General features: G+C 61.7%; 49 protein-coding genes (2 of these 49 running past the window's edge). 25 read left to right on the forward strand and 24 right to left on the reverse strand.

Features of this window, described 5'->3' with window-relative positions; all coding sequences use genetic code 11:
- Nucleotides 1-660: the 5' portion of a hypothetical protein gene (locus tag HZC36_11010; GenBank protein ID MBI5707502.1), read on the reverse strand. The gene continues 90 nt to the left of window position 1, outside the view; only the first 660 of its 750 coding nucleotides appear in the window; the start codon lies at nt 658-660; the stop codon falls past the left edge of the window.
- 250 nt (nt 661-910) lie between these two features.
- On the opposite strand from HZC36_11010, the gene rpoN reads away from it, so the two are divergent.
- The gene (gene rpoN / locus HZC36_11015) at nt 911-2293 is read left to right on the forward strand and encodes an RNA polymerase factor sigma-54 (GenBank protein MBI5707503.1); all 1383 of its coding nucleotides are present in this window, start codon (nt 911-913) and stop codon (nt 2291-2293) included.
- Nucleotides 2294-2316: 23 nt separating this feature from the next.
- On the opposite strand, the gene HZC36_11020 is transcribed toward rpoN, so the two are convergent.
- Both HZC36_11020 and HZC36_11025 read right to left on the reverse strand, forming a co-directional pair.
- Nucleotides 2317-2817 carry a DinB family protein gene (locus tag HZC36_11020; protein MBI5707504.1) on the reverse strand — a complete coding sequence of 167 codons (501 nt, stop codon included), beginning with the start codon at nt 2815-2817 and terminating at the stop codon, nt 2317-2319.
- Between the two features lie 165 nt (nt 2818-2982).
- Nucleotides 2983-4710 carry an exo-alpha-sialidase gene (locus HZC36_11025; protein ID MBI5707505.1) on the reverse strand — a complete coding sequence of 576 codons (1728 nt, stop codon included), beginning with the start codon at nt 4708-4710 and terminating at the stop codon, nt 2983-2985.
- A gap of 319 nt (nt 4711-5029) precedes the next feature.
- Here HZC36_11025 and HZC36_11030 point away from each other — a divergent pair, with 319 nt between their 5' ends.
- Nucleotides 5030-7783: a hypothetical protein gene (locus HZC36_11030; GenBank protein MBI5707506.1), complete on the forward strand. Its 2754-nt coding sequence runs from the start codon at nt 5030-5032 to the stop codon at nt 7781-7783.
- A gap of 69 nt (nt 7784-7852) precedes the next feature.
- On the opposite strand, the gene gap is transcribed toward HZC36_11030, so the two are convergent.
- The 8 genes from gap to HZC36_11070 all read right to left on the reverse strand — a co-directional run bounded on the left by gap (nt 7853) and on the right by HZC36_11070 (nt 18597).
- Nucleotides 7853-8881, reverse strand: coding sequence for a type I glyceraldehyde-3-phosphate dehydrogenase (gene gap / locus HZC36_11035; protein ID MBI5707507.1), 1029 nt, complete (start codon nt 8879-8881; stop codon nt 7853-7855).
- A 412-nt stretch (nt 8882-9293) separates the two neighbouring features.
- Entirely contained in the window at nt 9294-10778 is a 1485-nt protein-coding gene (locus tag HZC36_11040) for an MFS transporter (protein ID MBI5707508.1), read from the reverse strand.
- Nucleotides 10779-10949: 171 nt separating this feature from the next.
- Complete coding sequence (locus HZC36_11045; protein MBI5707509.1) at nt 10950-11600, reverse strand: hypothetical protein; 651 nt, start codon at nt 11598-11600, stop codon at nt 10950-10952.
- A 32-nt stretch (nt 11601-11632) separates the two neighbouring features.
- Nucleotides 11633-12481, reverse strand: coding sequence for a zf-HC2 domain-containing protein (locus tag HZC36_11050; GenBank protein ID MBI5707510.1), 849 nt, complete (start codon nt 12479-12481; stop codon nt 11633-11635).
- Nucleotides 12482-12559: 78 nt separating this feature from the next.
- Entirely contained in the window at nt 12560-13729 is a 1170-nt protein-coding gene (locus HZC36_11055) for a hypothetical protein (protein ID MBI5707511.1), read from the reverse strand.
- 265 nt (nt 13730-13994) lie between these two features.
- Nucleotides 13995-16253 carry a DEAD/DEAH box helicase gene (locus HZC36_11060; protein ID MBI5707512.1) on the reverse strand — a complete coding sequence of 753 codons (2259 nt, stop codon included), beginning with the start codon at nt 16251-16253 and terminating at the stop codon, nt 13995-13997.
- 10 nt (nt 16254-16263) lie between these two features.
- Complete coding sequence (gene tatC / locus HZC36_11065; GenBank protein ID MBI5707513.1) at nt 16264-17037, reverse strand: twin-arginine translocase subunit TatC; 774 nt, start codon at nt 17035-17037, stop codon at nt 16264-16266.
- 84 nt (nt 17038-17121) lie between these two features.
- Nucleotides 17122-18597, reverse strand: coding sequence for a hypothetical protein (locus HZC36_11070; protein ID MBI5707514.1), 1476 nt, complete (start codon nt 18595-18597; stop codon nt 17122-17124).
- 362 nt (nt 18598-18959) lie between these two features.
- On the opposite strand from HZC36_11070, the gene HZC36_11075 reads away from it, so the two are divergent.
- The 3 genes from HZC36_11075 (at nt 18960) to HZC36_11085 (ending at nt 22983) form a co-directional block, all read left to right on the forward strand.
- Nucleotides 18960-21179: a UvrD-helicase domain-containing protein gene (locus tag HZC36_11075; protein ID MBI5707515.1), complete on the forward strand. Its 2220-nt coding sequence runs from the start codon at nt 18960-18962 to the stop codon at nt 21177-21179.
- Between the two features lie 136 nt (nt 21180-21315).
- Nucleotides 21316-21921 (forward strand): hypothetical protein, encoded by a 606-nt coding sequence (locus HZC36_11080; GenBank protein ID MBI5707516.1) that lies wholly within the window; start codon nt 21316-21318, stop codon nt 21919-21921.
- A gap of 372 nt (nt 21922-22293) precedes the next feature.
- On the forward strand, nt 22294-22983 hold the full coding sequence (locus tag HZC36_11085; GenBank protein MBI5707517.1) for an HD domain-containing protein: 690 nt from the start codon (nt 22294-22296) through the stop codon (nt 22981-22983).
- 226 nt (nt 22984-23209) lie between these two features.
- Here HZC36_11085 and HZC36_11090 read toward each other — a convergent pair whose 3' ends face one another.
- Nucleotides 23210-23896: a PEP-CTERM sorting domain-containing protein gene (locus HZC36_11090; GenBank protein MBI5707518.1), complete on the reverse strand. Its 687-nt coding sequence runs from the start codon at nt 23894-23896 to the stop codon at nt 23210-23212.
- A gap of 299 nt (nt 23897-24195) precedes the next feature.
- Here HZC36_11090 and rpsF point away from each other — a divergent pair, with 299 nt between their 5' ends.
- The 16 genes from rpsF (at nt 24196) to HZC36_11170 (ending at nt 41212) form a co-directional block, all read left to right on the forward strand.
- On the forward strand, nt 24196-24489 hold the full coding sequence (gene rpsF / locus HZC36_11095; GenBank protein ID MBI5707519.1) for a 30S ribosomal protein S6: 294 nt from the start codon (nt 24196-24198) through the stop codon (nt 24487-24489).
- Between the two features lie 18 nt (nt 24490-24507).
- A complete protein-coding gene (locus HZC36_11100; GenBank protein MBI5707520.1) occupies nt 24508-24927 on the forward strand; it encodes a single-stranded DNA-binding protein in 420 nt (139 codons plus the stop codon).
- Between the two features lie 3 nt (nt 24928-24930).
- On the forward strand, nt 24931-25998 hold the full coding sequence (locus HZC36_11105; GenBank protein MBI5707521.1) for a bifunctional phosphoglucose/phosphomannose isomerase: 1068 nt from the start codon (nt 24931-24933) through the stop codon (nt 25996-25998).
- Between the two features lie 187 nt (nt 25999-26185).
- Nucleotides 26186-28054: a protoheme IX farnesyltransferase gene (locus HZC36_11110; protein ID MBI5707522.1), complete on the forward strand. Its 1869-nt coding sequence runs from the start codon at nt 26186-26188 to the stop codon at nt 28052-28054.
- Nucleotides 28055-28193: 139 nt separating this feature from the next.
- Nucleotides 28194-28940 (forward strand): cytochrome C, encoded by a 747-nt coding sequence (locus tag HZC36_11115; protein MBI5707523.1) that lies wholly within the window; start codon nt 28194-28196, stop codon nt 28938-28940.
- A 17-nt stretch (nt 28941-28957) separates the two neighbouring features.
- Nucleotides 28958-32005, forward strand: coding sequence for a TAT-variant-translocated molybdopterin oxidoreductase (locus HZC36_11120; protein MBI5707524.1), 3048 nt, complete (start codon nt 28958-28960; stop codon nt 32003-32005).
- Nucleotides 31995-33434 (forward strand): polysulfide reductase NrfD, encoded by a 1440-nt coding sequence (nrfD, locus tag HZC36_11125; GenBank protein MBI5707525.1) that lies wholly within the window; start codon nt 31995-31997, stop codon nt 33432-33434. Before HZC36_11120 ends, nrfD begins: the two co-directional genes overlap by 11 nt.
- Before the next feature lie 15 nt (nt 33435-33449).
- Nucleotides 33450-34001 (forward strand): DUF3341 domain-containing protein, encoded by a 552-nt coding sequence (locus HZC36_11130; protein MBI5707526.1) that lies wholly within the window; start codon nt 33450-33452, stop codon nt 33999-34001.
- 71 nt (nt 34002-34072) lie between these two features.
- Complete coding sequence (locus tag HZC36_11135; GenBank protein ID MBI5707527.1) at nt 34073-34663, forward strand: cytochrome c; 591 nt, start codon at nt 34073-34075, stop codon at nt 34661-34663.
- The gene (locus HZC36_11140; protein MBI5707528.1) at nt 34660-35838 is read left to right on the forward strand and encodes a hypothetical protein; all 1179 of its coding nucleotides are present in this window, start codon (nt 34660-34662) and stop codon (nt 35836-35838) included. The genes HZC36_11135 and HZC36_11140 overlap by 4 nt, the downstream gene beginning before the upstream one ends.
- Nucleotides 35831-36259 carry a hypothetical protein gene (locus HZC36_11145; GenBank protein MBI5707529.1) on the forward strand — a complete coding sequence of 143 codons (429 nt, stop codon included), beginning with the start codon at nt 35831-35833 and terminating at the stop codon, nt 36257-36259. Before HZC36_11140 ends, HZC36_11145 begins: the two co-directional genes overlap by 8 nt.
- The gene (locus HZC36_11150; GenBank protein ID MBI5707530.1) at nt 36249-37181 is read left to right on the forward strand and encodes an SCO family protein; all 933 of its coding nucleotides are present in this window, start codon (nt 36249-36251) and stop codon (nt 37179-37181) included. The genes HZC36_11145 and HZC36_11150 overlap by 11 nt, the downstream gene beginning before the upstream one ends.
- On the forward strand, nt 37181-38200 hold the full coding sequence (gene coxB / locus HZC36_11155) for a cytochrome c oxidase subunit II (GenBank protein ID MBI5707531.1): 1020 nt from the start codon (nt 37181-37183) through the stop codon (nt 38198-38200). The genes HZC36_11150 and coxB overlap by 1 nt, the downstream gene beginning before the upstream one ends.
- On the forward strand, nt 38197-39897 hold the full coding sequence (locus HZC36_11160; protein ID MBI5707532.1) for a cbb3-type cytochrome c oxidase subunit I: 1701 nt from the start codon (nt 38197-38199) through the stop codon (nt 39895-39897). The genes coxB and HZC36_11160 overlap by 4 nt, the downstream gene beginning before the upstream one ends.
- Nucleotides 39897-40607, forward strand: coding sequence for a cytochrome c oxidase subunit 3 (locus HZC36_11165; protein ID MBI5707533.1), 711 nt, complete (start codon nt 39897-39899; stop codon nt 40605-40607). Before HZC36_11160 ends, HZC36_11165 begins: the two co-directional genes overlap by 1 nt.
- A gap of 152 nt (nt 40608-40759) precedes the next feature.
- Entirely contained in the window at nt 40760-41212 is a 453-nt protein-coding gene (locus tag HZC36_11170; protein ID MBI5707534.1) for a cytochrome C oxidase subunit IV family protein, read from the forward strand.
- 86 nt (nt 41213-41298) lie between these two features.
- On the opposite strand, the gene HZC36_11175 is transcribed toward HZC36_11170, so the two are convergent.
- The 8 genes from HZC36_11175 to HZC36_11210 form a co-directional block, all read right to left on the reverse strand.
- Nucleotides 41299-42702, reverse strand: coding sequence for a DUF1501 domain-containing protein (locus HZC36_11175; protein ID MBI5707535.1), 1404 nt, complete (start codon nt 42700-42702; stop codon nt 41299-41301).
- Nucleotides 42703-42706: 4 nt separating this feature from the next.
- Nucleotides 42707-44140 (reverse strand): DUF1800 domain-containing protein, encoded by a 1434-nt coding sequence (locus HZC36_11180; protein MBI5707536.1) that lies wholly within the window; start codon nt 44138-44140, stop codon nt 42707-42709.
- A 1-nt stretch (nt 44141) separates the two neighbouring features.
- On the reverse strand, nt 44142-44660 hold the full coding sequence (locus HZC36_11185; protein ID MBI5707537.1) for a hypothetical protein: 519 nt from the start codon (nt 44658-44660) through the stop codon (nt 44142-44144).
- A 176-nt stretch (nt 44661-44836) separates the two neighbouring features.
- Nucleotides 44837-45322 carry a hypothetical protein gene (locus tag HZC36_11190; GenBank protein ID MBI5707538.1) on the reverse strand — a complete coding sequence of 162 codons (486 nt, stop codon included), beginning with the start codon at nt 45320-45322 and terminating at the stop codon, nt 44837-44839.
- Between the two features lie 105 nt (nt 45323-45427).
- Complete coding sequence (locus tag HZC36_11195) at nt 45428-46024, reverse strand: hypothetical protein (GenBank protein ID MBI5707539.1); 597 nt, start codon at nt 46022-46024, stop codon at nt 45428-45430.
- Nucleotides 46021-46686, reverse strand: coding sequence for a hypothetical protein (locus HZC36_11200; GenBank protein ID MBI5707540.1), 666 nt, complete (start codon nt 46684-46686; stop codon nt 46021-46023). The genes HZC36_11195 and HZC36_11200 overlap by 4 nt, the downstream gene beginning before the upstream one ends.
- Nucleotides 46687-46690: 4 nt before the next feature.
- On the reverse strand, nt 46691-47353 hold the full coding sequence (locus HZC36_11205) for a response regulator transcription factor (protein MBI5707541.1): 663 nt from the start codon (nt 47351-47353) through the stop codon (nt 46691-46693).
- A 122-nt stretch (nt 47354-47475) separates the two neighbouring features.
- The gene (locus HZC36_11210; GenBank protein MBI5707542.1) at nt 47476-47613 is read right to left on the reverse strand and encodes a hypothetical protein; all 138 of its coding nucleotides are present in this window, start codon (nt 47611-47613) and stop codon (nt 47476-47478) included.
- 344 nt (nt 47614-47957) lie between these two features.
- Between HZC36_11210 and HZC36_11215 the strand changes: the two genes are divergently transcribed.
- The gene (locus tag HZC36_11215) at nt 47958-50072 is read left to right on the forward strand and encodes an acetylornithine transaminase (GenBank protein MBI5707543.1); all 2115 of its coding nucleotides are present in this window, start codon (nt 47958-47960) and stop codon (nt 50070-50072) included.
- 307 nt (nt 50073-50379) lie between these two features.
- Nucleotides 50380-51222 carry a PEP-CTERM sorting domain-containing protein gene (locus HZC36_11220; GenBank protein MBI5707544.1) on the forward strand — a complete coding sequence of 281 codons (843 nt, stop codon included), beginning with the start codon at nt 50380-50382 and terminating at the stop codon, nt 51220-51222.
- 62 nt (nt 51223-51284) lie between these two features.
- Here the strand turns inward: HZC36_11220 and HZC36_11225 are convergent, their stop codons facing one another.
- Nucleotides 51285-52190 (reverse strand): OmpA family protein, encoded by a 906-nt coding sequence (locus HZC36_11225; GenBank protein MBI5707545.1) that lies wholly within the window; start codon nt 52188-52190, stop codon nt 51285-51287.
- Nucleotides 52191-52351: 161 nt separating this feature from the next.
- A complete protein-coding gene (gene motA, locus HZC36_11230; GenBank protein ID MBI5707546.1) occupies nt 52352-53212 on the reverse strand; it encodes a flagellar motor stator protein MotA in 861 nt (286 codons plus the stop codon).
- Nucleotides 53213-53422: 210 nt separating this feature from the next.
- Between motA and mutL the strand changes: the two genes are divergently transcribed.
- Complete coding sequence (gene mutL / locus HZC36_11235; protein MBI5707547.1) at nt 53423-55273, forward strand: DNA mismatch repair endonuclease MutL; 1851 nt, start codon at nt 53423-53425, stop codon at nt 55271-55273.
- Nucleotides 55274-55460: 187 nt separating this feature from the next.
- Nucleotides 55461-55940, forward strand: a complete 480-nt coding sequence (gene ruvC / locus HZC36_11240; protein ID MBI5707548.1) for a crossover junction endodeoxyribonuclease RuvC — start codon at nt 55461-55463, stop codon at nt 55938-55940.
- Between the two features lie 190 nt (nt 55941-56130).
- Here the strand turns inward: ruvC and HZC36_11245 are convergent, their stop codons facing one another.
- Complete coding sequence (locus tag HZC36_11245) at nt 56131-56547, reverse strand: DUF3052 family protein (GenBank protein ID MBI5707549.1); 417 nt, start codon at nt 56545-56547, stop codon at nt 56131-56133.
- Nucleotides 56548-56735: 188 nt separating this feature from the next.
- On the reverse strand, nt 56736-57671 hold the end of the coding sequence (gene mnmG / locus HZC36_11250; GenBank protein ID MBI5707550.1) for a tRNA uridine-5-carboxymethylaminomethyl(34) synthesis enzyme MnmG. 981 nt of this gene lie beyond the right edge of the window; only the last 936 of its 1917 coding nucleotides appear in the window; its start codon lies off the right edge, out of view; its stop codon occupies nt 56736-56738.

Genomic DNA, 57671 nt, shown 5'->3' on the forward strand with positions numbered 1-57671 from the left:
CCCTTTGGGCTCCAGGTGCCTGCACAGGGCCTGGTGAGCATAAGAATCCACGCTGTGTCGCCCTGCGCCGACGCCCTCAAACACGAGGATAGCCCAAGATCCCTGGGAGAGCGCTCGATCCGCGATCTGGATGAGCGATGTCGCATCCATCTCTTCGGCCGAGACCACCGCGAGGTCGGCCGTAACGCAATCTTCCAGCCGGTTGAGCCCTTGCCTGGCCGTCAATGCCACTGAATGGACCTGCTCGACGACCCGCCGATAGGTGGTGGGTTGCGGATCGAAGCTGGACGTGAGGCACCGGCAATCGCGCCCCGGATAGGCAAACGGAAAGTCAGCCTGGCCCGGGAAGCTCTCGGAAAGGAGCTTGACGGCCGCCGCGAGCTCGCCCTCCACCATCTCCAGGGTCCATGCAGGCAGATTGCCTTCACCGTCGTCCGAGCCGAAGAAGCAAGCGGACCCCATCTCGTGTCCATCTTCGCTTAGCCGCTTCAAGGCAGCCAGATTATCGAGCAGAAGGACGGATTCCAGAAAGAACGTCGCTCGAAGGCCGGCATTGCGTAAGTGGCTCGGCGCGACTTCAAGAAGTGACCGCTCGTTGCCGGCGTAAGCGAGCGAAACCAATCCGGCGGCTGGCGGGTTTGGTTTGCTCGGGGAATCCATGGCTTTCCTTAGGACGAGGTGGCCGCGCGCAGAGTGGCTGGCGCTCTCATTCGCGTACTTCCTCGCACTTCCTACAGCTATACCCGGACTCCACCTGACCGAAGATCAGGATAGTCCTCAAGTAGTGAGGTCGAACCGGATGCCGAATACGGCGCATCCTTCCGTCCCGGTTATCACCGGGACAAAGGGATGACCCTGAGGCGCGGGCGCAGCTGCCCGCGCTTCCGGGGCCGGCCCAAGGAGGGACAGCTTGAACCGAGGGATTGGGAACACGGCACGAACCGAAGTGTCGACGAGTCTGCGCGTCGATCCAAGAGTGGTCCTGCGCAGCAAGCTCCTGGAGCTGACTCAGGCCGAGCTCGAACAAACCATCGAGTCTGAGCTCAGCGACAACCCCGCCCTCGAACGCTTGGACGACGATCCCGATCCGATCACGGACGACGAGGTCTTGGCCTCTGTCGCGCCCCAAGAACTCGCTCCGTCCAGCGAGGATTTCGAATTCTTTCGCAGCTTGCCACGAGATGATTCCATCGCCGACTGGGTGGACCTTGCGGCGAGCTCCGTTTCGCTTTCAGACCATCTTCGGGGCCAGCTCATCCCAGCCCTGCCGGAGCACTTACGCAACCTAGGAGTGTTCATGATCGAGTGCCTCGACGACCGGGGCTACTTTGCCTCCACGGTCGAAGAGGTCGCGCTCTTGACGGGCCATGAGCCCGAGGAGGCCACGCTCGTGCTCAAGATGATTCAGGACTGCGATCCGAAGGGGATTGGCGCGTCCGACGTCAAGGAGTGCCTCTACCTGCAGCTTCGCGATAGCGCCTGCGTGGAAGGAAAGCTGGCGAGGATCATCGTCAAGAAGCACCTTGATGAATTTGTGGCGCGTCGAACGTCGCGGCTCATGCGGCGCTATAAGGTCATGCCCGAGGTTGTGGAGAGCGCGTTCCAGATGATCCTGTCGCTGAACCCGTTCCCCGCAGAGGGCTTTGAATCGGGCACGGGGATGCTGAGGCCCGTCAAAGAGGCCGCAGTCGTACCAGAACTGACATTGACGCGAACCGAAGCCGGTTGGATCATCGAGGTGATGGGAGCCGAGCCTGCCGCGTTTGCCGTGGACCGCTCCTATCGCCACAGGCTCGCCAAGTTGCAGCAATCCTCTCAAGCCGACCCGGCAGAGAAGGCCCATGTAACGAATTACGTCCGCCGTGCCGAGCAGTTCATCGACGCCATCGCTGACCGCCGGAAGACCATGCGCAGGATTGGCGAGGTGCTCATCCGCAAGCAGGAAAGCTTTGTGTCGACGGGCCGATACGAATTTCTGAAGCCCCTGACCAGGGTCAAGCTTGCCGAGGAGCTCGGGCTGCACGAGAGCACCATCAGCCGGGCGACCCAGGGTAAGTACGTGCGCCTGGCCAACGGCGAGACGGTGCCATTCGACGTCTTCTTCAAGCCGTCGCTGCGAATTCAAAGGATGATCGAGGAGATCCTCGAAACCGAAAACCCGCGAAGCCCACTTTCCGATGAGCAAATCATGCGCATGCTGTCGCAAAAGGGCGTGACGGTGGCCCGTCGGACCGTGAACAAGTATCGGGGCCGATCAAGGATGCTCAACTCACGTGTGCGCCGCACGGCCTGAGCGCTGGGCGTTCAGGTGCGCGATTAGGCGGCCGGAAACCGGGCGTTGTGATAGTGGGTGTGCGCTTCAAAGAGCTCGATCAGGTTCCCGGCGGACATCAGCCCAAAGAACGGGTGCTTACAGACCGGAGCGTCCAGAGAGGTAACCCCATCCAAGTGCGCTGCCGTTTGCAGGCGGACCTCCTCCCACTTGCGACAAGCCTCATCGAGCGAAGTCCCCGGCTTGGGCACCATCTGGCCTGTGGTCGGCATGCTCTTGGCCTTCCACATGCGCTTCAGCGCCCATCGAAAAAAGAACGTGGGCTTGGCTTTGCGGCAGGAGAAGCTGCCGGGGGGCCTCTGGTCCATCATCTGCAGGTCGACCTCTTCGGCCAACGCCATGTGCATGAGGAGCTCGACAGGGCTGAATGCTTTCGGATCGGGCCTGGCGGTGCGTTGAGCCCCTGGAAGCGCGCGTACACGCTCCACCAGCGTCGCCCTCGAAGACTCCGCTTGGTCCCACTTTGCCTTCACCCCCGGTTGCATGTGAGCATTATTCCCGAGGCGCGAGATGAGGGTGCATCTCAAAACCAGGTGTCGCGCCATTTCAGCGCTAGGCTTCGCAAGGGCAACAGATCCCGGGGCTGCGCCTCCTCGGCAAGCCAAGGGCAGTGCCCTTGCTTCCTTTGTTCGGCCGCTGGGCATCCAGGCCTAGTTCATCTTGAGCCGGGCCAAGTCAAGAAAAAGTGTGCCGACGGTCCGCGGACTGGCGCGGGGGAAGATGGCTCGGATCCACACCCGGACCTTGCCGCTCGCGTCCACATACGGCGAGGGATCCCCTTGCAGAGGAAAAGTGACGCTGATCTTGCTGCGCTGAAGCGCACGCGTCCCAAGGAGGTCATACCTGCCGAGCACCCAGTTGTAAAGGTGCACCTCCTCGGTGAGTTGGTTGGCCACGTTCAGGGCCGTCGTGAGCCACAGGTCGTACTTGGCGTCGGCCGGCACCTGAAAATCAAGCCGAGCGGAAGCTACCAGCGTTTGCGTGGCGGACACATAGGCGCCCCTGACGTTGTAGGTGCTTCCGTCAAGGCTCCACGTGTTGGCGACGCCACCCGCCTGGGAACCTCCCTCGACCTTCTGGGCAGCGAAGGCGCCGAAATCGAATCGAGGCGCGAACGGGATGCGAACGTAATACACGTCCTGCTCGCCATTGAAGGTCGCCGCGTACGCCACGTTGGCCCCGCCAATATCCGAAAGACAGGCGATGTAGTCGCCGAGCTTGTTCTGCTGGGGCCACCCGATGCGCGAGTAGAACGGTCCGCTCACCTGCACGCTCGGAGAAAACGTATTGCCGCCATCCAATGAGTAAGCGTAGTAGAGGGCGGATTGCTGGTTCGTCGAGTCGGCACGGGTGTCGTACCAAACCACGTCGATGCGCCCGTTCGGGGCGACGGACATCGTTCCGAACCAGTGGTAGCGCGCTGTGCCCGGGGGGTCGTCGTTCACGCGTTTGGGCGCGGACCAAGTGGCGCCTCCATCTGTGCTGCGGGAGAACATCACGTCGCAGGGGTTCGTGGAGTTCCGATAGACCGAGCAGAGCATGTAAAGGTTGCCGCTGGTGGGGAGTCCGCTCGACTTGTCATACGCCACCCAAGTCTGCCCCGAGAGGCCGCTGGGGTTGACGTACTGGCCATAGGCCATCTGGCCGCCCAAGCTAACGGCCACCTGGCGGTTGAAGGTCGGCGTCACGGACGGGTTTTGGGCGTTCTGGGACCGAAGAAACCAGAAAGAGCTGCTCCCCTCACCCACGACAAAGAGGTCGCCGTTCGGGGCGACATCAAGGGTCCCCCAGACGGGTTGATGCGGCAGGTTGATCGGGTTCATCCAGCTTGCGCCGTTGTTCGTGCTGCGGCTGAACTGCCGCCCACCCCAGTTGTTTCCGGCGGTGCTCCAGGCCTGATACAGGTTGCCGTTGCCGATGCCTCCGGTCGTGTCCACGGCCATCCACTGCTTGTCGCCGCCGGTGGCGGGGCCGACGAACGAGAAGTTCGCGCCCGCATTGGCCGAGCGCCAAAGATCGTCGAAGAAGGTATCCCGCAGGCTAAGGTAGAGGTGGCGGTTTTGTGGATCGATCCCCAGCACGGGGTCACTCCGGAATACCCCCGGCTCCAGCACTCCCGGAAAGGTCCATGCTGCGCCGCCATTAGTGGAGTAGCCAAAGCCGCCCTGCCGGAAGTTGCTGGTGACGCTGTTGAACTGCCTCCAGCCCACCGACATGTACCGCCGGCCCCCCGGGGTGATCGTCATCGAGGGCTCATTGGCGGCATCGTTCGGGATGTTCTGGCCCTGCGCGTTGACGTTTACTTGCACGCTGTTATAGCCGTTGAATGTGCCCTGGGGCACGATGCTCAGAAAGGGCACCACGCTCGACGGGCCCATTGCCGGCGCCTCTCCGATGGCTTCCAGGTTTGGGTGGACGCGATGAGAAGGGTCGGGCCGAAAAACAAGCGATTGGGCGAAAGCAAGGCCAAGAAGGGCCGTTGACGCGATGGAAAATGCGGTTGCACGGGCTAGGGGTACCAAAACACACCTCAACAAAACAAATGACAGCATTCAGTGTACAAGAGGTTTGGCCCGATGTACCGGGATTCTCGGCGCGTCACTGAGTTCCGGCGGCGCCCTGACCTAGGCCAACCGGTCAAAAAACTGAGCGATCGAAGCGGGAAACTCGAAGGGGCGCGTCGAAATCCCTGTTGTCGTGATCGTCGTTTTACTTTCCGCCGCCATGCTTCTCTCGTCGTCTGTCCAACAGGCGCTCTTCGAGGACCGCTTCTCGGGTTCCACACTCAGCTCAGGTTGGACAAGTCAGGCCTCGTCCAGCGGGTCCGTCAGGCTCGAAGATGGGGCCGTCGTCTTCGCAGCACCCCGCAACGCCTACTGCAACATCGCCCGACCGCTGGACAAAGACCTGGTGACTGCCCAATGCCGCCTGAAGTCCGCGCCGGCCGACAGTTGGGTGAACTCCCTGTTTCTCTATTGGGGCCCGGGGGACTGGGTGATGCTGGGTGTGCGGCCGATGGATGGCGGGCGCGTGTACATGACCCAGATGGCCGACGGCGGCTACAGCGAAGCGAACCTGGGCAGGACCCCATTCGAAGCCTGGACTTGGGTTCGCATCGAGGTGGGTACAGACGTGCTTCGTTTCTACTCCAGCCGGGACTGCAAGGCCTGGACCCTCGAGAAGTTCAGCGAGCGCCCAGGCAGTTTCGTCGGCTCGCCGTCGCACCTGATCGTCGGAAAGGGCTTCGGCGGGATGGAAGGCTATCCGAACCCACTGCTCAAGAACGACTACAAAGAACTCGGCGAGGCGGGCGTTTCCTTGGCTGACGACGTGAGCGTCTTCGAGACCTCATCGGGAAAGAGGGAATCGAATGCAAAAGAACGCGCCGGATGGAACTATGCGCTCCAGGACGGACTGGGCAAGCTGTTCTTGCGGCAACCCGGGGGGCCGACGTTTGAGGCGATCGCATCGGTTTTGCCGGGGATTCGCTATTCCAGGGAGACCGTCGGAGTGCCCGAGCATCCTTTCGACATTGGCGTCGAGGCAGACGGCACGATTCAGGTCGGCGGCTACGAAGGTTATGCCGCCAAGCCCAACCTGTGGATAGAAGTGGGCGACCCTCCAGTGCGCCTGGGTTCACCGGGACTGCCGCTGCGAAAGTCGCTGAGGCTCGGGCGGCTCCCGATCGTCGAATACGCCTTCGAGAAGGGCCCGCTCCAGTTCCGGGCGGATGTGTTTGGGTGGTCTGAGGGTGGAAGTCCCGACGCAGCGCTTCGCGCCTACCTTGTGGTGGGGGTCAAGAATGTGGGGAAGCGGCAGGAGCCACTGGTTTTCCGCCTTGCGACCGACTCGCCTGTTGCGGGGCAGTCGGCTCCCGAATGGAGGGGAATCGCGGCCCCCGGGGCTTCGGCGAGTGCCGCCTTTTCCTGTCCCGTCGGCACCAAAGACGCGTTCCCAGCCCGGATTGCGGTCGAAGAAGGGTTTTCTGCATTTATGGCATGCCATGACCTGTGGACACGGCTTCAGGCCCAGGGCATGCAGCTTGGCCTGCCAGAGACGCGGATGTCGAACGCAAACAGGGCCTGGATGTCTTACAATCTTCTCAACGTCGACAAGCGGAACGGCCAATACGAGATCCACGACGGAAGCGGCTTTTACGAGGAGATGTACGGCTATTCGGTGGCGCTGTTCATCAACGCCCTCGACCTCTACGGGCGGCACAAGCTGGCGGAGAGGTACATCGACTCTTGGCTCAGCTTCCAGCAGCCCGACGGCCTCCTGACCGCCAACTACGGCCTGCCGGATATGGGTTCAACGCTCCTTGTGATGTCGGACCACTATCGCTTCACCAGGGACAAGGAGTGGCTCAAGCGTGTGGCGCCGAAAATGCTGAAGATCTACGAATGGCTGAAAGCCAAGCGCGCCGAGTGTATGGCAGCGCAAAAGCCAACCGACGTGGTCTACGGCCTGATCAAGTACCGACCGTACTGCGACTACCTCGAGCCCGCCTACGACTACGTGGGCGATGCCTATGCTGTTGTCGGCATGGAGGCGACCGTGCGGGCCTTCAGGGAAATCGGACTTATGGGGGACGCCTCGCGCATCGCGTTTGAGGCTGCCGCCTACCGAAAGGACATCCTTGCCTCGATGAACAAGGGATTGCTTCACCGCTACGGCATGCCGATCCTCGACATGGAGCCAGAGACCCACCGCCTGCTCAAGCGCTCGCAATACAAGGGCGGCGAATACTACGGGCTCATTGCGCCGCAACTGCTTGAGACGGGGTTCCTAGCGCCGAACGACCCCCTGGCAAAGATCGTGACCGACTTCATGGAAAAGCGCGGCGGCTTCCTGGCCGGAATGTCGGAGTTTCAGGGCGGCGTGGACCACGCCTACACCTACGGCTATTGGCTGAACTGCCTTCAGAATGGGAAGCCCGACAAGGCCGTTTTGGGGCTGTATGCCTCAATGGCGGGCGCGATCTCGCGCGAGACCCACTCCGGCGTCGAGGTCATGCACCTGATGACCGGCGAGCCGGAGCGCACCCTCCCACACACCTACTCGGGAACGCAGCAGCTTCGCATCTTGCGAATGATGCTGGTTCGAGAAGAGAAGGACGCCTTTCTGCACATCGGCCAGGGCATGCCGAGGGGTTGGCTTAAGGACGGGAGGGTGACGGAGGTGGCGGGCGCTCCAACCCTGTTTGGCCCAATCACTTTTCGCTACAAGTCCCAAATGTCCCGAAACCAGGCGGAGTTTTCGATGACGCCGAAGTACTTCTCAGCCCCAAAGCAGGTTCGCGTGTGGTTTCGGCACCCGCTGGGCAAGAGGATCAGGAGAGCCTTGGTGAACGGCAGGCAGGTGAAATCGTTCACCGCCGAATCGGTCGTGGTCCCTGCCTCGATGCCGGCCCAGGGAGCGGTTAGGGTCCAGGTCTGGTTCGATCGATAGAAGCGACGAACCCCGCTCGCCTAAGGCGAGCGGGGTTCGTGACAACGTGCGATGCGTTGCGGAGAGCTCTCAGACTCCCGCCGGGACCTTGAGGCCTTTGGCGACGAGCATGTGGGCGAGGTCCGCGATGCGGCAGCTATAGCCCCACTCATTGTCGTACCAGGCTACGACCTTGGCGAGGTTGCCCAAGGTGATCGTGTCCACCGAGCTGAAGATGGAAGAGTAGGCGCTTCCCACCAGGTCGCTGGAGACCAGTTCCTCTTCCGAATACTGCAGGATGCCTTTCATGGGTCCCTCGGCGTACTCCTTCATGGCCGCGTTAACCTCTGCCGGAGTCACCTCGCGGTTAAGCACGGCGGTGAAGTCCACGACGCTGACCGTACGGGTCGGCACACGGAACGCCATGCCGGTGAACTTGCCCTTGAGCTCCGGGATGACCAGACCCACGGCCTTCGCCGCGCCTGTGCTGCTGGGAACGATATTCTCGGCGGCGGCGCGCGCGTCGCGTAGGTCCTTGGCCGCGGTGTCCACGGTCTTCTGGCTGTTGGTGTAGGCGTGGACGGTGGTCAGAAGGCCTTTGTCGATGCCGAACTTCTCGTGCAGCACCTTGGCGACAGGGGCGAGGCCGTTGGTGGTGCAGCTCGCGTTCGAGATGACGTGGTGCTTCGCAGGGTCGTACATGCCGTCGTTCACGCCGAGCACGAGGGTGACGTCCTCATTCTTGGCGGGGGCCGAGATGATGACCTTGCTGACGCCGCGAGTCAGATGCGCCTTGGCCAGGTTGGCGTCGGTGAAGCGTCCGGTGCTCTCGATGACGATCTCGGCGCCGACCTCGTCCCACGGGATCATTCCAGGCTCGGTCTGCTTGAAGACCTGGATGCGATCGCCGTTGACGGTCAGGCTGTCATCGTCGTGCTCGACGGTCCCCTTAAAGGGGCCATAGGTGGTGTCGTATTTGAAAAGATGGGCGTTGGTCTTGGTGTCGGTGAGGTCGTTGACGGCGACCACATCGAATTCGCCTTTGCAGCGCTCAATGAGGGTTCGAAGCGAAAGTCTTCCGATGCGTCCAAACCCGTTGATGCCGATTCTTGTTGCCATTGTTTGTTACCGTTAAGAGGGGTGGGGGGCGACGCTGCCCGAGTGTGTGAGAATGAACTGAGTCTACCTTTTGGGCCCCAAAATGGGCAGGTGAGGTCCGCTCACCGTCTCCCCCAGGGGGATGCGATAACGGCGCGCCTGGGTGCAATATCCTTGTCATAGCCTCGTATATGTGCTTGAAACTGGTAGGTTTGACATGCTTTTTGCCCCGAGGGGCCATTTCCGGCGTCACAAATCGGCGGCTGCGGACAACCTTATAGGTTCGGGCTAGTCCGAGCCTCGTGCCGACGGAGTACGACTTATATCCCTCGCAACCTCACCGGAAGGCCGCCACCTGAAAAGGATCGGCGGCCTCGTTTTGTTGTTGGGGACCGAGGGACAGGGGGACGAAGGGACCGGGGAGGTTTGAGCCCTATCGTTCGCTGACGCCCTGTTCCGGTTCGTGAGCGTCAGAGCCTGAGCTTTCTGGCCCGCCGTCGGGCTCCGAAAGGGCCCCCACTTCATTCGATTCGCTTGGGGCCTCGATGCCGTGCTCCGACGCTTCTCCCGGCACATCGCCGGGCTCGTCCGTCTTGGTTTGGGGCGTGATGGGCTTGTCATGCAGGATTCGAAGCGAAAGGAGCCAGCCCAGGAACACCAGCGCCGCACAACCCGCAAACGGCGAATAGCGCCCGAGCGCCTCGCCGAATACCGTCTTTGCGCCGACCGGCTGAAGGGTCTCATAGAGCCAGGCCCCGATCGGCGCGCCAATGATCGCGCCAAAGCCCTGGGCGGTCATCACGGCGCCAAGCGACGCCGCACGGCGCTTGGGGTTGATGTCGCTCACGCTCGCCATCCAGGCGGGGATGGCCAAGAGGAACCCAAAACCGACCGGCAGGCCGCCTAGCGCAAAGACCCACTTGTTCCAAGGATCGACGAAAATGATGCTCGCGTAGACGACGGCAAGCCCCAAGAAGCACAGGAACATGCCCACGTGCACCGCGCGCGCCTTGCCGATCCGTTCCCCAAGCTTCGCCATCGGCACGCTCAGGAGAGCCATCGAGCCCACCGCAGGAAGCACCAGCGTACCAAACTGGCTCTCCGACATCTGGAACTGCTCGAGCGCGAAGATCTTGATGATCGCCATGGGGAAGCCGATCCCGGCGAAGGTGACGACCGCCAGAAGCATGAACTCAGGCATCTGCTTGAGCGAATCGAGTAATCCCGCAAAGCCTCCCTCACCGTGGCCCTCAAGCGCCTTGTGGGCTCTGGACTCTTCCGGCGCGGCGCGAAAACCGCTGGCGGCGACCGCTGCAAAGAGCACGGCAGAAAGGAACAGGCCCGGAGAATGCCGAAAGACCTCGGGAAGATAGGGCCCGACGAGATCGTTGGCCCATCCGCCGAACGGCAGCGCCAGCCCGACCCCCGCCAGATAGCAGGTATTCAGAAGCGACATGGCCTGCTGGCGCTCGCTGTCCTCGACCATGTCGCCCATGAGGGCAAACGCCGCCGGCCAGAGCATCGCGGCGCCGAGGCCATCGAGTACCCGCAGCACCAGAAAGCACATCGTTTCGGCCGCACCCGCATGGTGAGGGACCAGGACGGTGAGCAGCGCGGTGAGCACGCTGAGCGAAGGGCCGAGAATGATCAGGCGCTTACGCCCGAAGCGGTCGGCAATCGCGCCCATTGGGCTCTTGAAGATGGCTTCGCTGAGCAGAAAGGCCACCAGAACCAGGCCGATGACGCCGGTGCCGAAGTTCCGGTCGTTGCGCAGGTAGACCGGCATCGTCGAGATGTTGAGCATGGCGTAGCCCATTTCGGCCAGTAACGCCATGAGCAGCAGCCGGAGCACCGGACGCCGCAACAGAAGGGATCGGCTCTTGGGTGCTTCGCCTGGCGAGACTCCTGCCATGTTCATCCATTAGTAAAGCGTATTTGGGCGCCGGGAGGATGCAGCCTCAGGCGAAAAAAGGCCCCCGCCACCCCGGTCTTCGCAAGCATCGGCCCGCCAGATAAGGGTTTGGCGAGGGCTGGAGGTATCCGAGTGAAGCGTCGGAGCCTTGGGGAGCCCTCTTCGTCGCAGGTGGGATCAGTTCTTGGTGACCTTGACCTCGTCCTGGGCCTTATCGATCAGGATCGTCTGGTTTTCGGTGAGCTTGTAGCAGAGCCCCGCGGCCTTGGTGATCGTGTCCAGCGCATACCGGAGCGACGTGTCGATCAAATAGGCGTCGAGCTTGTAGCCGGGGACCTTTGAAGTGATTTCGAATTCGATGCCGGTCTGTTTGGTCAGTTCGGCGAAAACGGTGCGAATCTCCGTCTTGTCGAGTCGGGTCGTGATTTTCTTCTGGAGCGCGGTGGCGGGTAGCGGGCCCTTTGGCTTCGGCTTCTCAACGGCCTTGGGTGGGGTCGCGGCGTGCTTCTGCACTTCCGTTTTTGCGCGCGAGAAGTAGTAGATGCCGTTTTGCAGCTCAAACTTCAGGTTCGCGGCTTTGGTGAACACCACCAGGGCTTCGTCGAAGTCCATTTCATAGAGCGCCAGATTGACGACGCCGGTGACTCCGGCCTCCAGCACATAGTTCTTGCGAGCCTGTCCGCAGATGCTGTTGAGGGCGCTTCGGATGTCCATCGTGTTTGCCGAGAGGGTCACGACGGCGGTGGGCGGCGTGCCTTCGGTCTTCTGTGCGAGGGCCAAAGGCGACATCGAGATTAGGGCAAGGGCGATGAGCGCAGTCTTCTTCATGGGATGGGTCTCCGATTGAATGTCAGGTTCAGCTACTGGATGGGGTTGCCATCGGGGTCGTAAAGTCGAATGCCGCTGGGGGTGGGTTTGGCGGCCTGCTTTCTTCGCGCGGAACGCGAACCGGCCTTTGCGGTCCTTTTGGCCGGGGAAGCGCTCGAGGTCGGCTTCAATTCAGGCTTGGAGCCGGGCTTGGTTTGCGGGGTGCCCATTTGGGGAGCCCGGCTAGCCTCCGTGCCTGATGTGACGGCCTTCGTGGCCTTTGCTGAAGTCGAGGAAGTCGGTTTCGTGTCGCCTTTGGGGCTCGAGCCAGGTGCGGCGCTCGGTTCTGTGGATTTGACAGAGGGCCGCATAGATCCGGCCGGGTTGGATGCTGCCGCAGACGTGGCCGCTCCTGGAGTGGCAGGGTCGTCTGCGAGCCGCGAACCGAACAGCCGGGTGGGATCGCGCATGATGAACGACATTCCGAGCATCACCAGCGCGAGCGCACCGGAGTAGATCAGGGGCTTCCAGTACTGCGCGGCTCTTGGGCGGTCTTCCAGTCTCGCGACGGCATGTGGGGCCGCTTGGGTTTTCGCGAGCCTTTCCAGCAGCATCGCGCTGATACGGTTCATGGGCGGCGTCGAGGACGGCTCATCAGAGCTGTCTCGAGGGGCTGTCGGGGAAGCCTGGCTAGCCGGCGCCTCGATCGCGATTCTGCCGCCCGAGCCGCTGAGCATCGTCTGCAGGATCTCGCGCTTCTTCTGGAGGGTCTCGGCGCACCCAGGGCACTCTGCGATGTGGGCGCGAAGCTCCACCGCCATCTCCGGCGAGAGGCTGTCGCCCGCCAAGTAGCGGCTCATCTGGCCCTTGGCGATCTGACACTCGATGTTTTCAACCGGCATGCTTGACAACCTTCTTTAGGTTTTTGACCCTGAGTCGGGGGCCTCCCAATAGGATTGTCGGTGTGAGACGAGCGATCTCTAGGTGGAATTGCCGGGATGTTGGATGGGTTCAGCCAGGGTATAGCGAACGCTATGCTCGACCGGGAACAGAACAAGGATGATGGGCCTCGCCCCCGGGGCCCGCAGGCGTCGCTTCCAGTCCAGGGGGTCTGCGCGCAGTCCCCGGAGTTTAACGTCCGATACATGTGCGTCGAGCCTGTGCAAGTCAGTCTGGATGGCCTTTTCGTCGGCACGCCCGTGGCTCAGCACCCGGTAGGCCCGCACCCAGGCGCCCAGGCATACGCTCGCCGACGGGTCGTCGGTAGTGAGGTAGCCGTTCGAGGACCCGAGCGGAATAGCACCCGCGGACTCGCAGAGGCTGCCGAGGGCGTTCGCTCGGATGGCGGCGGGGTCTGCTTCAAGCAGGCAGCCAAGGGGTTCGCCAACCGCCTCCCGTAGGGTTTGGCCTCCAGGGATCCTCTCGCCGGTTTCTGCGTGGACCGCCCAGATTCCGGCTCCTATCTGCCACGGATCGAGGGCTTGGCTCCGTCCAAGAGCAGCCAGGACCTCTCGGCACTCCCTGCCAAGCGACACGAACGCTCGCGGAGCATCCAGTCCATCGAGAAGCGAATCGGAGAGCATCGGGGAGAGCTTTACGACGCTCACTTCGAGGCCCCGCAGCCTCTTGACGAGTTCTGACAGGGGCGGCTGGAAGGAACTTGTGTCGAGCGTTCTCTTTCCTCCCAATCGCCTGGCGGGGTCCGCGAAGGCATACTCGAAGTCCCAGGAGGCCGATAAGCAGTCTTCAGCACGAACCTCCGCCGAAAGCCCGTGAACCTCCAGATTCCACCGCGCCATCTCGGCCCTTTCGGGGTCTGACTCGTAGCCGAGCGCAGGGCCGCGCGCGGCGAGAGCCAGCAGGTCGCCGCCGATGCCGCAGGTCAGGTCTGCGGCAAATGCGCCCTCTGGGAAGAACTTGGAGTGCAGCGAGCCAAGCTGTGACGAGGACGCCATTTCCAGGCCATCCCGGTCAAACAACATCTGGTTCGACTTAGGGAACTTGGCTTGGCCCCGGCGGCGCAGGTCCCACTGCGTGAAGGCCCAGGATGCAGCACTAGGTTCGGTCTGAGAGGCGACCCTCTCGATGTTCTTGGCCGTCGGCTCAAGGCCCTCGGAGAGGCTCAGGGCTTCGAGGCGAAAGGGGTCCACGCTCCGATTATGGACCCCACAAAAAAGAGAGGGCCGGTTGGCGAGACCGGCCCAAGGGGCTGGAGGGTAGTGGAGGATTGGCGTTTTGTCTGGAGTCCCAAGAAGCCGTCTCCGGCCTCAAGGTGGTTCCTCTCTCTTGCTGACACCGACTTCTTTCCCCATGGAACCGGCAGGCGTTCCCGCTGATGTACCGGGCTTCAGGTTTGCGGCGCCAGATCACGCTCAATTGCGCGCGGAAAGATGCGGGGATCGGCAGATTTTGAACTCAATCTCCGTCTTGAGACGCCAGTGCACGAAGCAGACTGAGCGCCCCGGGCTTGCTCAGCAGCTCGTTTCCGCTCTCGCAGCGCGCGCTCATCAGGCATGCCGGGCAGCCATCAGCGCAGGAGCAGGAATCGAGCAGGCGCAACGAGGCGAGGCCCCAGGTCTCACGCATTTTGTAAAGGTCCTCGCAGAGCCCCACCCCTCCCGGCACATGGTCGTACACGAAGAGCGTCGCGTTGGGCGTGTCCGGATAGATGCCGTACCATGCACTGCCAAGGTCCCCACGGTCGCAGCCGGCAAGGAAGGGTGCTACCGCCATCAGCGCATGTTCCAGACCGTGGAGAGAGCGCATCGCCTCCTGGGGGTTTTCTTCCGGCAAAGGGCCGAGGATCAGGCGGACGCCGACCGTTTCGAACGTGTATGCGGGAAGGTCCAGGTCCTCAAAGTCGATTTCGCGCTCGGCGTCAAGCGATTTGCGCCGGAAGCCAATGACCTGCTCGGTCACGCGCAGGCCGCAAAGCCGGGCTTCAAAAGGGCCCCAACTTTCGGTCGCGAGCACGACCGTGGGCTCGATGGCCGCCTGGACCATGGATTGCGTGAAAAAAGGGACCGATTGCTGAGCCAGGCGCGCCACGTTCTGCTCCAGGTCGAGCTCTTGAACCACGTAGCTCACACCCCGGTGCAGGTACACCGCGCCCTTGTGCGCCCATTGGAGCGCCCGCCAGTGCTCCATGGTGCCAATCGGCTGAGCGTCCAGCAGAAGCGCGACCTGGTCCTTTCCCGAACCCCGAACGTTGACCCCCGGGGCAGGCGAGTCGAACTTGGGATAGTAAAACCTCCCGGCGCGGAATTCCAGCTCCCCCGCTTGGTCCATCGCTTCGGCGACCGTAAGGGCCGACTCTCCAAAGGTCTCCAGCTCGCTGGGTGCGACTGCGCGTTCATAGGCGGCGCAGAGGAGCTGCTGCTCCAGGATCGTTCGGTTCTCCGGGTTGATGGAGACCGGTTCGTGAGAGGAATCGAGCAGCATTCGGGGGTTGCGCATGAGGAACTGCTCCAACGGGTCGTCTTTGGCGATCAGGATCGCGACGCCATCGCGCTCTCCCCGACCCGCTCGGCCCGCTTGCTGCCAGAAGCTGGCGATCGTGCCCGGATAGCCGTTCATGACCACCGCATCCAGACCGCCCACGTCCACGCCCAGTTCCATGGCGTTCGTGCACGCCAGCGCCAGGATGCGGCCCTCGAAGAGCGCCTGCTCGATCTGCCGGCGCTCATCGGGGGTGTAGCCGCTGCGGTAGCTCTCCACCTTCCCGGGAGGCGTGTCCCCGATCCGTTCGAGAACCTCGCGTGTGTAGCGCAGGACCAGTTCGGCGGCGACTCGCGAACGGCAGAACGCCAGCACTCTGAGGCCCGAATCCACCAGGTTGGCCGTCATTCCCGCCGAAGCATAGTTCGCGCTTTGGCGCCGCCCGGTGTCGTCTTCGGGCGGATTGTAGAAGACGACGGTCTTGCGGCCTTGCGGGGACCCGTCTTCGGCGAGCAGCGTGGGCACGCGTCCCGTCATCTTTCCGAAGAGGTCGATGGGGTTGCCGATGGTGGCGCTGCAGGCGACGATCTGGGGGTGCGCGCCGTGCCACTCGCAGAGCCTGAGCAGCCGCTTCAGGATGCCGGCGACGTGGCACCCGAAAACGCCCCGGTAGGCGTGGAGTTCGTCGATGACGATCAGCCTTAGCGACTTCAGAAACCTGGACCAGTTCTCGTGCCCTGGGAGGATCCCCACGTGGAGCATGTCCGGGTTGGTCAGGACGATGTTGGCCAACCGTCGGATGGGCCCGCGCTCGGATTGGGGCGTGTCGCCGTCATAGGTCCCCACGCGCACGGACCTATCCGGCGAAAGCTGAATCAGCTTCCCCAACTGATCTTGGGCCAGCGCCTTCGTCGGGTACATCATCAGAATCCGGCAGGCCGGCTCCTCCAGGCAGTGCTGGAGGGCGGGCAGCGCGTAGCACATCGTCTTGCCGCTGTTGGTGCCCGTGACCACCATCACGTCCCTGCGGCCCATTACGGCATCGAAGGCGTGCGCCTGATGGGAATAGAGGCGGGGAATGCCCATCGCGGCGAGGCGCTCGGCCAGCTTGGGATGCAGGGGGCGCGTCGGTTCGGCAAACCTGGCGCTCCGTCTGGGGAGCACTTCCGTCGCGGCCACGTCCGGACGCACGCCTGGAATCTGGAGGATGGATTCGAGGAGCGGAAGGTCCGGCATGGCCGACTCGTTAGTCGAGGTCGTCGAGTACTGCCTCGCGCTCGGTTCGCTCCTTCTTCTTCACGGTGAATTTGACCATCATGATGCTGATCATCAGCATGATCGAAACGGGCACCGCCATCATCAGCATGCTGAAGATGTCGCCGCTGGGAGTGAGGATCGCCGTGGTGATGAACACGAACACCACCGCGTGCCGCCAATAGTGGACCAGGGTGTCGGGTCCGATGATCCCGACACGCCCCGCGATGTAGACGACTAGAGGGAGCTGGAAACCCAAGCCGAACGCAAACAGCATCTTGATGATGAAGAGGGCCATCGTGCCCGCTTCCTGCAGGACGCCGATGCTCTGATACTCTTCCGTGTAGCTTAGGAACCACTTGAACGTGAGGGGCAGAATGTACCAAGCGAACACGCATCCCATGAAGAAGAGCACGACGCTCACCGGCGCCAGCATCTTGATGGGCTTCTTCTCGGCTGGTTTGAGCCCGGGAGAGATGAACCCCCACAGTTCCAGAATGACCAGCGGCAGTGCGATGCCGAGCCCAATCATGAAGGAGGAGCGGAACTTGAACAAGAACGGCGCGGTGGCCCCGAACCACTTTTCATCCCAGACGAAGCCGGGATGCGTCCTCGCATATTCCCGAACGCTGGTCTCGAAGATCTGATTGATCGAGTTGTAGAGCCAGGGCTGAAGGAACCAACCGATCAGCCATCCCCCCGTGATATAGATCAGGACGCGGACGATTCGGTCGCGAAGCTCCCCGATGTGTTCGCCCAATGGCATGCGAAACTCCTCTGGGTCGCCAGAGGAGTTTCGCAATTTCTTCTTTCGGTTTTTGATAGCCAGGGGCATGGTCGCCCGCTGATTTTACTGCTCAAGGATCATTGTTAACTTGATCCGAAGTCGAACGAGCTGGTTTCCGCCCGCCATTCCACCGCCCGCACGGCCCTGTGGGGCTCCGCCTTGCGGCGGTCCGCCCGCGCCCGGAGGGCCTCCAAAACGGCCGCCCGGAGGTCCGCTGCCGGCTGGAGGACCAAACTGTCCCGGAGGAGGCCCGAAGCCGCCGCGGCCGCCACCCTGGCCGCTCTGCGCGAGCAACAACGCGCCGCCGTCGTCATCGGGACCGCCACGTCGTCCGGGGCCACGCCCGCCAGCCTGGTTGCCCTGCCCGCCCGCGGGTCCGGTCGGGCCGCCCGTGGCGATCACAGCGCCCTGGGTGTCCAGCGTTACGTCGATCTCGGTGCGGATCGGTATGCCCAGGTCCATGGCGAAATAGACGATCTGTTCGAGCGACATCTTCTCGCCGCCCATGCCTTCTTTGCTGACGCCAGGCTTGGCCTTCATCGGCTCGGAGGTAAGGATGTAACGGAGCTTGGCGCAGGGGTGGCCAGACTCCCACTCCGCGCCCACGAACTCGCCTCGCAAGGGGATTCGCGTGGTGGTCTTGTTCGCCTCAAAGTACTTTTCGAGGTCGATGTCCGGCAACTGGAAGACGCCACCGAACGGGGTTCCCGGCTTGATCGGGTCCGTGGGGAGCACGGGCATCGGAATCAACATGTACTCGTTGACCCTGCCGCCCGAGCCGCCAAACGGGTTCACGAAGATCGGGATCGTACCGAACTGCTCGACGCCCGTATCCGAGAGCCGCTGGTAGATCGAGCCGAAATCAGAGTCCTGGACAAGCATGCCCTGACTCACCGATCCGTCAACTCTTTGCATCAACCTGAAGAAAACGGAGTCGCGGCCCTTGAGGGACATCGGCGTCAGTCGGAGGAGGCCGTCGCCGTTGCCGTAGGTGTTGTCGATGGAGTACTGATAGCGGAAATGGTCAGCGTCAAGCGGGAGTTCGGCAGACCGGCCGCCAGCGCGGGCTTGTTGCTCGCTGATGGTGTTGACCGTGCCTTTGGCTTCGACATTGTAGACCAGCTTCTGGCCGTTCCTCCACTTATAGCGAAGCGTGAAGCCATCCTCGGGCATCTTGATCGAGGCGGAGTTAGCCACGGTCACGTTCACTGAGGTCCGGTCCATCACCTTGGGCCGATCCGTGCCCGAATAGAGCACGAACTCGAGCTTGTGGCGGCCGTCCGTGATCTTGCGCGCCTTGGTGTCCAGGGCGTATTCGCTGTATTCGCCCTTTTCGGCGAGCGTCGTGGCCTCGATGAACTTGCCATCCACATAGATTCCAACAAATCCGTCTTCAGGCACGCTGTTCTTGGGCAAGAGCACCCTGACGACTTCCTTCACCTTGGCGTCGTTCGCTGGGCGAACGATGGTGAAGGGCGCCTGTGACAGTGCGCTAGCGGCCCAGGCCGTTGCGGCAACAATTCCAATCCATCGCTTCATGAGCGGGTCCTCCGATACAAACAGACGCGGACAGGCTGGCCTGCCGTTCGCGGTTGACAAACATTATGACGCTATTCGCGTGCGGGAGAGTCACATGCGGGAAGTGAAGTGATGAGGGGATGAGGGGGAAGAGAGGGTGAGTCGGGGAACGATGAACCGTGGAGGGTGACGGATGCTTGGGGCATGGTAAATCGTGAAGGGTGCGTGGCGGACTTTGAAAGGTGAACTGGACTCAGATCTCCTCGTTTGCCATTCGCCATTCGTCTTTCGGCATGCCGCATTCGCTCTTCGCCTTTCGCTTCGCCGTTTTCGGGGAAAACCGGCGTCCCAGCAGCCCGCCAACGTTCCATAATAGTAACCCTATGCCTACCTCTTCGACCCTCCTGGACCTCAACGCAGAGCAACGCGAAGCCGTCGAGCATCCCGGTGGGCCGATTCTCGTCTTTGCCGGGGCAGGCTCGGGCAAAACGAGGGTCATCACGTGCCGCATCGCACGGCTTCTGGAGCAGGGCGTTCCGGCACATCGGATCTTGGCGGTCACCTTCACGAACAAGGCGGCCCGTGAGATGCGCGAGCGCATCGAGCACATGGTGGGCGACACCTCAAAGAACCTCTGGATGGGCACCTTTCACTCGATTGCCAGCAAGCTGCTGCGCATCGAGGGACGGTCGATCGGGCTCGACCCGGGATTCGTGATCTACGACGACGGCGACCAGGTTGGCCTGGTCAAAGAGATCCTCAAGCGCAAGAACCTTGACGAGAAGTCGATCAACGCCCGAGGAGTCCTGAACGAAATCAGTTCCGCCAAGGAAAAGCTGCTCTCGCCAAACGATTACCAAAGTAAAGCCTCCGGGTTTTTCGAGCGCGTCGCGGCGGAGGTCTACGAGGAGTACGCCGCTCAGCTTCGCAAGGCCAATGCGCTCGATTTCGACGACCTGCTCTTCTGGACCGTGCGCCTCCTCCAGCAACGCGAAGACGTGAGGGAGAAGTATCAGGAGCGGTTCCTCCACGTGATGGTGGACGAGTATCAGGACGTGAATAGGGCCCAATGCGAGATGGTCCGCCTATTTGCCGGGCGGCATCAGAACGTCATGGTGGTGGGCGACGACGACCAGAGCATCTACGCTTGGCGCGGAGCGGACGTGAAACTGATTCTGGGTTTTAGCGGCGAGTGGCCCGACGTCAAGGTCGTCAAGCTGCAACAGAACTACCGGTCCACCGGCAACATCCTCTCAGCGGCCAATGCGGTGATACAGCGCAACCGGTCGCGCGCGAGCAAGCAGCTTTGGACTCAGAACGGCGAGGGCGCCAAGCTGACCTGGCTTGAAGTGGGCACTGAGATGGACGAGGCGATGACGGTCGCCGATTCGGTGATGAACGACGTTCGGACCGGCAGGCGCGCTTACAAGGACTTTGCGGTGCTCTACCGCACCAACGCGCAGAGCCGCGTGCTTGAAGAGGCGTTCCTGACGCTCCGCATCCCGCATGTGCTGGTGGGTGGGCAGAGGTTCTATGAGCGAAAGGAGGTCAAAGACATGCTGGCTTACCTCCGCCTCACGCTGAACGCTGCCGACGATGTTTCTTTTCGGCGCGTGATAAACGTACCTGCACGCGGTTTTGGAGCTGGGAGCCTCAGCTTGGTGGACGATGCCGCCCGGGCAAACAGCCTGTCCTTGCTGGATTCGCTTCGCCGGGAAGACGTGCAGCACAGCCTACCGAAAAAAACTCTTGTCGGTGCGCAACGCTTCCTTTCGGCCATCGATGAGGCAGGCAGGATCGCTGCAGGCAGCGAGGTGAGCGCGGTCTTGAAGCATCTGATGGGTGCTTCGGGCTACCTCGACGAACTCAAGGCGGAGCGAAGCCACGACTCGGAAAGCCGCCTCGAAAACTTGCAGGAGCTGCTCAATGTGACCGCCCAATACGACGCGACCGCCGAGGACGGGCCTTCGCTGGCGGAGTTTCTCGAGAATGTAGCCCTCGTCTCAGACGTCGACATGGCGGACACTTCCGGCGACGCGGTGACGCTCATGACCTTGCATACGGCGAAGGGCCTGGAATTCAAGTCTGTTTTCTTGGTCGGCATGGAAGAGGGCGTGTTTCCCCACTCTCGGTCGCTGGGTTCGGATCACGAGATCGAGGAGGAGCGCAGGCTTTGCTATGTCGGAATGACGCGAGCGCGAGAGGAGCTGAACCTGGTGCATGCCCATCGGCGCTCGCTCTACGGACAGCCCACCTTCAGCCGGCCGTCGCGGTTTCTCTCCGAGATCCCGCCGGAACTGGTCAGTTCGGGTTCTGGCTCGAGGCCCGCGCCCGACATTCGCAGGGTCGTCCCAGATCGGACCGGAAGCTACGGCGTCGTCGAGGCGCCGTCAGCCCGAGCCGCCCAAGAACTCTCGCTTCGAAGCCCTTCCTGGAAACCGCCGTTTGAGGTGGGGCAGAAGGTGCGCCACGCCAAGTTCGGGATGGGGGTCGTGGTGGCTTGCAGCCCGCTGAAAGACGACGCCGAGGTGACCGTTGCCTTTCCAGGTGTGACCGGCATCAAGAAGTTGGTGCAAGGACTGGCGAAACTTGAAGGGGCCTAGGGTTGTCCTCCATGGGCGAGCACAAGGGCCAGGCCCGGGGCAGGGTCCTGCCTGTATTCGGTCACGAGAATCCAATGCATCGCAAAGCTCCGAAGGCCCAACGGGCCGACCTTTTGAAGCGAAGGGCGAAACCCTGGTGCCAGGCGCCCGAAGATCTCCCAGCCCTGTAAGGGCGGCCTACCGCGCCCTGCTATGGCTCCCGACGCTGGCGATCGGCCCGATAGGCTGCGGATCGAGCGACGACCTCATGCCGCTCAACGAGGGCAAGGCTTGGACCTACAAGGTCTTCAACGGCTACGCGACCGTCATCGACGAATTCAAGGTGCATAAAAGGCTCTCGGTGGCGGGGGTCAGCGGATGGCAGATCAACGGGAGCCTCGGGCAGCATCGAATGGCCTGGTCGGGGAACGATCTGCTCTGTGAGCGAACCCCTAACGCGCGATTCGTTCCGCCTCTGCTGCTTGCCGTTCGGGGATCAGAGAAGGCCAAGCGAACCTGGAAAGGACGCTTTGAGTCTCAGGGCCAGGTGTGGCAGGCCGAAGGGACGTTCGAACAGGGCCAAGACAAGGTCAAGATCGCGGCTCGCTCTTTTCAGACCACGAAAACCCGTATCGTCCTTAGGTGGCCCGGGCACCGCACCGAGCTCATTAGTTGGTTTGCGCCTGGAACCGGTCTGATCAAGCAGGAGCAGCGGACCGACGACCAACTGGACCTGAGTTTGGAGTTCCTGAGCTCGCGGTGAAAGGGACAAAGGGACTGAGGGAGGATGGGACTAAGGGACGGGGGAACGGCTGATCACCGACTCGTCAAAGAGGATGCAGGGCACTGGCGTGGGCAGGCGCGTCTACCGATCATTCTCTAGGGCGCGACCTGAGAGGAAACGAGAATCCGGGAAGTGGCCGCAAGGCAAATCACAGCAGCCCGTGCCCTTGGTTGGGAGAGTCCTGAAGCCGATGGCGCCCAGGCGTCTGGCCTGGGCTGCTCCATTTCGACCTCGCAGCTCGCCGAAGCGGCGAGCCCTGAAACAGGACCGAAAGGGCGGGCCCCGAAGAAGACAGTCTTGGGCCCCAGACCCGCACGGAGCCATACTGCACATACCGCACCGAGAAGACCCATGGAACCTCTGCCCACTCGCGAGCACCGACTGATAACGCTCAAGGACGTCAAATCGAACCCGAAGGTCCGGAGCCTCATCGACGCTGCCAACAACCTTCTCAAGGCGATGGGCTATACGGAGCACGGGCACCGGCACGTCGGCGTCGTGTCGCACATCACCCGCTATATCATGGAAAACATCGGCGCTGAGGACCGAGAGGTCGAGCTCTCGATGATCGCGGCCTACCTTCACGACATTGGTAACTGCGTCAATCGCGAAAGCCATCCGCTAACAGGCGCGAACATGGCCTTTACGTTACTAAACGAGATGGGCATGGACCCAGTGGAGATAGGACCGATCCTCGGCGCGATCGGCAACCACGAGGAGATGACCGGCATCCCGATCAGCGCGATGTCGGCCGCGCTCATTCTCGCCGACAAGAGCGACGTTCACAAGACACGGGTTCAGAACCCGATTATGGAGTCGTTCGACATCCATGACCGCGTGAATTACGCGGTGAACAAGAGCCGAGTTGAGATGTCGAATTCGCCTCAGACTATTGAGTTGGTGCTTGAGATCGACACGGAATTTGCGACCGTGATGGAGTACTTCGAGATCTTCCTTTCGCGCATGGTGATGTGCCGTCGCGCGGCCGACACCCTCGGGTACCGGTTCTTCTTAAGCGTGAACGGCGTCCGTTTGGAGTAGCGACGGCCCGTGTAAGGCGGTGAAGCTGCATCAAGGTGGTTGAAATGTCTCCATCTTGGAAGAGGCGGCGGCATCAAGAGGGAATCTCGCGGTTCAGAGCCTCCACCTCGAAAGAGGAGGAGGCATCCAAATCCGCTGTCCCCAGACACATTGCCACAGATTCAAATGATGAAGGGGCGGCAATCCGAAGATCGCCGCCCCTTCCATGTCTCTTCGACGGAATGGGTTACTTCTGCTTTCTGCGAAGCAGAACCGCAGCGCCGAGTCCGAGCACGGCCAAGCTGGCGGGCTCGGGGGTCGGGGTCGCGTCGAACGACCATGAAACCACGTCGCCCACGTCGCCACCGGCGTTATCGACGACCTTCAAGTTCCAGTCTCCGTTCATGGCGAGGCCGGTGAAGCTGGCAAAGGTGCCAGCGTTGTATTGGGCAGTGCCATTGCTGGAGTTACCCGCGCCCGCGCCGGCGGCATGCGTGGATCGGGCATAGTCGCCGGGCCGAAGAATGTAGCTCGTCGTTCCGAGAGCAGCTTCAGCGGCAAAGCTGCTGCCGGTCTCGAAGAACTTATAGCTGCCGGCCAGGTTCGATGAGTCGCCTATCGAAGTTCCAGTTGTGGCTCCTGTGCGGCTGAATAAGTGCATCGAGGTTCCCGAAGACACATGCGTGAAGATGGCGATCAGGTCGCCGACCCACGTATGCCAGCGAGTTGAGCCGGTAGTGGATCGGGTCGTGCCAAACTCGACTCGGACCCAGTTGAGCGAACCAACGACGGGATTCTGTCCCGAGACGTTGATCGTGCTCTGGCCACCGGTTGCACTGCTATCGGGGATAGCAAAGGCAGCACCGGGGCCAAACTCAGTGGCCATTGCGCCCGAGACAACGGCAAGCAAAGAAATCGCTAAGAGACGCTTCATATTGTTCCTCCTCAGACCAAACGCGCCCGGCAACAGCGCTGGGCGATACAACACTATGAGCGAAGGACTTTCAAAAAGCCAATACTCAAATACTGTTTTCTGGCAAAAGTACCTGTCACGATTCCTGTTGCCGCGTAAGCCACCCATCAAATTACACGCAGCAACCTTTGGAGACCTATCCAAAGGACCGCCAGACACGCAGCGCATCTTTCCCTTGGCCATCAGGTAGAATTTGCGTTCGCATCGCCCTGCTCCTGGTGCGCCGGGAGCCGCTAGCAGCGTCCAGAGGGAATCTCAAGATGAACCAACGAAAATACGAAGCCATGGTGATCGTCAAGCCCAGCTTGAGCGACGCCGACGTTCAGAAGATCGCCGACCGCTACAAAGCCGTCGTCGAAGAGCAGGGCGGCACCGTCGAGAGCGCCGGGAAGTGGGACAAGCGAAAGCTGGCCTACCCGATCGACGGCCACAAAGAGGGCACCTACGTCTTGCTCACGTTCGATGCGCCCGCAAAGGCGCCGGCGGAACTGAGCCGCTTGCTCGGCATCAATGACGACGTCATTCGCCATCGCGTTTTCAAGGTCGAGCATTAAGCTCGGGGGAGATCGAAAATGATCAATCGCGTCGTGTTGGTGGGCCGCCTGACGCGCGACCCTGAACTCAGAACTACGCAGACTGGTAAGGACGTTTGCTCCTTCAGCCTGGCAGTCACCAAGCGCATGAAGCCCCAGGACGGGTCGCCGGATGCAGACTTTTTCCGTTGCACCGCATGGGGCCAGTCGGCTCAATACGTCGCCAACTACCTTCACAAGGGCCGGCTCGTGGCTGTTGACGGACGTCTACAGTCCAGGAAGTACACGGGAAGCGATGGGGCGGAGCGCGAAGTCGTGGAGATCGTGGCTGAGAACGTCCAGGGCTTGGATCGCCCGAAGGATGATGCCGGCGGAGGCCATTCTGAAGGTGGTACGAGACCGGCCGCTGTTGGCGCGGCCCCAGACGTCGACGAATACGATCCTTTCGCAGAAGAGTAATAGATGTCCCAGCACCCTCTCGACGACGCCTCTTTCGTTCTTCGAAACGACCCGTCGGAGATGTACCGGCTGACGTGCGAATTCCCGAAGCAGTGCAAGACCGCGCTCGCGATCGCCTCCGAAACGCCGTTGCCCGATCTGGCGGTTCAGCCCAATCTCGCGATCCTGACCGGAATGGGCGGCTCGGCGGCGGGAGGCGATTTCGTCCGCGCGCTCTTTGAGGCCAGCGCGAAGATTCCCTTTACGGTTAACCGGGACTACGGCCTCCCACATTGCGCCGGCGCGCAGACGCTGGTGTTTGCCTGCAGCTATTCCGGCAACACCGAGGAGACGATTTCCTCGTTCAAGCTCGCCCAGGCGGCAGGGTGCCAGATGGCCGCGCTTACCAGTGGCGGCAAAATAGCGGAGATGGCGTCTCAGGCGGGCATTCCGCTCATCAACATCCCGGGCGGCCAGCCTCCGAGGACGGCATTGGGCTACCTGTTCGTACCGGTCGTCAACGCCTGCGAGCGCTGGGGGCTTTTGCCCGAGCAGGATTTCGGCTCAGCGTTTGCGCTGCTCGAGCAGTGCGTCTCGGATTGGGGGATCGACACCCCCTTTGAAGAGAACGCCCCGAAGAAGCTCGCACAGGCCCTCTATGGAAAGGCGCCGATTTTCTACGGGTTAGGCGGCTGGCAAGGGATTGTCGCGTACCGGTGGAAGGGGCAAGTCGGCGAAAACGCCAAGGTGCTCAGCTTTTGCCACACCTTCCCAGAGCTAAATCATAACGAGATCTTGGGCTGGGTGCTCGCCGACCGACAGGGTGTCGAGGATTGGGCTGTGGTCATCTTGGAGGACGGCCATGAGAGCCCCAAAATGAAGGAGCGCGCGAGGGTGTCCACCGAGCTGATCGGCGACAAAGCCGAGGTGTTCCGCGTTCAGGCCAGAGGCGAGACGCTCCTCGAGAAGATGCTCTCTCTGACCCTGTTCGGCGACTTCGTGTCGCTCTATCTCGCGGCACTCAATGGGGTCGACCCGGAGAACATCGACTCCATCAACGTCCTAAAGTCAGCTCTCGCCAGAGTCGCTTGATCGCTGGTCGCCAATCTTGCCGAAAAATCATCGGATTGGTTCAGTGCCGCAGATTTTGAGTTCAAATCCCGGAAAGATCACAAGAATCTTGAGAGAATCGTAAGGATTGTCTCGTAGTACCGGATGTTATTCTGTGTGCTTGTTTCGTCCGTACCTCATCAGGCGGGCGAGCGGGCCAGAGCGGCAGATGGGCTTACTCAACATTTCAAACGGGAACGGCGGCGGATCCACGGGCAGATTTGCCCGTGGGGTGCTTCTCTACACGATCGGCGTGATCGTGTTTGGGGCGTTTGTCCGGGCCACGAACTCCGGGGACGGCTGCGGCGCACACTGGCCGCTCTGCAACGGCGAGGTCATTCCCGTCAACGCGCCCACCGCCCGGCTCATCGAATTCACGCACCGCGTGACCAGCGGCATAAGCGGAATCCTCATCTTCGCGCTGCTGGCGACGGTTTTTCGCCGCTTTACGGCGGGATCGCCTGCCAGAAAAGCGGCGGTTGCCGCGATGTTCTTCACGATCGTCGAAGCACTTCTCGGCGCCGTGCTGGTCAAGCAGCAATGGGTTGCGCAGGACGCCTCCGTGGGCCGCGCGGTCGCAATGTCGGTCCATTTGGTCAACACCTTCTTCCTGCTCGGTTCGCTAGTCGCGACGGCTTTCTATGCTTCGGGTGGCGCCAAGACCCGCTGGAGGGAGCAAGGGGCCTTCGGGTGGGCGCTGGCGGCAGGGTTGGTCGGACTCACGATTTTGGGCATCAGTGGAGCCGTGACCGCGCTCGGCGACACGCTCTACCCCGCTAAGAGCCTCGCTGAGGGCATTCAACAGGACCTCAACCCCACTGCGCACTTCCTAATCCGGCTCCGAATGCTCCACCCGCTCTTGGCGGCCTCGGTGGGGCTCTACATGCTGCTCCTTTCTGGCCTCGCAACAAAGCTGAGAGCCTCCGAGCAGGTCAAGAAGATCGCCAATTGGCTGACCGCCATCGTGCTGGTGCAGATCGGCGTTGGCATCCTCAACATCATCTTGATGGCGCCGGTCTGGATGCAGCTCGTGCATTTGGCGCTGGCCGACATTAACTGGGGCCTGCTCGTCCTGCTGACCCTGAGCGCGACGGCCGAAGGGGTCAGCCGCTACGAGGCAGAGGCGTTTGGCGAGGCGGCGCCCGAGAGTCCTTCTGCTTTGGCGCCCACCCGCAAAGAGCTGGCCAAGGCCTATGTGGCCCTCACCAAGCCCCGCGTCATCAGCCTTCTCCTCTTCACCACCTTGGCCGCGATGTTCATCGCGGGCGGCGGCTGGCCAGGTTTCTGGCTCTTCCTCAGCGTGGCCGTCGGCGGCTACTTGGCGGCAGGTTCGGCGAACGCGATCAACATGGTGATCGATCGGGACATCGACGGCTTCATGAAGCGAACCGCGAGCCGCCCGACGGTGACCCAGGTGATTCCCTCCAACAAGGCGCTTGGCTTTGGGCTCATCACCGGCGCGGCGTCGTTTGCGATTCTCTGGGCCGGAGCGAACCTGCTCACGGCGGTGCTCGCGATGGCGGGACTCGCCTTCTACGTGCTGGTCTATACCCTGGCGCTGAAGCGGCGCACCTGGCAGAACATCGTGATCGGTGGCGCCGCCGGTGCGTTCCCTCCCCTGGTGGGCTGGGCGGCGGTGGCGGGAGACCTGAACCTCTTCGCCTGGCTCCTCTTTGCGCTGATCTTTGTGTGGACCCCCGTCCATTTTTGGGCCCTGGCGCTCCTAATGAAGGACGACTACGCCGCTGCCGGAGTGCCGATGCTCCCGGTGGTTAGGGGCGACCGGGTGACCGTCATCCAGATCTTCTTCTATGCCGTGCTGACCGCGGCGGTCAGCCTTCTTCCCTACCTTCAAGCCCACGTGGGCATGTTCTATCTCGTGACGGCCGTCGTGCTGAACCTGCTCCTCATGGCGGCTTGCCATCGGCTGTACAAAAAACCCGAAAGAAAGGAAGCGCTCGTGGTGTTCAAGTACTCGATGGTCTACCTTGCACTTCTGTTCCTCGTGTTGGCCATCGACCGGGCGGTGCTGCTGTGATGCGGCGCTCGCCACTTGCCAATCTTGACTTTTTTGTGTCACAGTTGTCGGTCGAAAGACCGGGAATCGGCGCGTGGGAGCGTGCCGATTCTCTGCGTTTTCAAACCCCGGAGTTCCCGATAGCGAAGGAGCGCTTCTAATGGCCCAGTTATTTCCGTCTTACTCCAACACGCTCGCCAAGTTGAGCCTCATCCTTGGCGCGGGCACGCCCTTTGCGCTTTTCTACCTGGGCAGCACCTTCACCCGGGGGCCGGCAAACACCAACGTGGAGGTGCCCCTCGATCAGCCGGTGCCCTTCAGCCACAAGCACCACGCGTTCGAGCTCGGAATCGACTGCCGTTACTGCCACTGGAACGTGGAGAAGGGCCCTGTCGCCGGCGTCCCGGGCTCCGAGGTCTGCATGTCCTGCCACTCCCAGGTGTGGACGAACTCCCCGCTGCTGCAGCCGGTGCGCGACAGCTACGACAACAACACCCCGCTGGTCTGGAACAAGATCAACAAGGTTCCGGAGTTCGTGTACTTCGATCACAGCATCCACGTCTCGCGAGGCCTCAACTGCAACCAGTGCCATGGCCGCGTGGGCCAGATGCAGATGACCTACAAGGGCAAGTACTTCTCGATGGACTGGTGCCTGACCTGCCACCGGAACCCGGAGGCGTTCATCGGCGCGAACGCGCAGGACCCGAAGCTCAGCCCCCAAGACGGCGCGTTTGAGCTCTACAAGAAGGCCTCGCGAGGCGAGAAGCTGACCCCAACGGAGTATGAGCTGTGGGTGGATTCGGCCCACACGGCCACCCCGGAGGAGATCGAGAAAGGGAAGGCCCTGGTCAAGAAATACGGCGTGAAGAAGGAGCAGCTTTCGGATTGCTGGATCTGCCACCGCTAACGGATAGGAAAGCAAGGATGGAGATGGAGAAGAACAGCATTAGCGTAGCGGAGGTCCGGGAAAAGCTCTCCAAGGGCGGACCCAAATGGTGGCGAAGCCTGAGCCAGGTGATGGACACCCCTTCGTTCAAGAAGTGGGTCGAGGACGAGTTCCCTGAGCGGGCCACGATGCTCCAGGTGGACCGGCGGAACTTCCTCAAGCTGACCGGCGCCGCCGTGATGATGGCCTCTCTGACCGGCTGTCGAAGGCTGGACAAGGACAAGATCGTCCCGTTTGTCAAGATGCCTGAGGATTCGGTCCCCGGCAAGCCGGAGTACTACGCGAGCACGTTCGTGCACGGTGGCTATGGGATCGGCGTCTTGGTCGAGAGCCGCCAGGGCCGCCCGACCAAGGTCGAGGGTAACCCGCTTCATCCTTCGAGCCTCGGCAAGTCGAGCGCGATCACGCAGGCGTCCATCTACGGGCTCTACGATCCCTTCCGGTCGCAGCAGACGATGAGGGGCAGGGAGTCCACCTCTCTCGCCGAGTTCCTAAAAGCGGGCAAGGCCGCGCTTGCGGGGAAGGCGGGCAATGGCCAGGGGGTCGTGCTGGTGACGGAAGCGATCACCTCGCCGAGCCTTGCAGGGCAGATCAAGGCGTTTCTCAAGAAGTACCCCGGCGCGAAGTGGTGCGTCTACGAGCCCGCGGGCCGCGACAATGAATTTGCTGGGACGGAGCTTGCGTTTGGCAGGCGGGTCAACCCGGTGTACAACTTCGAGCGGGCCGACGTGATCGTGTCGCTCGACGCTGATTTCCTGCTTTCAGGTTCAGGGGTGGCGCGCTATTCCCAGGATTTCGCGAGCCGCCGAACCGTTGCGGGCGGAGACGCCTCGCGCATGAGCCGGCTCTACATGATCGAAAGCTCGCCCAGTTCGACCGGCGCTACCGCCGACCACGCGCTCAGGGTCAAGGCCTCGCAGGTCCAGGCCGCGGCCGGACGTCTCGCATCCCAAGTTGGCGTAGCCAATTCGGTGGCGAACGACCCCCGGCTGAACGCGGCTTGGCTCGATGCCGTCGCGAAAGACCTTCAATCGGCTTCTGGGCGCTGCGTCGTCCTTGCAGGCGAGCATCAGCCCCCTTCGGTACACGCCCTGGCCCATGCGATGAACGCCAAGCTTGGCGCCGTCGGCCAGACTGTGACCTACACGGAAGTTCCCGAGGTCGGACCCGACACGGCCTTTACGCTGAAAGACGCCGTTGCCGATCTAAATGCCGACAAGGTCGACGTTTTGCTCGTTCTCGGAGGAAACCCGGTCTACCTCGCTCCAGGCGATGTGAACGCAAAGGGAGCTTTCGCCAAGGCCAAGTTCTCGGCAAGGCTCGGCCTCTATCAGGATGAAACCAGCGCCGTCTGCCAGTGGCACGTGCCCGAGTCGCACTACCTCGAAGCTTGGGGAGACGCCCGGGGGCACGATGGCACGATCTCGGTGGCTCAGCCGCTCATCGCGCCGATCTACCCGTCGCTGGCGGCCATCGAGTTCCTTGAGACGCTTTCGGGGGGCCCGCGCAAGTCACGAGCGATCGTCGAAGACACGCATCGTCCCGCCGGAGCGGTTGACACCGATCTGAACCCCAACGCGGGCGCGGCATTCCAAAAGGACTGGAACCAGATCGTTCATGACGGCATGATCCGGGGCTCGGCGTTTCCTGCGGTCAGCGTGACGGCCACGGCCGACCTCAGCGGGATGCCGGCCGCCAGGCCGATCGAGGGTCCCGAAGTGCTCTTCCTGCCGGACGCAACGATCCACGATGGCCGGTACGGGACATGCGCCTGGCTGCAAGAACTGCCCCGCCCGATGACCTCGGTCACCTGGGACAACCTGGTGCTCGTCTCGCCGAAGACCGCCGAGAAGCTTGGAGTGGAGAACCAGGACCTGGTTTCGCTCGAGGTGAACGGCAAGAAGGTCGAGGGCCCGATCTTTCTCGCTTACGGCCAGGCGGAAGACCAAATCGTGGTCCACATGGGCTACGGGCGGGTCTCCGGCGCGCCGCTCTCGTTCTTCGACGGCAACGAGGTGCGCGGGTTCGATGTAAACCCACTTCGAACCTGGCAGTCGCCGAACATGGCTGCGGGCGGCACGATCACGAAGGTGGGTGGCCGGCAGCCGGTCGCCAACACGCAAGAGCACCACGTAATGGCCACCACCGAGGGCGTCATGCCGCTCGACATCGTGCGCTCGGGGACGATCGGCGAAATGGCCGCCAACCCCAACTTCTCACCGCATCCCGCCGAGGAAAAGGAGGAGCTCCATTCGCTCTACAACGACGAGGAGTTCAAGTACGACGGCTATCGCTGGGCGATGACCATCGACCTTAGCCTCTGCACCGGCTGCAACGCCTGCACCCAGGCCTGTCAGGTGGAGAACAACATCCCGAGCGTTGGCAAGAGCCAGGTGATCAAGGGCCGCGAGATGCACTGGATCCGGGTGGACCGCTACTACAAGGGGGGATTCGACAGCCCGACGGAGGTCCTGCATCAGCCGGTGACGTGTCAGCACTGCGAAAACGCGCCGTGCGAGCCTGTTTGCCCTGTGGCGGCGACCACGCACAGCAAGGAAGGCCTGAACCAGATGGTCTACAACCGCTGCGTGGGCACCCGGTACTGCTCGAACAACTGCCCTTACAAGGTCCGTCGGTTCAACTTCCTGAACTACGCCGACAAGACCGACTACCCGACGCTGACCCTGCTCAACAACCCCGACGTGTCCGTTAGGGGCCGCGGAGTTATGGAGAAGTGCACGTTCTGCGTGCAGCGAATCAGCGCGGCGCGAATCGAGTCCAAGAAGTCGAACACGGCGATCAAAGACGGCGACATTGTGACGGCTTGCCAACAGGCCTGCCCGAGCAAGGCGATCGTCTTTGGCGACCTGAGCGACGAGAAGAGCGCGGTCAACAAGTGGCAGCGCGACCCGAGGGCGTATACGCTCCTCCGGGAAGTCAACACAAGGCCACGACTCAAGTATCTGGCAAAGGTAAGAAACGTGAACAAGGAAATCGAAGCGATCGAGGGGACCCATGGCGCTTAAGGAAGAACCGAAGGCTCCCATGCTTGACACGTCCCACGAGCTTCTGGCTCCGGGCGAGAGTTACCGATCTCTCGAAGAGACGATCGGGAATGTGGTTCTCCAATCGGCGAGCCATAAGAAGAGTTGGTATGTGATCGCCTTCTTGGGATTTGTCGGGGTCAACATCCTCGGCCTGACCGTGGCCTATCTGCTCTACATGGGCATCGGAATTTGGGGAAACAACCAGCCGGTGGGATGGGCGTTCGACATCATCAACTTCGTCTGGTGGATTGGTATCGGCCACGCCGGAACTCTGATCTCGGCGATCCTGCTCTTGCTTCGGCAGCCTTGGCGCAACGCGATCAACCGCTTCGCGGAGGCGATGACCATCTTCGCCGTCATGTGCGCGGGCATGTTCCCGCTTCTGCACATGGGCCGGCCGTGGATAGGCATGTACTCGCTGTTCCCATATCCAAACTGGATGGCGCTTTGGCCGCAGTTCCGCAGCCCGCTGATGTGGGACGTGTTCGCGGTCTCGACCTACTTCACCGTTTCCGCGCTGTTCTGGTACGTCGGCCTCATTCCTGACTTCGCGACGCTGCGCGACAAAGCCAGCAAGGGCTACGTCGCCAAGATCTTCGGCATTCTGGCGATGGGCTGGCGCGGCGCGGCACGGCACTGGCAGCGCTATGAGACTGCCTACTTGATCCTTGCGGGCCTATCCACCCCGCTCGTGCTTTCGGTCCACTCGATCGTGTCCTTCGACTTTGCGTCGGGCATCGTGCCCGGGTGGAACGTGACCCTGTTCCCGCCGTACTTCGTCGCGGGCGCCATTTTCGCGGGCTTCGCGATGGTCATGCTGCTCGCGATCCCGGTCCGACGGATGTACGGCCTCGAGGGCATGATCACCCAGCGCCATATCGACTGGATGTCGAAGATCATGCTGGCGACCGGCATGATTGTGTGTTACGGCTACTTCTGCGAGGTGTTCTACGCGTATTACAGCGGCGCGCCCTACGAACTCCAGCTGATGGAGAGCCGCCTTTTTGGCCAATACCGCTGGCTGTACTACTTCCTCTGGATCTGCAACTTCGTCGCGATTCAGCCGCTCTGGTCGCCGAAGATCCGTGCAAACAACACGGCGGTGTGGTGGATCTGCGTGGCGGTCAGCATCGGCATGTGGCTGGAGCGGTTCGTGATCATTCCGATGAGCCTGCACCGCGACTATCTGCCCAGCTCGTCGCACACGTACCAGCCAACGGTTTGGGACTTCTCGATGTTCTTTGGAACGATCGGCTTCTTCATCTTCATGATGTGGCTGTTCATCCGGTTCGTTCCCGCCATCAACATCTTTGAAATGAAGGACCTTCTCTACAAGATGCGCCTGATGCTGCGGCATGAGGACAAACATGCCAACCAGCCGGCTGGAGGCGGCGCCCACGGAGAGTAAGGGAAATACACCACCATGTCGCACGAAGAACCCAAAAGCCCACAGGTGTACGGAGTCGTCGCAGAGTTCGATGATCCGGACGCCATTCTTTCCGCCGCCAAGCGCACGCGGGAAGAAGGCTACGAGAAGTTCGAGGCTTACACGCCGTTCCCGGTTCATGGCCTCGCAGACGCCGTGGATAAGGAAGACCACCGGCTCAAGTGGATGATCTTCTTCGGAGGTGTTGCGGGCGCCTGCACGGGATTCGGGTTCCAGACCTGGGTCTCGATGGTGGCGTATCCCCACAATGTGGGCGGCAAGCCGCTGTTCTCCTGGCCCGCGTTTATCCCGGTCACGTTTGAGTGCATGGTGCTCTTCGCGGCGGGTACGGCAGTTCTGGCGATGCTCGGCTTGAACGGGCTGCCGAGGCCGCACCACCCGATCTTCGAGGCCAAGAACTTCAAGCGGTGCTCGCAAGACCGGTTCTTCCTTTGCGTGGAAGCCGAGGACCCCAAATTCAACTCGGCCGAGGTCTCCAAGTTCCTGAAGGGGCTGGGTGCGCTCGAGGTGTCGGAGGTGGTGAGTTGAAATCTCTGATAAGGCGTATAAGTCCATTAAGTCTTATAGGACTTATCTTTCTGGCGGGCTGCCATACCGACATGTGGCGTCAGCCAAAGGCCCTGCCGCAGCAGCCGTTCGACACCAACGTATTTGCCGATGGCCGTGCCGACAGGCCCAAGGTCGAAGGAACCGTCGCCTGGGGCAAGAACCGCGACGGCGACCCCCGCTACACCGCCTACAAGGACGGCAAGCTGGTCACGACGCTTCCCTCTGAGCTTGTGATCAATGGCGAGACCCTCAGCACCGCCGATCCTGCGGGTTTGCGCAAGGTGCTCGGACGCGGCAAGGAGCGGTTTGAGATCTTCTGCACGCCCTGCCATGGTGCGCTCGGCGACGGCAAAGGGATGATCACGCAGCGCGGCCTCGCGGTGCGGCGAACCCCGGCTTCGTATCACACCGACCGGCTGCGCAAGATTCCGATCGGCCACTTCTTCGACGTGATCACCAACGGCGCAGGCGTGATGTTCCCCTATGGAGCGCGCATCGACGCTGACGACCGGTGGGCCATCGCCGCCTACATCCGAGCCCTGCAGAAGAGCCAGAACGCCAAGGCTTCGGACCTGACCCCCGAGCAGATCCAAGCCATCGAATCGGCCAAGACCGACAAAGTCGGGGAGAACCACGAATGAGCATCGAATCCGCTGCCCCGACAGGCCTCCGCAAGTACGCCATGGCGGCGTTCCTCGCCGCCGTGCTTCTTGTGATCGGGGCCGTCGCCATGATGTCGTCCGACAAGACGGCCATCCAGTCCTACCTCATGGGCTGGCTTTTCTGGATGCTCCTGGCGCTCGGATGCCTGGGACTTACCCTTTTGCATCACACGATCCGGCCGACCTGGAGCCTTAGCACCATGCGGCTCTATGAAGCCGGTGGAAGCTGGGTGTCGTTCGTCTTGCTCTTCCTCGCCGGTTTGCCCATCTTCACCAACCTCTCGGCGCTCTACAAGTGGACCAACCACGAGGTGATGCACGAGTCCAAGATGCTGCAGTACAAGACGTGGTACCTGAACGAGTCCTCGTTCACGATCCGGCAGGTGGTCTATCTACTGCTCTGGGCAGGCATCGCATTCTGGATGAGGAGATCCTCGCTCGAACAGGACAAGACGCTGAACGATCGTGCCGCCGCGTTTCGCTCGTCGGCCTCGGCGGTGATACTGCCGGTTTACGTGATCAGCCTCACGATGGCGGTCACGGACTGGATCATGTCGCTCGACCTGAAGTGGTTCTCATCCATCTTCGGCGCGTGGCTAATGGTGGGCGCGGTTCTGACCACGATCGCCCTGACCAACCTCATTGTGCTGCGCAACTCGGGCAGCGAGCCGTACAAAGCGATCATCAACAGGGGGCTGACCAAGGACCTTGGCAACATGATGTTCGTGTTCACGCTGCTCTGGGCCTACACGTCGGTCTCGCAGTTCATCATTATCTGGCAGGGCAACCTCAGCGAGTTCATCAGCTTCTTCGTCATCCGCTCCCAAGGCGGGTGGGACAAGCTCGCGCTGGTTCTCATCGTCGGCCAATTCCTGATCCCATTCATCCTGCTGATGTCGCCGAAGCTCAAGGCCACCCCCAGGCTGCTGATGGGGATGTGCGTGTGGGTGCTGGCGATGCGGCTGATCGACTTCTTCTGGATCGTGGCGCCGTTCATGCGCACGGGCAACGTCGAGGTGCACCTGCTGCCCGACCTGCTCTGCTTTGCCGCCATGGGCGCCGTTTGGGCGTTCGCCTTTTTGAGCCAACTGGGCCAGGGCGCGCTGATTCCGATCCACGACAAGCGGCTTCAGGAGGCGTACCACCATGCATAGTGCCGACCAAAATGCGATCAACGAAGCCACGCGCCCCGAGGACCGCTACGACACGCGGGACATGAAGATGTCCCACATCCTCAAGCCCGTGGGGATATTCTTCGTGTTCACCGTTATCTGCATCGTGGCGATAATCGCGCTCTACAATTACGGGATTCCGTTTTCCTTCCCGGGCGGCATAACCCGAGCCCGAACAGAGGCGCCGATCCTGCCGGGTGGCGTCAACCCGCTGGTGCAGACCAACCATACGGCGACCAAGGACATTGTCGACCTTAAGGGCCGGGAGCACCAGGAACTCAACAGTGCCGGGGTCGTGGACCCCCGAAAGGGAACGTATCGCATCCCCATCGAGGAAGCCATGGATCAGGTGGCAAACGAGGGTATCAAGCCCGCAACGACGGAGGCGCCCCATGCGAACTAATGTCCCCCTTCGCCCTTCGCCCTTCGGTCTTCGCATTTCGCGACTTCCTTATTGCGCAGCGCGCATCGCCCATCGCTTCTTGATGGCATCCGTGCTGGCAATCAGCGCTTTCGCAACGGCGCAGGATACGGTCAAGACCCCGTTCGACGACAAGATCGGCATCACCCAGAAGCTGGGGTCGAGCTTGCCGCTGGGTCTCAAGTTCAAGGACGAAACCGGCGCGACGGTCAGGCTTGGCGATTACTTCAAGGATCGGCCGGTGGTGATCGTCCCGGTGTTCTACGAGTGCAAGAGCGCTTGTCTGATGACCCGCGACGGCGTGGTCCAAGTGCTCGGACAGCAGAAGAAGGAGCGCATTGGACGCGATTTCGACGTGCTGGTGTTCAGCTTCAAGTCGGACGAGACCACCAAGATGGCCGCCGACGCCAAGAAGTACTGGATGGAGCACACCCGCTATGGGGAGAACGCCGAAGGCTGGCACTTCTTGACGGGCGACGAGGCTTCGATTCAGTCGCTGACCTCGGCGATCGGCTTCCGGTTCCACAAGGTGCCCGAGATGGACACTATCGTCCACCCGACATGCATCGTGTTCGCCACGCCCGACGGCAGGGTTTCCTACTATCAGGAGGGAGCGAATTACGCCGCGCTGGAGTTCCAGACGGCGGTCGAAGAAGCCAAGCGGAACCAGGTGGGCACCAAGAGCCCGACAATTCGCTTCCCAGCCTGTTATGCCTATGACCCCACGACCGGCAAATACCGCGTGGCGGTCGAGAACATCTTGCTGTGGTCCGGTTTGGCGACGGTCGCCATCGTCGCCGGCTCGATCATCCACATGTCGCTGAAATATAGGCGCACCCCGCTGAAACCCGGCGACGCGCCAGACCAGGGAGGAACGGACGCCAATCCGTCCGAGGGCCACTGATGCCAGGATCGCTTCTCGCTCAATTCAATATGCCTCTGATGCCGGAACAGGCGTCCGAGTTCGCCAAGCCGTATGACAGCATTTTCTTTGCCACGACGGCCCTGACGGTGTTCTTCATCGTGGTCGTGGTGATCATGATCACGGTGTTCGTGATCCGCTACCGGCATGGCGTCAAGGCGGACCGTTCGAACGCGCCGACTTCGCACATGCTCCTCGAGATCACCTGGACCGCGGTGCCGTTCATCTTGGCGATGGGCATGTTCTTCTGGTCGTCGTACTTGTTCGTCCAGCAGCGCATCCCGCCGAAGGACGCCCAAGAGATCTACGTGATCGGCAAGCAGTGGATGTGGCACATCCAGCACCCAAACGGCATCCGGGAGAACAACGAACTGCACGTTCCGGTGGGTAAGGACATCAAGCTCGTCATGATTGCCCAAGATGTCATTCACAGCTTCTACATTCCGGCGTTCCGGATGAAGCAAGACGTGGTGCCAGGCCGCTATACGATGCAATGGTTCAAGGCGACGAAGCCAGGCAAGTATCCGATCTTCTGTGCGGAGTATTGCGGGACGCAGCACTCGGAAATGGGCGGCTACGTGTACGTGATGTCGCAGGCCGACTTTGACAAGTGGCAGGCCAACGGCGGCGAGAAGGTCAAGGAGACGGATTTGACTCCTGTGGCCCAAGGCAAAGCGCTGTTCGAACGCTACCGTTGCGCCACCTGCCACGTCGATGCCGACACCGAACGCGGCCCGACGCTTTTTGGCCTGGTTGGCAAAACACGCGACTTTACGGACGGCTCGAAGAAGGTCGCAGACCGCGAGTACGTGCGAGAGTCGATTGTCAGCCCGGAAAAACACCTCGTGAAGGGCTACGACAACACGATGGCGACCTACAAGGACGACATCACCGAGGATCAGCTTCTGTATCTCTATGAGTACATCCGCACCTTGGGCGGACCCTCCAGGAAGCCGGCATCAGCGCCTGCAGCCACGAACCAGACAGGAACCACACGATGAGAGCGAGTACCGTCAAGAACCCTGCAGCCGAAGCGCCCAAGCCGGAATCGAACTACCTGAACAACGGGCACACGATCGCTTCGTGGCTCCTAACCAAGGACCACAAGCGAATCGCGATCCTGTATCTGATCTCGGTCACGATCTTCTTCGCCGTCGGCAGCTTCCTCGCGGGCCTGATCCGTGCCGAACTGATCCTGCCGCGCGGCGTGATGCTGGAGAACGAGACCTACAACAAGATATTCACGCTGCACGGCGTGGTGATGATCTTCTTCTTCCTCATCCCGTCGATCCCGGCGACCTTGGGCAACTTTCTGATTCCGATGATGATCGGGGCAAAGGACCTTGCCTTTCCACGCCTGAACCTGCTGTCTTGGTACCTCTACATCATCGCCGGCCTTATCGCCATCGTCGCGATTGCGATGGGCGGCGTGGACACGGGCTGGACCTTCTATGCCCCCTATGCGAGCATGTATTCGAACTCCCAGGTGTCGCTGACCATCGGCGCGGCGTTCCTGGCGGGCTTCAGTTCGATCTTTACCGGCATCAACTTCATCGTCACCATCCACAAGATGCGCGCGCCGGGCATGACCTGGTTCCGGCTCCCGCTCTATGTGTGGGGCCACTATTCGACCAGCATCATCATCATCCTTGGGACCCCGGTCGTCGCGATCACCCTGCTGATGCTCCTGGCAGAAAGGACGCTGCATCTTGGGTTCTTTAGCCCTGAGCTCGGCGGCGACCCGGTGCTCTTCCAGCACCTGTTCTGGTTCTATTCGCACCCCGCGGTCTACATCATGATTCTGCCCGGCATGGGCGTCATCAGCGAGATCATCACATGCTTTAGCCGTCGGCGGATCTTTGGCTATGAGTTCGTGGCGTTCTCGTCGCTGGCGATTGCGGGCCTCGGCTTCTTGGTTTGGGGCCACCACCTTTATGTCAGCGGCCAGTCGATGTATCAGGGCATGGTGTTCTCGATCATCACCTTCCTGGTGGCGATCCCCTCCGCCGTCAAGGTGTTCAACTGGTCCACCACGATCTTCAAGGGCTCGGTCCGACTTCAGACGCCGATGGCCTACGCGCTCGGCTTCATGGGGCTGTTCCTGGTGGGCGGTCTCACGGGGCTCTACCTGTCTTCGATGGCGACCGACATCCACCTCACCGACACCTACTTCGTGGTCGCGCACTTCCACTTCGTGATGGTCGGCGGAGCGGTGATGGCGATGCTCGGCGGCGTGCACTTCTGGTGGCCGAAGATGACCGGCAAGATGTACAACGAGCACCTTGGCAAGCTCTCGGCGGCGATCACGTTCGTCGGGTTCAACCTGACGTTCCTGCCGCAGTTCGCTATGGGCTACCTGGGCATGCCGAGGCGCTACCACTACTACTACCTGTGGCCGGACTTCCAGATCTATCACATCCTCTCGACTGCCGGCGCATTTGTGCTGGCGATCGGATATGCCATGCCGGCTTTCTATTTGCTCTGGTCGCTGAAGCACGGCAAGGACGCCGGTCCGAACCCCTGGGGCGCGAAAGGCCTTGAGTGGACCACACCGTCGCCCCCGCCGACTGAGAACTTTACGACGATCCCGATCGTGACCGAAGAGGCCTACAACTACGACCCTGAACTCGCCGAGCGGGAAGAGACCCTGGCAGACATGCTTGAGCACGACTACTCGCCGGAAGGAGCCGGAAACTAATGTCGACGACCATGGCAAATTCGGACCACGGGCATGCCGATGGCGTGTTCCACCAGTACGAGAACATCGACCAGCAGAACGAGAGCTACATCGTTGGGATGTGGACGTTCCTCGTCACCGAGGTCATGTTCTTCGGGCCGCTGTTCTTCACGTACATCCTGTACCGCTGGCAGTACCAGGAGTACTTCTGGCGTACGCACCAACTGCTCGACATCAAGCTGGGCGGCATCAACACGATGATCCTCCTTGCGAGTTCGTTCTCCATGGCGATGGGCGTGCACTACGCACAGAAGAAAGACACCAAGAGACAGCTCGGCATGATGGGATTCACCGTTCTGTGCGGTGCGGCTTTTCTTGCCATAAAGCTGGCGCTTGAATGGGCGCCGAAGTTTCAGCACCACATGATCCCGGGCCCGCAGTTCACCTGGCCGCCGCACGATGGATACGACCAGAGCATCTTGGCGCTGCTGCACGACGTGCCTCGCGGCGCGGCGGAGATGTACTTCAGCATCTATTTCGGCATCACGGGCCTGCACGGCATCCACGTCGTCGTGGGCATGCTCTGCATCGCCATCATCATGTTCATGAAGGTGCGCAAGTTCCCGCAGGTCGAGAGCTACATCCCGACTGAAATGGTGGGACTCTATTGGCACTTCGTCGACTTGGTCTGGATATTCCTGTACCCACTGTTCTATCTGATGCCGCGCTAGTTTTTGGATGACGAATGAGGAATGAGGAATGAACGATCGAAGGGAGAAGGACGAAGAGCGAAGCAATGCGCTATCGTCAGTCGCCCTTCGCTCCTCGCCCTTCGCACCGTTCCCAATGCCTAACGCCTCAATGCCCTAACCCCTGAACCACCATGAGCCACGACACCCACGCCGCCACTTGCCCTCCGGGCCAAGAGTCCACCCACCACGTCACCTCGCCGGCGACGTTCGTGAAGGTGTTCGCATTGCTATTCGTGCTGATGTGCCTGACGATCGGCGCGGCGATCTATGCCCACGAAGCTCACATCGACGCACCATGGTTCACCTGGGCGATGAACATCGTCGCCATGGCGATCGCTTGCATAAAGGCCACCTATGTCGTGCTGTACTTCATGGGTGTGAAGTACGCCACGCAGCTTTCGAAGGTCTTTGCGCTGGGGGGGTTCGTGTGGGTGACGTTGCTGCTCATCATGTTCTGCGACTACGGCACAAGGCACGACGAAACGTCTCCGGGCTGGACCACCGAGAACAAGAGCTATCAGTCCAACGTGAACCTGCCGGAGCTCGGGAAAGAGGCGCCTCGGCAGTACTGGGGCGCGCGATAGGCCAGAGGTAGGACTTATACGACCTATAGGACCTATAAGTCGTATAGGTCCTATAGGTCCTTTAGGCCGTGTGGGTCCTATAGGCCCTACAGAAGCACCCCGGCCCCACTCCCCACGAACCCTGGGAACACCTTCTCCGCCTGTCCGAAGCCCATGCGTTTGGAAAGCACCTCGCTCAGCACGCTTCGGTAGTCCGTGGTAACCCTCAGGTCTCCCGGCTGCTCCAGGTCGGCTTCGCCTAGCCCAGGCCAGACGCCGTGGACCTTGCCGCCATTCACCCCGCCCCCGATTAGGAGCATCACGCTTCCGCGTCCGTGATCCGTGCCGAGCGTACTGTTCTCATAGGCGCGCCGGCCAAATTCGGTCATCGCGACCACCGTCACGCGGCTCATTTCGGAGCCCAGGTCCGCTGCGAAGGCCGCCAAGGACTGCCCAAGCTCGGAAAGCAGTCCAGTCAGTAGACCCGACGAGCGGCCCTGGCCGAAGTGGGTGTCCCAACCTCCCTTGTCCAGGCAAGCCACCTCCAGCCCCAACCGACCCTTGATCAGGAACGCCACCTGCTTCAGAGCGGTCCCAAGGTCTCCCTCGGGATACTGGGCGCCTCCCGACGGCACATATCGGGTGGGGTCGAGCTTTTCGAGCGCCCCCAGCACCTGCAGCGTCTCGTGCCCAGACTGAGAGATCAGATCGCGATCCCCGGAGTAGAGCTGTGCAAGGCTCTGCCGAAATGCCGCGGCCTCGCCATCCTTGGGCACCTCGAGACGAAAGGCATCGAGGGATTCCAGAGCCAAGGCGTGCGTGGCGCCCCTTAGAGAATCCGGCATGACGCTCGTGAGCGCGACGGCCCTGAGGGGAGAGGGGCTCTTAGCGGGAGATGCCTCCAGATACCGGGCAAGCCAACCTCCCGGCGCAATGCCTTTTGCGGTGGCGACGCCCCGCTCCATGGCGTTCATCGCCTCGAAGTGAGATCGCGTCCGGTCGTCGGACCCGATCGCGTGAACGACGCCCAGCCGCCCCTCACGGAAAAGCGGCAGGAGCGGTCCCAGCGCGGGGTGGAATCCGAAAAACCCGTCCAGGTCCAGTGTCCGATCGATCTGGGCCGCAGCGCGGTCCTTCGGGGTCGAGAGTCCCAGCGTGGGCCGCTGTCGGTGATAGCCGTCATCCCCGTACGGAACCACGGCGCTCAGCCCGTCCATGCCGCCGCGCAGGAAGATCACGACCAGCACGTTGCCGCCCCGGTCTCCAGATGGGCTCATGGCGACCTGGGCAAGGACAGAGCCGCGAGCGGCCCATCCGAGCGCCCCGATGCCGGCGACGGAGATCAACGAGCGCCTGGAAAGCCCCACAAAGCCGTTGGTTGAACGGCGCGACTCATGGCTCGGCGAGCATCCGCCTGCGACTTGGGCCTCCACCCACCCGTGTCCCGCGCCTCGAGGCGAGCCGCTCTGTCCGGTCCCGTCGCAACTGCACCAATCCTCTTTCCAGTTCATAGCATCATCTCCATTGGAACTGCGGGCTGGCAAGGCACCGAGCGACGGTCGCCTGCAGAGAGCCATCGACGCAGGTCGCCGGAACGTCCCCACCCAAGATCGTCGCGGCGAGTCCGGCGGGTCCGCCAGCCTTGCCTCCAACTTCATTGATGCGCGGGCTGGTCCCAGCAATCAGGCCGTGCGCAAGCGCCCAGGAGAAGTTCCAGCGCCCCAGCAGCGACCCGGTCCAGGCGGCGGCCTTGTCAGGGTAGCCGTCGGGCATCGGCCACATGTAAAGGGGCTGGCCCATCTTGTCCAGATGGTCCTGGATCGGCTTCGCCCCGTCCGTGTCGGCGTAGACCGAGCGCAGGGCCGAAGCGACGAAGTCGAACGGTCGTTTGAGGATCGGTGCGCCATGGACCAGCTCGTCCGACAGCAGGATCGGCTTCAGCATCGCCCTAATGTCGCCGGCCCCATCGTCGGTGATCGACTCCCGATAGATGGCCGCGGTCCTCTCGATCCAGGCTTCCGCAGGATCGGCGAGGAAGTGCCGGCAGATCTTCTTTGCGATGAACCGGCTTGTCGAGGGGTGCCTCGACAGGATGGCGAGCACGATGTCGACGTCCTTCTGGCCGGCTCCCGGCGGGATGCGGTGGCCGAGCACCGTTTTGGCGCCGTCGTCGTGCTGGCTGGGGTCGAAGCGCCACGTCCAGAACGGCCTAAGGAACCGGTCTTCGACGGTCCATCCCGTGAGGCACCGAGCCACTTCTTTGATGTCCTTGTAGGTGTAGCCGCCGTCCACGCCGAGGGTGTGGAGCTCCATCAGCTCGCGGGCATAGTTCTCGTTGGGCACGCCTTTGTGGTTCTGCTCGGCGTCCAAGTAGATCAGCATCGAAGGGCTCTTGGCTGAGGCCTTGAGGAGATCGGAAAAACGGCCGAGCGCATGGGAGCGAACGACCTTGAGGTCATCCGTCGGCTTGCGATAGGCGCCTTCCGCCTTCTTGGCATAGATGCTGAAGTGGTTGCTCCAGAGGTCCACCATACGCTCGAAGAGCTGGTTCGGTGAATACACCGCGCGGAGCATCGCCGCCTGCTGAAGCTGCCCTAGCACATAAGGCTCGGGAAGGTCCTGGAGGGTCGCCGCGTCGAGCTGGAGCGCGTCCATCCGGTGGAGCATCGTGAGCAGATAGGGCGATTCTGGCTGGCTCGCCGCAAGCTGCTCTTGCACATAGGCTGCCCGTCCCATACGCCTTATCCGCTCGGGCTCTCCGGGAACGGGGCCATAGCCCAGACGGTTTGCAAGGCGGTACTCGGGGTCCGACGGGCTCTTGGGCGGCTCGATCCGCTCCGGAAGGCCCTTGCGTCCGACCCGGCTCAGCGGGATCGCGCAACCCGCGGCGGCCGCTGCGGCGCCTGCAGCAAGGCTGGCCCTCACCACTTCTCGGCGAGAGACTTCCATGTCAGGCCGCCCCAAAGTCGAACGCCGGAGCCGCCTGCTTCTTGGCAAGCAGCGCCTGCAGGCCGAGGCCCGTGCCGTAAGCCAGCAGCAGCGGCGCGAACACGAACCAGCCGATGAAGGGCAGCAAACCCGCGACGACCAGCAGACCGGTGCTGCGCGACATCGCCTTGTAGCGGGTCAACTCGGGATCGGTGGGGCGGATCCGCTGGCCGACAAGGCAGGCAATTCCGGTGAATCCCAGCAGGGCCACGCAGAGGAGCGCTAATAGAAGAACCGTGCCCAAAAGCTTGGCGCCGGGAAGCGGCTGGCCCAGGAACGCGAGCGAGAGAAAGGCTCCTGCAGCGAAGACCAAGAGGCCGAGGCCAAAGGTCTTCCATGGGCGCTTGTCGGCCGCCAGTTCCGCCGCCGAGACCTTGCCAGGGAACAGAAAGCTCATGCCCATGACCAACGCCCAGGTCGAGAGGCAAACGCCAAAGAGGTAAGCGATCACGAGGAATACGTCGCCGATCACAACCATCACATCACCTTCCTTGGGCCCCGGATCGGGGCTCCATGACTCAGGTTACAGGAGGTTGTTCGAGAGGGTTGCAGAAGGTCCTAGGCGCACGCCCGACGCGAAGCCGGAACCCATGAAGCGCGAATCCCCGGCGAATGGCTCTTCACCGGGGACCCATCGCGAGTCGGGGTTGGATTCTGTCAGTTGCGCTCGAAGACGACGAGGTCGCCCTCGGCAACCGCGCCGCCGAACTCAAACACGAAGTTGCCGCGTGCGGCTTCGAACCGAAGGCCAAGCCGATCCGGGGTGTCCGTGGGATGGTCCGGAGAGGTGTTATCGGCCACGTGGACCCGAACGGTGCCCTCGCGAACGACGCGGTTTCGCCCGATGACGGTGACCATCTTGGCTTTGCCGCCAAAGCCCGCTCTATTGCCGTCACGATTGAACCCGAGCGCCTTGGGCATGGCGATCTCGACGCGCCTTTCGTTGCCCCCAAGCTTGAAGTGGAACTCGCCGGCCACTCGCCCGTTATCCACAACCTTGCGCACTTCGAATCCGAACTGGCCACGCTGGCCCTGGTCGTTCTGGACCGCGCCGCGGCCCCTTGCTCCTTCGATGCCGGCCACGGCGAGCGCCAAGGCTCCCAGGGCGACACCAAAGCCAATCAACACATTCTTAAGCTTCATTAGTGGTCTCCTTAAGGCTGGGCAGGGGTCGCAAGGAGCCTAGCCCAACGCCTGCACGGACGTCCGGGCACGGACTGCGTTCACTGATCCGGCTCAACTACTCGATTACTTAGGAGTAAAGATTGGGCTGTCCATTGTCTGCACCAGATGGGCCCTGCCGTTCAAGGTGCTCATACAGTTGGCAGTCTCGTCGCCTGGATGACGAGGGGGATTGGGCAAGGTGTCCAGTCCTGCGACGGCGCCACGCTTCAGCACTGCGCTGTCAAAGGCGACAGGCGTCTTTTCGTTCTCGATGGAGGCAAGCACCTTGCCCGCGATCGCCTCGTTGAAGGCGATCCCATACTGCTCCGGATGTGCCCTATGGATCAATGGGCACGCGGCTGTGTTCTCCATCCTCCTCCGTGTGAAGGGTTGCAGGGCCTCCACCCAACCCTTTCCGCCGGGCAGCTTCCCGTCGTGGTCCGCCGCATAGAGGATGCTTGCTGAAGCGATGACGCGGACATTTCGAAGGCAGAGCCGCCTGCTTCCCGAGATTCGCGCTTGGCTGAGCGCAGGGAGCACAAGGCTCAAGAACAGGCTCATCAGGCCGATGCCCCCGCCCACGAGCCCCACCCAAAGCACCCACGGCAGCGCCGACGACTTCTTCTTTCGGGGAGATGGGCCCACTTCGGAGACATCGCTCATCCGGGGCAGGTCGCTCACGGCTTGTCCCCGAGGGCAACTGCTTTCACCGATCCGCTCCCCAGAACGACGTTGTTGAACCTCGACATGCGATGGCGAGGGGGTTTGGGCAGGGTGTCCAATCCCGATACCGCGTTGCGGCCCATCAGGATGCTGTCGAAAACGAGCGGCGCCGCGTCATAGCCATCCAGCGACTTGATAGCGGCTCCGTCGAGGGCGATGCTGTACGCAAAGCCGTATTCGCCCGTTCGTTTCTTCGAGATCGAGGGGCACCGAAAGACGCTTTCGCTTTCGTTGATGGGGTCGAGGGGCTTGGAGTTGGGATCGTTCGGCTTTTGCTTCGGCATCAGCGGCCACGAGGCGTCGACCCACAGGGCGGCTGGAGGCAGGCGCCCGTCGTTCTGCTCGGCATACAGCGACAGACCCTGCCAAAGAGCTTTGAGCCGGGTTTGACAGCGCTCGCCCTCGCGGCCCTCGACCGCGCCCTGCAGCGCCTTGACGCCGTAGTTCAGGGTCCACCACGTGATGCCTAGAGGGAAAACGCATACGGCGAACAGGCTGATGAGCCACCACCAGCGCACGGAAAGCTGCCGCCTCGGGCGGGCGGCAAGCACCTCGTCGGCAGCCTTGTGGGAGTCCTGTTTCGGTGCATCCGGCTCGCGCTCGTCGGCTTGATCGGACACGCCGTTACTCCTTGACGACCATTTTCGACTTGACGGCCTTCATCGCGGCCTCGGTGCGGCTGTTGACCTGGAGCGCCTTGAGGATGTTGCTCACGTGGTTCTTGACGGTCTTTTCCGCGATGCAAAGCCTGGAGGCAATCTCTTTGTTTCTCATGCCTTGGGCGATGAGATCGAGGATCTCCTGTTCGCGATCGCTGAGGACAAAGAGCTCCGCGTCGTCGGTGTCGTCGTCTTCCTTGACCCTGCGGAAATCTTCAATCACCTTGGCCGCGATTTTTGGCGTGATCTTGGCCTCGCCGCGCTCGGCCAGACGGATCGCATCGATCACGTCCTGTGGCGTGGAAGTTTTGAGCAGGTAGCCTAGCGCCCCGGCGCGAAACGCGTCAAAAACCGTGTCTTCGTCTTCACGGATCGTGAGCACAACTACGCGGACGTCCTTTTCCTGGCGCTGGAGCTTGCGAATCAGCTCGACTCCATCCAGCCTTGGCATGTTGACGTCGGTGAGGAGCACGTCCGGGGGATCGGCAAGGCAGGCGTCGAGCGCCTCCTGGCCGTCTTGGCAGACGGCGATGACCTGGCACTCAGGCATCAAGCCTAGCGTTCGCTGCAGCGCGTTTCGATAAGAGTGCTCATCGTCCGCGACCACGACCCTGATCTTCGTCGGCATAGGGCGGAGTATACAGCCAACGAGTCGGGTTGAACCTATCCCAGTTCAGAGCAAGACTCACAAATGACGAACCCCTTCTCCCCGAATGGGAAGAAGGGGTTGATTTCGTCGACTGTTGAAGCTTACTTCGCTTCGCCGCCCTCTGCGGGCGCTGCGTTGTCGGCAGGCTTCGCGCCTTCGTCAGCAGCACCACCGCCGCAACCGCCGATCACGAGCGAAAGAGCGCTCAAAGCCAACAAAATCGTAAAGATCTTTTTCATATCCCACACCTCCTAAAGTTGAGATTCTTTTTATGGACGGAGCATGCTCCGCATAGGGTTCACCCTCCGATGCGATGATCCGCAGCTTCAGGCTAAGCCTACTCTCGCGATTATATTAGGTTCTTTCGGCCAAGGCAAGCCCCCTGGGACCAAAAAGTTCAGCATTCTGCTGTGGAAAACTGCTTCGGGTATCCTGCTCACCTTCCTTCGGAGGCTCACCGCGAACCCCCATTCCAGGCAACGGCGCTTGGTCCGAAAGCTGATCCCAAGCGCCAGAAGCGCCGGGCTTTCAGCTCATGAACCCATCGCGGGCAGCTCCCGAACACATCCACAGGAGGATAACCATGATCGACACTCACAGCGCTCAGCAACTCGACGACCTTCACGTGATGAAGACCTACCGTCGTTTTCCCGCGTTGTTCGAGCGTGGCAACGGTTGTCTCCTTTGGGATGAGAACGGCAGGGTCTACCTCGACTTTCTGGCCGGCATCGGGGTCTGCCAACTCGGGCACGCCCACCCGGCGGTGACAGAGGCCATCACTCGACAAGCCTCAAGGCTGGTGCATGGCTCCAACCTGCTTTTGACCGACCCTGTTCCCCGGCTCGCAGCGAAGCTCTGCGCAATCAGCGGGATGGACCGCGTGTTCTTCTCGGTCTGCGGGGCATCGGCCATCGAAACGGCCCTCAAGATTGCCAAGAAGCACGGGCTTTCGAAGAGGCGCAACGGCGACTACAAGGTCTTGGCGCTGGACAACAGCTTCCACGGCCGGACGCTCGGGGCGCTCACCCTGACGGGTCAGATCAAGTATCAGGACGACTTCCAGCCCCTCATCCCGGGCATATCGTACGTGAAGCCGAACGACCTGGATGCCCTGAAGGCAGCCTTCGACGATTCCGTTGCGGCGATTTTCATCGAGCCAATCCAGGGAGAGGGCGGTGTCGTTCCGATCTCGAGAGAGTTTCTTGCTGAAGCCCGAACGCTCTGCGACCGGCATGGCGCGCTGCTGGTTTTCGACGAGATACAGACTGGAATGGGCCGCACGGGAACCTGGTTCCACTTTCAGCAGCACGGCGTCGTCCCGGACGTGATGGCCATCGCTAAGGGGCTAGGAAACGGCATGCCGATTGGTGCTTGTTTGGCGCGCGGGGAGGCCGCGGAGGTGCTGCAGCCCGGAAACCACGGCAGTACCTTTGGTGGAAACCCCCTGATGTGCGCCGCGGGCCTCGCGGTCATCGAGACGATCGAATCGCAAGGGGTGATCGCCAACGCCAAGCGTGTGGGGGATTCCCTTCGTTCGCAGCTCACTGCGATCGGTGGGCCCATAGCCGAGGTTCGAGGGGCCGGTCTCATGATCGGCATCCGGCTCAATCAGCCGATAGCTCGCGACGTGGTGCAAAAGTGCTTCGAGCGGGGCCTGGTGGCAAACGCCACTTCGGAAGACACGCTCCGGCTGCTGCCTCCCCTCATTCTCACCGAAGCTCAGGCGGAGCAGGGCGTGGCGATCTTGAAGTCGGCCTTGGCCGGCGAAACGTCGGAGGCGGTGGAGGCCGTGGCCCAGACGCCAGAGGCCTACCACGACGTGCTGGCCATGGAAGACCTATCCGGTTCTCAAGCCGAGGAGGTTCTCGCGCTGGCGGCACGGCTCAAGAACCGACGGAAATTTGCGCCGGAGCCGGTGGTTTCGGTTGAGGGCCGGACGATCGCCCTGGTGTTTGAGAAGCCGTCGCTCAGGACTCGTGTGAGCTTCGAAGCGGCGATCCAGGAGTTGGGTGGCCATGCGGTGTACCTTAGCAAGGCCGACATCGGCATGGGCAGCCGCGAGGCGATCAAGGACGTGGCCAGCAACCTCGGCGGATGGTGTGCGGCGGTGGTGGCGCGGCTCTATTGGCAACGTCACTTGCACGAGTTGGCGCACTACTGCGATTCACCCGTCATCAACGCTCTGACCGAGATGGAGCACCCTTGTCAGGCGCTGGCCGACATGCTGACCGTTCGTGAGGCGTTCGGCGGGCAGACAGTTCCGATCACCTATGTGGGCGATGCCAACAACGTGGCCCGGAGCCTAGCAAAGCTCGCCGTGATGCTCGGCTACCCGATGACGATTTGCGGCCCCAAGAACTTCCAACTCGAGGAAACCGAAGGGGTTCGGCAGACAGAGAGCATCGAAGAAGGACTAACGGGCGCCAAGGTGGTTTACACCGACGTGTGGGTGAGCATGGGCGACGAGCACGAGCAAGAGCACCGCTTGAAGGTCTTTGAGCCCTATCAAGTCGACTCGCGCGTGATGGCGATGGCCGAAAAGGACGCGATCTTCCTGCACTGCCTTCCGGCGCGCAGGGGCTTCGAGGTGACGGACGACGTCATCGACGGCGCCCAGAGCCGCGTGGTCCAGCAAGCGGAGAACCGTCTGCATGCGCAGAAGGCACTGCTGGCAAAGGTCTTGGGTTTGGCGCAGTAATGCCCCGTGGCTTCGCCCTTAAGCTCCCGATAGCGGGCGCAAAAGGAACCGCCTTTATCCTCTTCCTTGTTCGGTGCGGGCCGCTTTGTCGCCCCGTATAGCGACGGGCTTCACAGAAATGAGGACATCCATGAACGCACGAACTCTTCGGAACTCCGGGGGCAGCCCCAATGACAGCAAAATTGCCGGTATTGCCCCTAAATCTGCCGGCAGACGCCGTCACTCCTTGCGAGGCTTTCAGCAATGCGAGATAATGGTGCTATTGCTGGGCAGTCCCTGCTTGGGCGCCCCAATGAGGAGGAGGACCATGTCACGACGCTTCTTTGCGATCAGCATCCTGGCAGCGAGCGCCCTTAGCCAAGCGCAGCAGCTTAACTTTACGGGAACAATTCTCAACGAGAACTTCAATTCCCTTTCATCCACCGGCACCACCAACTCGTGGACCAACGGTTCATCGCCCCTGAACGGCTGGTACATGGAGACCATCACCGGTAACCAGGAAGCCAACTATCGAGCTGACACTGGCGCTTCCAACAGCGGCGCTTTGTATAGCTATGGCGCGTCGACGACCGACAACGAGCGCGCGCTCGGCGCCTTGGGCTCCGGCACGCCGCAAGCGGTCATCTTCGGATTCCGCGTGCGCAACATGACCGGCTCGGCGATCGATTCGTTCAGCATCGTCTATACGGGCGAGCAGTGGCGCAACGGTGGCAACGCGAGCGCCCAAACCCTGCGCTTCAGCTACAAACAGGACGCCGACAACACCGCGGACACGAACGAGTTTGTTGGAACGGACACCCAGTCCGCTTCGGGCGACGTCTCGGGAACCAACGTGAACGGCTACAATCCGGACACGAGCTGGACGCGTGTGACGAGCCTCGACTTCACCTCGCCGACCACGGGAACCACCGCTGCCGCCCTGAACGGCAACGACCCGATTAACGAGGCGTTCATCAGCTCGGGCGCAACCCTGAGCTCGCTCTGGATGCCGGGCCAGGACATGATGTTCCGATTCGTTCACATCAACGAGGCGGGCAATGACCACGGCCTCGCGATCGACAACATGGAGTTCGACGCTCACCTGGTGCCCGAGCCTGCCGGCTTCGCGGTCTTGGCGATTGGGCTTCTGGCGCTTCGTCGCCGCAAGTAAGCGACATCGAGTTCGCTGCAGTTTGAGCCGATCTGGGGAGTCCCCAGGTCGGCTCAGTTGCCTTAAGGGAGCTTGCCCTGTGAGACATCGGGCTTGCCGGGGGCCACGTCGATGTCCGTGCGGAAGGCGGCCTTGATCTGCTTCTTCAGGAGGTCGGCGGGAAGGTCTTGGACCTTGCTGATCTGCTTATCATACGGCAGCAGCAGCGTGACCCGTCGGTTGCTGAAATGGTAGGGGTCCTTCTTGTTCTTGAGCTCACTCGCGCCGAGTCCTTCGATGCTGAGGACCTGTTCGAGTGCCACGCCATCTGCAGTCAACTCCCTGCGCAGACTCCCCGCCCGGTCGGTGGACAGTTCGAGGTTTGTGTAGTCCTTGCCCGCATAGGGCAAGGCGTCGGTGTGGCCCTCGATCCTCATCTTCCTTCCTGAGCGGGCGAGAATCGGCGCGATGCGCTGGATGAGCTGTTTGGCCTCGGGCCGGATCACCGCTTTGCCTGATTCGAAGAACACCGCGCCAACCGATTCGGCGAATTCCAGCCTCAGCCCCTCGTCGGTGAGCGTCACTTCGAAGTTCTCGAGCAGGTCTTTGAGGTCGGCGGATCTCCCGTCCTTTGCCGCATTCTCGATCTTCTTCTGAAGCGACTTCATGGCGTCCGCTTCGAGGCGCTCGTTTTCGCTCATGGTCATCGAGGTCGAAGCGCCAGCCTGGCCTAGCTTGGGAGCCGGGGAGCCCGGCATCGGAAAGACGGTTCGAGACTTGGGCGGGTTTTTGATGAAACCCATTGGGTCGTTGAAATAGCCGGCGACCATGGACCGGGTCTCGGCGTCCATGCCCATGATCCACATGACCATGAAGAACGCCATCATGGCCGTGACGAAGTCGGCATAGGCCACCTTCCAGGAGCCGCCGTGATGCCCTCCGGCGATGACCTTTTTCTTCTTGACAATGATGGGTCCGGCTTCACTCATGGCGTTGGGGCATTAGGGCATTGGGGCATTGGGTGTTGGGTCTTCAGGTTCTCAAGTGTTGGGTTCTCGGGTGTCCGGGTCGCTCGTCGCCCTTCGCTCGTCGCAAATTCCCCATCGCACATCGCCTTCCATACATCCTCACGTCCACCTATCCACACTCCCTAGGCTGCGGCTTTCTCCTTGACCGCCGCTTCCATTTCGGCAAAGCCAGGCCTGTTGGCCGGGTCAATGTTGCGCCGCGCGAACTCAACGCAGGTAATCGGTGACTCGCCCCGGGCAAAGCTGAAGAGCGCATAGCGAACGCAGTTCAGATAGGCTGCTTCTGAATTGAGCCGAAGCTCCATGGCGCGCGCCAATGGCCCAAAGATGCCGTACGCGAGAAGAATTCCCAGGAACGTGCCTACAAGGGCTGCCGCGACGCTTTCGCCGATGGCCGCTGCCTCACCGCCGATCTTGCCCATCGTGATGATAACGCCAAGGACGGCCGCGACGATTCCGAATCCGGGCATGGCGTCGCCTACGGTTTGAACGGCGTGCATCGGAAGGTGCGCTTCGGCGTGGGCCGTCTCCAAGTCGACTTCCATCATTTCGGAGAGGTCGTGGGGGCCAACAGCGCCGGTCAAGATCACCTTCATCGTGTCGCAGAAGAACGCTACGGCGTGGTGGTTTGCCAGGAACGACTTGTAGTTGCTGATGATCGAGCTTTCTTCAGGCTTTTCGATGTGCGATTCCAGGCCAAGGAGGCCCTCTTTTCTCGCAACGTTGAAGAGCTGATACATCATCTTGAGCAGGTCGACATAAGCCTGCTTGACGAAGGGATCGGGCTTGAGGAGCCCCATGATGCCCTGAATGACCCCTTTCAGGCCGTTCATCCCTGTGGCGGCGATGATTGAGCCGACCGCTGCGCCTCCAAGAATAATGAACTCGTTCCACTGCATCAGGACGCCGATCGGGCCGCCGTGCATGACGTAGCCCACGATGACTGCGACCAATACGATTCCAATGCCGACAATCGTGAACATACGCTTTCCCTAGCTCCCTTCCGCGCCCCTCGCCGGGCGGGCCTTCTCCTTTGCCGCTTCCATACGACAAGATGCAAGGCGCCCCTACTGCTCCTATTCCTCATTCCGAACGGAAACCCACGCAAAATGCGGGCAAAAGCCTCGCAAATCAGCATGGGGATTCTTGTTCGCTACAATAGGATCATCGGCGGCGTCCCTCCCCATACACACATGCAATCCTTACAGGTCCCTCCAGCGGAATCGCCTGCCTCGCGCGTGCGTCTGCTCGACGGCCATACCGTGAACCAGATCGCCGCGGGCGAAGTGGTTGAAAGGCCAGCTTCGGTGGTCAAAGAGCTCGTCGAGAACGCGCTCGATGCCGGCGCTACGGCCATACGGGTTCAGCTTAAGGATTGCGGAAAAACGTTGATCCGGGTCTCGGACGACGGATCTGGGATGAGCGCCGAAGATGCGGCCCTTGCGCTCGAGCGCCACGCGACATCAAAGATCCGGTCGCTGGAGGACCTCGCGTCGGCCCTCTCTCTCGGGTTCAGGGGAGAAGCGCTCCCCAGCATCGCTTCGGTCTCCAGGCTCTCGATCACAACGGGGGTCCTGGACGGGCTCAAAACGAAGCTGGCGATCGAGGGGGGCAAGACCCTTCAGGAGCGGGGTGTGTCTGGTCCGCGGGGAACCGAGGTCACGGTTGAAGACCTTTTCTACAACACCCCCGCAAGGCTCAAGTTTCTGAAGTCCGACGCCACGGAGCTCGGCGCATGCCTGGACGCGGTCTCCAAGTACGCGCTGGCGTTTCCGACGGTGTCCTTCACCGTGATTCACAACGACAACGAGATCCTCGCCACTTCCGGCAGCGGGGACCTGCTGGAGGCGCTGAGCCGGGTGTGGGGGCGCGACCTGGCTCGGGGGCTGGCCGAGATCGAGGCGGAGACTGCAGGGATTCGCGTGCGGGGGTTCGTCAGCCCGCCGCACTTGACGAAGCCCACCCGCGCGTTCCAGTTCTTCTTCGTCAACGGCCGGCCCGTGCGCACCCGTACCCTACAAGCGGCGCTGGACCAGGCGTATCGGTCATTGACTCCTGAAAGGCGGTTCCCGGTGGCGGCGCTGATGCTGGAGGTGGCGCCGGAGCGGATCGACGTCAACGTCTCGCCCACGAAGAGCGAGGTCAAGTTCCAGCAGGAATCCTCAGCGTTCGATGCTATCTTCTATGCGATCCGAAACGCCCTCATGCAGCACGGGATGATTCCGAGCGCGGAGGGGATCGCGGCGGCCAATGAAGCGATCGCCCTGGCGGGCGGTGGACAGGTGGGCGGAGTTGCATGGACGCCGGCTGGATTCCTCAGCAGCGGTTCCCCGGGGGGCTCCCTCACTGAAATGTCGATCAGGGCCCAGTCGCCATTGGAGTCCCTTGGTGCGCCCAACCTCTCAATTCCGGTCGAACTTCCGGACCCAACCCTCAGCAATGAGCGGCAGCCGTTCTACGACCTGCTCGACGGCCTGAAGGTGCTGGGGCAGGCGATGAGCACCTTCATCATTGCGGAGACGCGCCGAGGAATCGTCATCATCGACCAGCACGTGGCGCACGAGCGGATCCTATACGAGTATCTGTGTGGGCTCAAGGGCTCGACCGCCATCGAAAAGCAGCCGCTGCTCACGCCCGAGACTCTGCATCTGGACAGGAGGTCGGCGGTCTTGCTCACCGAGAGGCTCGACGAGCTCGAGCGCATCGGCTTCGACCTGGAGCCGTTCGGCGGCGAGAGCTTCTTGATTCGCGCGGTGCCTGGAGCGATCCGGGGCAAAAGCTCGCTCAAGGTGCTGAAGGACATGGTGGACGAACTGACGGACATGGCTGTCACGCGCAGGTTGAGCCCGACTCGCGAACAAATCTGGATCACGGCCTCCTGCCGGATGGCGATCAAGGCGGGCGACCCGCTCAGTATCCCGGAGATGGAGAAACTCATCGTTGACTTGGCGACCACAGAGAACCCCTACCTGTGCCCGCACGGGCGGCCCATTACGGTCACTTTGAGCACGGAGGATCTTCTGCGAAAGTTCAAGAGGACGTGAGGGGGAATGACGAAGGACGATTGACGATTGACGATTGATGGCCGGGCAATTTGGGGAACGGAAGCATGAATCCCGCCAGGAACCACCCAGGCGCCCAACCCCAAGGCCCAACACCTGAACACCTGAACACCTGAAAACCTGAACACCCGAACACCCGAACACCTGACCACCCGACAACCACCCTCCCATGCTCATCCTCGGCATCGATCCTGGACTTGAACGACTAGGCTACGGCCTCGTAAGGCGTGAGGGCTCCCGCCTGCAGGCCATTGATTTCGGACTCATTGAGACGCCGCGCATCGAGCTTGGAAGCCGGCTGCTCCTTCTTCATCAGCAGACCTCAGAGCTTCTGGGGCGCCACAAGCCCGATGCGCTCGCTACTGAGAAGCTGCTGTTCTCGGTCAACAAGAAGACCGCGATGGACGTCGCCAAGGCGCTGGGTGTGGTCATGCTCGCGGCGGGACAGCACGGCCTCGCGGTCACCGAATACACGCCTCCGGAAGTGAAGCAAGCCGTGGTGGGTGTAGGCAACGCCGAGAAGAAGCAAGTCGAGTTCATGGTCACCAAGCTGCTGGGTTTGGCAAAGCCTCCCAAGCCGGACGACGTCGCCGATGCGCTGGCGATCGCCATCTGCCACGCGATGCGGAGCCGGATTTCGATCAGCTGATGCCGCCCTTGTCTATAAGCGAAATGGGGTAGGCCGTTCTTGGCGAAGGGCGAAGGGCGAAGGGCGAAGGGAGCTGGGTGTTGGGATTTGGAATAGGGGGGCTCTTAAGGTCGAACGGAGGGCGGGGTTCACCCCGCCTTTTCAGTGAGAGCGAGCTTCAGCTCGCGCCGAACACTCCCAATGAACCGGCTTACCGCCGGTCCTTCACCGGAATCACGAACTTGAGCCCCGTCCACACATCGTCAATCGCACAGACCTTGATATCCACAAGACCCTGGGACAGCACATAGGGCTGAACGACCTCGAACGTGAGCTCCGTGGGGACTTTCGACGCCTTCTTGGGCCAGGCAACCCAGATCATCCCGTTCTGCTTGATGAGCGGCTTGGTCTCCGCAAGTTTATGCCGGAAGTCCTCAAATTCCGTCGCAAAGAGAAGCACCATGTCAAAGCTGCCTTCGGGCCCATCCTCAAGGAAGTTGACAGCCTCTGGGAGTGGCTCCAGGGCTCCGATTAGGCCTGGCGGACCGTCCAGCACCTTGACCCGAAATCTGGCTTTGAAGCCGAGCTTCTTGACCAGAGGCGTTCCCGAATATCCGGCGGGTTGCATGCGCGGCGGTTTTACCCTTTTGCCGGGAGGGGCAATGGTCGAAAGGCCCCTTTGGGTTTCGGCCCCCAAAGCGCAGGCACGGAACCTGCGGCTACGGTCCCCGTCCCTCTGTCCCTTTGTCCCTCAGTCCCCAAAGCGCAGGCACGGAACCTGCGGCTACGGTCCCCGTCCTCCCTCTGATCCTTCCCCTATGCGCTGTTGAGCCAACCGATCAACAGGGCGACGTCAGAGGGACGAACGCCGGGGACCTGGGACGCCTGCCCAATCGTTACGGGACGGACGCGCGAGAGCTTCTCGACAGTTTCGTAGCTGAGACCGGAAAGTCGCCGGTAGTCGAACGCCTCGGGGATGCGGAGGTCCTCCAGTCGGCGGGCCCGGGCCGCCACGCGCTCTTGGATCTGAAGGTAGCCATCGTATTTCGCCGCAAGTTCGATCTGCTCTCGAACCTGCGCGGAGAGAAAGCACCCGTCGTCTTCGGCCCACGCCGTGCTGGAACTCTCGGTCTCCAGCCGCGCGGAGAGGACCTGAGCGTCGGCCAGCGAAAAACTCGGCCGTTTCATAAGGTCGAAAAGGGAAGCTCTGTTTGACACAGGCGGCTGGCCCATTTCAGCGAGCATAGGGTTCTCCGCCGATCCAATTTGAGTCTCCTTGAGCCGAGCGATGCCCCGTTCGATCCGTTCCTGCTTTTCAGAGAAGCGTTGCCAGCGGGCGTCTGAGCACAGTCCCAACTGCTTCGAGACCGGGGTCAGGCGCTGGTCGGCGTTGTCGTGCCGCAACAGCAGGCGATGCTCCGCTCGCGCCGTGAGCATGCGGTAGGGGTCCTCGATCCCCTTGGTCACCAGGTCGTCCACCATGACTCCGATGAAGCTCTGCGACCGTGGGAAAAGCTCGGGCTCCAATCCCAGCGCGTGCCGTGCCGCATTGATGCCGGCGACGATGCCCTGCCCAGCCGCCTCTTCATAGCCGCTCGTGCCGTTAAGCTGCCCCGCCAGGAAGAGCCCGGAAAGCTGCTTGCTCATCAAAGTGGGGAAGAGCTGCAGCGGGTCGGCCATATCGTATTCGACCGCATACCCGGGCCGGAGCATCTCGACCTCCTCAAGCCCCTCGATTGTCTTGAGAGCCAG

It is taken from the genome of Armatimonadota bacterium (assembly GCA_016223145.1).
Classification (GTDB): domain Bacteria; phylum Armatimonadota; class Fimbriimonadia; order Fimbriimonadales; family Fimbriimonadaceae; genus Nitrosymbiomonas.

Coding starts and splice junctions, on each gene's coding strand:
- gap (MBI5707507.1), bottom strand. CDS start 8,881: ATGGCAACAAGAATCGGCATCAACGGGTTTGGACGCATCGGAAGACTT.
- mutL (MBI5707547.1), top strand. CDS start 53,423: ATGCAATCCTTACAGGTCCCTCCAGCGGAATCGCCTGCCTCGCGCGTG.
- HZC36_11110 (MBI5707522.1), top strand. CDS start 26,186: ATGGGCTTACTCAACATTTCAAACGGGAACGGCGGCGGATCCACGGGC.
- HZC36_11025 (MBI5707505.1), bottom strand. CDS start 4,710: ATGGGCCCGTCGAGCGTGGTGCCCTTTCTGAGCATCGTGCCCCAGGGC.
- HZC36_11100 (MBI5707520.1), top strand. CDS start 24,508: ATGATCAATCGCGTCGTGTTGGTGGGCCGCCTGACGCGCGACCCTGAA.
- HZC36_11165 (MBI5707533.1), top strand. CDS start 39,897: ATGTCGACGACCATGGCAAATTCGGACCACGGGCATGCCGATGGCGTG.
- HZC36_11070 (MBI5707514.1), bottom strand. CDS start 18,597: ATGAAGCGATGGATTGGAATTGTTGCCGCAACGGCCTGGGCCGCTAGC.
- HZC36_11050 (MBI5707510.1), bottom strand. CDS start 12,481: ATGCCGGTTGAAAACATCGAGTGTCAGATCGCCAAGGGCCAGATGAGC.
- HZC36_11220 (MBI5707544.1), top strand. CDS start 50,380: ATGTCACGACGCTTCTTTGCGATCAGCATCCTGGCAGCGAGCGCCCTT.
- HZC36_11190 (MBI5707538.1), bottom strand. CDS start 45,322: ATGAAGCTTAAGAATGTGTTGATTGGCTTTGGTGTCGCCCTGGGAGCC.
- HZC36_11020 (MBI5707504.1), bottom strand. CDS start 2,817: ATGCAACCGGGGGTGAAGGCAAAGTGGGACCAAGCGGAGTCTTCGAGG.
- HZC36_11130 (MBI5707526.1), top strand. CDS start 33,450: ATGTCGCACGAAGAACCCAAAAGCCCACAGGTGTACGGAGTCGTCGCA.
- ruvC (MBI5707548.1), top strand. CDS start 55,461: ATGCTCATCCTCGGCATCGATCCTGGACTTGAACGACTAGGCTACGGC.
- motA (MBI5707546.1), bottom strand. CDS start 53,212: ATGTTCACGATTGTCGGCATTGGAATCGTATTGGTCGCAGTCATCGTG.
- HZC36_11160 (MBI5707532.1), top strand. CDS start 38,197: ATGAGAGCGAGTACCGTCAAGAACCCTGCAGCCGAAGCGCCCAAGCCG.
- HZC36_11180 (MBI5707536.1), bottom strand. CDS start 44,140: ATGGAAGTCTCTCGCCGAGAAGTGGTGAGGGCCAGCCTTGCTGCAGGC.
- HZC36_11090 (MBI5707518.1), bottom strand. CDS start 23,896: ATGAAGCGTCTCTTAGCGATTTCTTTGCTTGCCGTTGTCTCGGGCGCA.
- HZC36_11120 (MBI5707524.1), top strand. CDS start 28,958: ATGGAGATGGAGAAGAACAGCATTAGCGTAGCGGAGGTCCGGGAAAAG.
- HZC36_11040 (MBI5707508.1), bottom strand. CDS start 10,778: ATGAACATGGCAGGAGTCTCGCCAGGCGAAGCACCCAAGAGCCGATCC.
- HZC36_11140 (MBI5707528.1), top strand. CDS start 34,660: ATGAGCATCGAATCCGCTGCCCCGACAGGCCTCCGCAAGTACGCCATG.
- HZC36_11210 (MBI5707542.1), bottom strand. CDS start 47,613: ATGAAAAAGATCTTTACGATTTTGTTGGCTTTGAGCGCTCTTTCGCTC.
- HZC36_11085 (MBI5707517.1), top strand. CDS start 22,294: ATGGAACCTCTGCCCACTCGCGAGCACCGACTGATAACGCTCAAGGAC.
- HZC36_11175 (MBI5707535.1), bottom strand. CDS start 42,702: ATGAACTGGAAAGAGGATTGGTGCAGTTGCGACGGGACCGGACAGAGC.
- HZC36_11225 (MBI5707545.1), bottom strand. CDS start 52,190: ATGAGTGAAGCCGGACCCATCATTGTCAAGAAGAAAAAGGTCATCGCC.
- HZC36_11075 (MBI5707515.1), top strand. CDS start 18,960: ATGCCTACCTCTTCGACCCTCCTGGACCTCAACGCAGAGCAACGCGAA.
- HZC36_11105 (MBI5707521.1), top strand. CDS start 24,931: ATGTCCCAGCACCCTCTCGACGACGCCTCTTTCGTTCTTCGAAACGAC.
- coxB (MBI5707531.1), top strand. CDS start 37,181: ATGCCAGGATCGCTTCTCGCTCAATTCAATATGCCTCTGATGCCGGAA.
- HZC36_11245 (MBI5707549.1), bottom strand. CDS start 56,547: ATGCAACCCGCCGGATATTCGGGAACGCCTCTGGTCAAGAAGCTCGGC.
- HZC36_11060 (MBI5707512.1), bottom strand. CDS start 16,253: ATGCCGGACCTTCCGCTCCTCGAATCCATCCTCCAGATTCCAGGCGTG.
- HZC36_11135 (MBI5707527.1), top strand. CDS start 34,073: ATGTGGCGTCAGCCAAAGGCCCTGCCGCAGCAGCCGTTCGACACCAAC.
- HZC36_11045 (MBI5707509.1), bottom strand. CDS start 11,600: ATGAAGAAGACTGCGCTCATCGCCCTTGCCCTAATCTCGATGTCGCCT.
- tatC (MBI5707513.1), bottom strand. CDS start 17,037: ATGCCATTGGGCGAACACATCGGGGAGCTTCGCGACCGAATCGTCCGC.
- HZC36_11145 (MBI5707529.1), top strand. CDS start 35,831: ATGCATAGTGCCGACCAAAATGCGATCAACGAAGCCACGCGCCCCGAG.
- HZC36_11170 (MBI5707534.1), top strand. CDS start 40,760: ATGAGCCACGACACCCACGCCGCCACTTGCCCTCCGGGCCAAGAGTCC.
- rpsF (MBI5707519.1), top strand. CDS start 24,196: ATGAACCAACGAAAATACGAAGCCATGGTGATCGTCAAGCCCAGCTTG.
- nrfD (MBI5707525.1), top strand. CDS start 31,995: ATGGCGCTTAAGGAAGAACCGAAGGCTCCCATGCTTGACACGTCCCAC.
- HZC36_11215 (MBI5707543.1), top strand. CDS start 47,958: ATGATCGACACTCACAGCGCTCAGCAACTCGACGACCTTCACGTGATG.
- HZC36_11150 (MBI5707530.1), top strand. CDS start 36,249: ATGCGAACTAATGTCCCCCTTCGCCCTTCGCCCTTCGGTCTTCGCATT.
- HZC36_11115 (MBI5707523.1), top strand. CDS start 28,194: ATGGCCCAGTTATTTCCGTCTTACTCCAACACGCTCGCCAAGTTGAGC.
- HZC36_11205 (MBI5707541.1), bottom strand. CDS start 47,353: ATGCCGACGAAGATCAGGGTCGTGGTCGCGGACGATGAGCACTCTTAT.